The 55732-nt window shown below is 73.4% G+C and carries 54 protein-coding genes and 1 tRNA gene (1 of these 55 cut by a window edge); 26 read left to right on the top strand and 29 right to left on the bottom strand.

From position 1 onward, the window contains the following. The 3 genes from K2F47_RS34330 to K2F47_RS34320 all read right to left on the bottom strand — a co-directional run. A protein-coding gene (locus K2F47_RS34330) for an ABC transporter permease (protein ID WP_242910324.1) crosses the window boundary here: on the bottom strand, positions 1-511 show its 5' portion. Its footprint begins 488 nt before the window's first position; only the first 511 of its 999 coding nucleotides appear in the window; it begins with the start codon at positions 509-511; the stop codon falls past the left edge of the window. A 92-nt stretch (positions 512-603) separates the two neighbouring features. After that, positions 604-2364: an ABC transporter substrate-binding protein gene (locus K2F47_RS34325; protein ID WP_242910323.1), complete on the bottom strand. Its 1761-nt coding sequence runs from the start codon at positions 2362-2364 to the stop codon at positions 604-606. 36 nt (positions 2365-2400) lie between these two features. Then, on the bottom strand, positions 2401-3405 hold the full coding sequence (locus K2F47_RS34320; protein ID WP_242910322.1) for an ABC transporter permease: 1005 nt from the start codon (positions 3403-3405) through the stop codon (positions 2401-2403). 1323 nt (positions 3406-4728) lie between these two features. On the opposite strand from K2F47_RS34320, the gene K2F47_RS34315 reads away from it, so the two are divergent. Beyond that, on the top strand, positions 4729-5697 hold the full coding sequence (locus tag K2F47_RS34315; protein ID WP_242910321.1) for an ArsR/SmtB family transcription factor: 969 nt from the start codon (positions 4729-4731) through the stop codon (positions 5695-5697). Positions 5698-5710: 13 nt separating this feature from the next. On the opposite strand, the gene K2F47_RS34310 is transcribed toward K2F47_RS34315, so the two are convergent. Together K2F47_RS34310 and K2F47_RS34305 are read right to left on the bottom strand one after the other, a co-directional pair. After that, positions 5711-6130, bottom strand: coding sequence for a hypothetical protein (locus K2F47_RS34310; RefSeq protein WP_242910320.1), 420 nt, complete (start codon positions 6128-6130; stop codon positions 5711-5713). Between the two features lie 178 nt (positions 6131-6308). Beyond that, on the bottom strand, positions 6309-6965 hold the full coding sequence (locus K2F47_RS34305; protein WP_242910319.1) for an HAD family hydrolase: 657 nt from the start codon (positions 6963-6965) through the stop codon (positions 6309-6311). A gap of 193 nt (positions 6966-7158) precedes the next feature. On the opposite strand from K2F47_RS34305, the gene K2F47_RS34300 reads away from it, so the two are divergent. From K2F47_RS34300 to K2F47_RS34285, 4 genes are all read left to right on the top strand, one after another. Continuing rightward, the gene (locus K2F47_RS34300; RefSeq protein WP_242910318.1) at positions 7159-7617 is read left to right on the top strand and encodes a universal stress protein; all 459 of its coding nucleotides are present in this window, start codon (positions 7159-7161) and stop codon (positions 7615-7617) included. A 255-nt stretch (positions 7618-7872) separates the two neighbouring features. Beyond that, positions 7873-8715, top strand: a complete 843-nt coding sequence (locus K2F47_RS34295; protein ID WP_242910317.1) for a PAC2 family protein — start codon at positions 7873-7875, stop codon at positions 8713-8715. Between the two features lie 177 nt (positions 8716-8892). Next, positions 8893-9411 (top strand): TrmH family RNA methyltransferase, encoded by a 519-nt coding sequence (locus K2F47_RS34290; RefSeq protein WP_242910316.1) that lies wholly within the window; start codon positions 8893-8895, stop codon positions 9409-9411. A gap of 317 nt (positions 9412-9728) precedes the next feature. Next, the gene (locus K2F47_RS34285; RefSeq protein ID WP_242910315.1) at positions 9729-10157 is read left to right on the top strand and encodes a hypothetical protein; all 429 of its coding nucleotides are present in this window, start codon (positions 9729-9731) and stop codon (positions 10155-10157) included. Between the two features lie 20 nt (positions 10158-10177). Here K2F47_RS34285 and mshC read toward each other — a convergent pair whose 3' ends face one another. The 7 genes from mshC to K2F47_RS34250 form a co-directional block, all read right to left on the bottom strand. After that, positions 10178-11419, bottom strand: a complete 1242-nt coding sequence (gene mshC / locus K2F47_RS34280) for a cysteine--1-D-myo-inosityl 2-amino-2-deoxy-alpha-D-glucopyranoside ligase (RefSeq protein ID WP_242910314.1) — start codon at positions 11417-11419, stop codon at positions 10178-10180. A gap of 123 nt (positions 11420-11542) precedes the next feature. Continuing rightward, entirely contained in the window at positions 11543-12481 is a 939-nt protein-coding gene (locus tag K2F47_RS34275; protein WP_242910313.1) for an ABC transporter permease, read from the bottom strand. Then, positions 12478-13497: an ABC transporter permease gene (locus K2F47_RS34270; RefSeq protein WP_242910312.1), complete on the bottom strand. Its 1020-nt coding sequence runs from the start codon at positions 13495-13497 to the stop codon at positions 12478-12480. The genes K2F47_RS34275 and K2F47_RS34270 overlap by 4 nt, the downstream gene beginning before the upstream one ends. Before the next feature lie 200 nt (positions 13498-13697). Then, positions 13698-14459, bottom strand: coding sequence for an NRDE family protein (locus K2F47_RS34265; RefSeq protein ID WP_272497895.1), 762 nt, complete (start codon positions 14457-14459; stop codon positions 13698-13700). Between the two features lie 71 nt (positions 14460-14530). Further along, positions 14531-15310: an SCO1664 family protein gene (locus K2F47_RS34260; protein ID WP_242910310.1), complete on the bottom strand. Its 780-nt coding sequence runs from the start codon at positions 15308-15310 to the stop codon at positions 14531-14533. Positions 15311-15382: 72 nt separating this feature from the next. After that, the gene (locus K2F47_RS34255; RefSeq protein ID WP_242910309.1) at positions 15383-15934 is read right to left on the bottom strand and encodes a DUF3090 domain-containing protein; all 552 of its coding nucleotides are present in this window, start codon (positions 15932-15934) and stop codon (positions 15383-15385) included. A 10-nt stretch (positions 15935-15944) separates the two neighbouring features. Then, complete coding sequence (locus K2F47_RS34250; protein WP_242910308.1) at positions 15945-16646, bottom strand: histidine phosphatase family protein; 702 nt, start codon at positions 16644-16646, stop codon at positions 15945-15947. Positions 16647-16731: 85 nt separating this feature from the next. On the opposite strand from K2F47_RS34250, the gene K2F47_RS34245 reads away from it, so the two are divergent. Further along, positions 16732-17703, top strand: coding sequence for a magnesium and cobalt transport protein CorA (locus tag K2F47_RS34245; protein WP_242910307.1), 972 nt, complete (start codon positions 16732-16734; stop codon positions 17701-17703). Between the two features lie 31 nt (positions 17704-17734). On the opposite strand, the gene K2F47_RS34240 is transcribed toward K2F47_RS34245, so the two are convergent. Beyond that, positions 17735-18553 carry an undecaprenyl-diphosphate phosphatase gene (locus K2F47_RS34240; protein ID WP_242910306.1) on the bottom strand — a complete coding sequence of 273 codons (819 nt, stop codon included), beginning with the start codon at positions 18551-18553 and terminating at the stop codon, positions 17735-17737. A gap of 273 nt (positions 18554-18826) precedes the next feature. Between K2F47_RS34240 and K2F47_RS34235 the strand changes: the two genes are divergently transcribed. Together K2F47_RS34235 and K2F47_RS34230 are read left to right on the top strand one after the other, a co-directional pair. Next, a complete protein-coding gene (locus tag K2F47_RS34235; protein WP_242910305.1) occupies positions 18827-19780 on the top strand; it encodes an aldo/keto reductase in 954 nt (317 codons plus the stop codon). A 119-nt stretch (positions 19781-19899) separates the two neighbouring features. Beyond that, positions 19900-21843: an ATP-dependent DNA helicase gene (locus tag K2F47_RS34230; protein WP_242910304.1), complete on the top strand. Its 1944-nt coding sequence runs from the start codon at positions 19900-19902 to the stop codon at positions 21841-21843. Positions 21844-21917: 74 nt separating this feature from the next. Here K2F47_RS34230 and fabI read toward each other — a convergent pair whose 3' ends face one another. Beyond that, positions 21918-22706, bottom strand: a complete 789-nt coding sequence (gene fabI, locus K2F47_RS34225; protein WP_242910303.1) for an enoyl-ACP reductase FabI — start codon at positions 22704-22706, stop codon at positions 21918-21920. 5 nt (positions 22707-22711) lie between these two features. After that, positions 22712-23416, bottom strand: a complete 705-nt coding sequence (locus tag K2F47_RS34220) for a beta-ketoacyl-ACP reductase (RefSeq protein WP_242910688.1) — start codon at positions 23414-23416, stop codon at positions 22712-22714. A 264-nt stretch (positions 23417-23680) separates the two neighbouring features. Here K2F47_RS34220 and K2F47_RS34215 point away from each other — a divergent pair, with 264 nt between their 5' ends. Together K2F47_RS34215 and K2F47_RS34210 are read left to right on the top strand one after the other, a co-directional pair. Continuing rightward, on the top strand, positions 23681-25183 hold the full coding sequence (locus tag K2F47_RS34215; RefSeq protein ID WP_242910301.1) for a TldD/PmbA family protein: 1503 nt from the start codon (positions 23681-23683) through the stop codon (positions 25181-25183). A 5-nt stretch (positions 25184-25188) separates the two neighbouring features. Then, positions 25189-26562 carry a metallopeptidase TldD-related protein gene (locus tag K2F47_RS34210; RefSeq protein WP_242910687.1) on the top strand — a complete coding sequence of 458 codons (1374 nt, stop codon included), beginning with the start codon at positions 25189-25191 and terminating at the stop codon, positions 26560-26562. A gap of 259 nt (positions 26563-26821) precedes the next feature. Here the strand turns inward: K2F47_RS34210 and K2F47_RS34205 are convergent, their stop codons facing one another. After that, on the bottom strand, positions 26822-27034 hold the full coding sequence (locus tag K2F47_RS34205; protein WP_242910300.1) for a dodecin: 213 nt from the start codon (positions 27032-27034) through the stop codon (positions 26822-26824). Positions 27035-27123: 89 nt separating this feature from the next. On the opposite strand from K2F47_RS34205, the gene K2F47_RS34200 reads away from it, so the two are divergent. Both K2F47_RS34200 and K2F47_RS34195 read left to right on the top strand, forming a co-directional pair. Further along, positions 27124-27477, top strand: coding sequence for a DUF3099 domain-containing protein (locus K2F47_RS34200; protein ID WP_242910299.1), 354 nt, complete (start codon positions 27124-27126; stop codon positions 27475-27477). A gap of 522 nt (positions 27478-27999) precedes the next feature. After that, entirely contained in the window at positions 28000-29151 is a 1152-nt protein-coding gene (locus K2F47_RS34195; RefSeq protein ID WP_242910298.1) for an acyl-CoA dehydrogenase family protein, read from the top strand. A 95-nt stretch (positions 29152-29246) separates the two neighbouring features. On the opposite strand, the gene icmF is transcribed toward K2F47_RS34195, so the two are convergent. Further along, the gene (gene icmF / locus K2F47_RS34190; protein ID WP_242910297.1) at positions 29247-32465 is read right to left on the bottom strand and encodes a fused isobutyryl-CoA mutase/GTPase IcmF; all 3219 of its coding nucleotides are present in this window, start codon (positions 32463-32465) and stop codon (positions 29247-29249) included. An 89-nt stretch (positions 32466-32554) separates the two neighbouring features. Here icmF and K2F47_RS34185 point away from each other — a divergent pair, with 89 nt between their 5' ends. The 3 genes from K2F47_RS34185 to K2F47_RS34175 all read left to right on the top strand — a co-directional run bounded on the left by K2F47_RS34185 (position 32555) and on the right by K2F47_RS34175 (position 35351). Further along, positions 32555-33046, top strand: a complete 492-nt coding sequence (locus tag K2F47_RS34185) for a MarR family transcriptional regulator (RefSeq protein ID WP_242910296.1) — start codon at positions 32555-32557, stop codon at positions 33044-33046. A gap of 159 nt (positions 33047-33205) precedes the next feature. Continuing rightward, the gene (locus K2F47_RS34180; RefSeq protein ID WP_242910295.1) at positions 33206-34006 is read left to right on the top strand and encodes a tryptophan 2,3-dioxygenase; all 801 of its coding nucleotides are present in this window, start codon (positions 33206-33208) and stop codon (positions 34004-34006) included. After that, on the top strand, positions 33996-35351 hold the full coding sequence (locus K2F47_RS34175) for an FAD-dependent oxidoreductase (RefSeq protein ID WP_242910294.1): 1356 nt from the start codon (positions 33996-33998) through the stop codon (positions 35349-35351). Before K2F47_RS34180 ends, K2F47_RS34175 begins: the two co-directional genes overlap by 11 nt. On the opposite strand, the gene K2F47_RS34170 is transcribed toward K2F47_RS34175, so the two are convergent. Further along, positions 35314-36804: an MFS transporter gene (locus tag K2F47_RS34170; RefSeq protein ID WP_242910292.1), complete on the bottom strand. Its 1491-nt coding sequence runs from the start codon at positions 36802-36804 to the stop codon at positions 35314-35316. The two genes, K2F47_RS34175 and K2F47_RS34170, sit on opposite strands and share 38 nt — an antisense overlap. A 63-nt stretch (positions 36805-36867) precedes the next feature. Here K2F47_RS34170 and K2F47_RS34165 point away from each other — a divergent pair, with 63 nt between their 5' ends. After that, complete coding sequence (locus K2F47_RS34165; protein ID WP_242910289.1) at positions 36868-37104, top strand: hypothetical protein; 237 nt, start codon at positions 36868-36870, stop codon at positions 37102-37104. A gap of 161 nt (positions 37105-37265) precedes the next feature. Here the strand turns inward: K2F47_RS34165 and K2F47_RS34160 are convergent, their stop codons facing one another. The 3 genes from K2F47_RS34160 to moaA are packed head-to-tail and all read right to left on the bottom strand — an operon-like array spanning position 37266 to position 39211. Further along, positions 37266-37556 carry a DUF6457 domain-containing protein gene (locus K2F47_RS34160; protein WP_242910287.1) on the bottom strand — a complete coding sequence of 97 codons (291 nt, stop codon included), beginning with the start codon at positions 37554-37556 and terminating at the stop codon, positions 37266-37268. 56 nt (positions 37557-37612) lie between these two features. Continuing rightward, entirely contained in the window at positions 37613-38203 is a 591-nt protein-coding gene (mobA, locus tag K2F47_RS34155; RefSeq protein WP_242910285.1) for a molybdenum cofactor guanylyltransferase, read from the bottom strand. Positions 38204-38221: 18 nt separating this feature from the next. After that, positions 38222-39211, bottom strand: coding sequence for a GTP 3',8-cyclase MoaA (gene moaA / locus K2F47_RS34150; protein ID WP_242910284.1), 990 nt, complete (start codon positions 39209-39211; stop codon positions 38222-38224). Positions 39212-39359: 148 nt separating this feature from the next. Here moaA and K2F47_RS34145 point away from each other — a divergent pair, with 148 nt between their 5' ends. The 3 genes from K2F47_RS34145 (at position 39360) to K2F47_RS34135 (ending at position 43231) form a co-directional block, all read left to right on the top strand. After that, positions 39360-40169: an alpha/beta hydrolase gene (locus K2F47_RS34145; RefSeq protein WP_242910283.1), complete on the top strand. Its 810-nt coding sequence runs from the start codon at positions 39360-39362 to the stop codon at positions 40167-40169. 163 nt (positions 40170-40332) lie between these two features. Next, positions 40333-42537, top strand: coding sequence for an MMPL family transporter (locus tag K2F47_RS34140; protein WP_242910282.1), 2205 nt, complete (start codon positions 40333-40335; stop codon positions 42535-42537). A 10-nt stretch (positions 42538-42547) separates the two neighbouring features. After that, positions 42548-43231, top strand: a complete 684-nt coding sequence (locus tag K2F47_RS34135) for a response regulator transcription factor (protein ID WP_242910281.1) — start codon at positions 42548-42550, stop codon at positions 43229-43231. A 33-nt stretch (positions 43232-43264) separates the two neighbouring features. On the opposite strand, the gene K2F47_RS34130 is transcribed toward K2F47_RS34135, so the two are convergent. From K2F47_RS34130 to K2F47_RS34120, 3 genes are all read right to left on the bottom strand, one after another. Next, entirely contained in the window at positions 43265-44458 is a 1194-nt protein-coding gene (locus K2F47_RS34130; protein ID WP_242910280.1) for an RtcB family protein, read from the bottom strand. Positions 44459-44583: 125 nt separating this feature from the next. Then, a complete protein-coding gene (locus K2F47_RS34125; RefSeq protein WP_242910279.1) occupies positions 44584-46377 on the bottom strand; it encodes a SelB domain-containing protein in 1794 nt (597 codons plus the stop codon). A gap of 188 nt (positions 46378-46565) precedes the next feature. Further along, a complete protein-coding gene (locus K2F47_RS34120) occupies positions 46566-47072 on the bottom strand; it encodes a MarR family winged helix-turn-helix transcriptional regulator (protein ID WP_242910278.1) in 507 nt (168 codons plus the stop codon). A gap of 82 nt (positions 47073-47154) precedes the next feature. Here K2F47_RS34120 and K2F47_RS34115 point away from each other — a divergent pair, with 82 nt between their 5' ends. Together K2F47_RS34115 and K2F47_RS34110 are read left to right on the top strand one after the other, a co-directional pair. Further along, entirely contained in the window at positions 47155-48606 is a 1452-nt protein-coding gene (locus K2F47_RS34115) for an MFS transporter (RefSeq protein ID WP_242910277.1), read from the top strand. A 141-nt stretch (positions 48607-48747) separates the two neighbouring features. Then, positions 48748-50640 (top strand): propionyl-CoA synthetase, encoded by a 1893-nt coding sequence (locus K2F47_RS34110; RefSeq protein ID WP_242910275.1) that lies wholly within the window; start codon positions 48748-48750, stop codon positions 50638-50640. Positions 50641-50668: 28 nt separating this feature from the next. On the opposite strand, the gene K2F47_RS34105 is transcribed toward K2F47_RS34110, so the two are convergent. Then, on the bottom strand, positions 50669-50938 hold the full coding sequence (locus K2F47_RS34105; RefSeq protein WP_242910274.1) for a GlsB/YeaQ/YmgE family stress response membrane protein: 270 nt from the start codon (positions 50936-50938) through the stop codon (positions 50669-50671). 103 nt (positions 50939-51041) lie between these two features. Next, a complete protein-coding gene (selD, locus tag K2F47_RS34100) occupies positions 51042-52046 on the bottom strand; it encodes a selenide, water dikinase SelD (RefSeq protein WP_242910273.1) in 1005 nt (334 codons plus the stop codon). 99 nt (positions 52047-52145) lie between these two features. Here selD and K2F47_RS34095 point away from each other — a divergent pair. The 3 genes from K2F47_RS34095 (at position 52146) to K2F47_RS34085 (ending at position 52839) form a co-directional block, all read left to right on the top strand. Beyond that, positions 52146-52241: transfer RNA gene (locus K2F47_RS34095), tRNA-Sec, on the top strand. Between the two features lie 52 nt (positions 52242-52293). Continuing rightward, positions 52294-52485, top strand: a complete 192-nt coding sequence (locus K2F47_RS34090) for a DUF3099 domain-containing protein (RefSeq protein WP_242910272.1) — start codon at positions 52294-52296, stop codon at positions 52483-52485. 72 nt (positions 52486-52557) lie between these two features. Beyond that, entirely contained in the window at positions 52558-52839 is a 282-nt protein-coding gene (locus K2F47_RS34085) for a trimeric intracellular cation channel family protein (RefSeq protein ID WP_242910271.1), read from the top strand. A gap of 176 nt (positions 52840-53015) precedes the next feature. On the opposite strand, the gene K2F47_RS34080 is transcribed toward K2F47_RS34085, so the two are convergent. The 3 genes from K2F47_RS34080 to K2F47_RS41055 all read right to left on the bottom strand — a co-directional run bounded on the left by K2F47_RS34080 (position 53016) and on the right by K2F47_RS41055 (position 53993). Further along, positions 53016-53210, bottom strand: a complete 195-nt coding sequence (locus tag K2F47_RS34080; protein ID WP_242910270.1) for a BldC family transcriptional regulator — start codon at positions 53208-53210, stop codon at positions 53016-53018. 280 nt (positions 53211-53490) lie between these two features. Beyond that, positions 53491-53793 carry a hypothetical protein gene (locus K2F47_RS34075; RefSeq protein ID WP_242910269.1) on the bottom strand — a complete coding sequence of 101 codons (303 nt, stop codon included), beginning with the start codon at positions 53791-53793 and terminating at the stop codon, positions 53491-53493. A gap of 65 nt (positions 53794-53858) precedes the next feature. Continuing rightward, a complete protein-coding gene (locus K2F47_RS41055) occupies positions 53859-53993 on the bottom strand; it encodes a hypothetical protein (RefSeq protein WP_272497892.1) in 135 nt (44 codons plus the stop codon). Between the two features lie 557 nt (positions 53994-54550). On the opposite strand from K2F47_RS41055, the gene K2F47_RS34070 reads away from it, so the two are divergent. Together K2F47_RS34070 and K2F47_RS34065 are read left to right on the top strand one after the other, a co-directional pair. After that, positions 54551-55357, top strand: a complete 807-nt coding sequence (locus K2F47_RS34070) for a helix-turn-helix domain-containing protein (protein ID WP_242910268.1) — start codon at positions 54551-54553, stop codon at positions 55355-55357. Next, entirely contained in the window at positions 55354-55545 is a 192-nt protein-coding gene (locus K2F47_RS34065) for a DUF397 domain-containing protein (RefSeq protein ID WP_242910266.1), read from the top strand. Before K2F47_RS34070 ends, K2F47_RS34065 begins: the two co-directional genes overlap by 4 nt. The last annotated feature ends 187 nt before the right edge of the window (positions 55546-55732 follow it).

Here is a 55732-nt window from a genome sequence, read left to right as displayed (position 1 = left end):
GGCCCGTGAAGAAGATCGGCAGGGACACGCCCGCGAGGGCCACCCCCATCGCCGCCCGGTCGAAGATCGTCCCTCGGCGCAGCGCGGACAGGATGCCGATCGACACCCCCGCCACCAGCCACAGCACGGCCGCACCGGCGGTGATCATGAACGTGACCGGCGCGCGGTCCACGAGCTGGTCGGTCACCGACTGGTTGGTGCGGAAGGAGTAGCCGAGGCACGGCGCCGGGCAGTCGATCTTCTCGGTGCCCGTGTCGTAGGTGTCGCCGACGGCGATCGCCTTGATGAACTTCCCGTACTGCACCGGGATCGGGTCGTCGAGCCCGAACCGGTCCTTGATCGCCGCGAGGGTCGCCGCGTCCGGCTGTTTGCCGGCGAAGCGGCCCGCGATGTCGTCGGTGGTGACACCGGCGGCGCGGGGCACAAGGAAGAAGATGGCGAACGTCACCGCGCTGATGATGAGGAGCAACCCCACCGCGCCGAACAGGCGGCGAACAATGAATGCGACCACAGTCTCCGGCCCAGGCGGTCGCCGGGGGATCCCCCCGGCGACCGCCCTATGCCTTCACCTGCCTTCTCTCAGGTAGCTCGGGAACCGTGCGCTCAGCCGGTGACGCCGAGGTTGGCGTAGTCGTACATGCCGTAGCCCGCGTGGAAGTAGACGTTCGTCAGGTTCGTCGGGCGGTAGAGCAGCGACTTGGCGTACACGTTCGGCAGGATCGCCGCGTCCTCACGGATCTTGGCGTCGATCTGGTTGTAGATCTTCGCACGCTGCGCCGGGTCCTGGACCGCGACGACGTCGTCCCACATCTTGTTGACCTGCGGGTCGTCCAGCTCCTCGGCGTTGGCGTTGCCGGTGGGGACGATCGCGTCGACGTCGGAGACGGGCTGGAGGTAGCCGTAGCCGGTGTTCCAGTCGGGGGCCCAACCGTAGGTGCCGAGGCCGATCTTCTGCTTCTCCATGAACTTCGGCGCGCCGAGCTGCTCGTTGGTGTAGGTGCCCGACGGGTAGCCCTTGAGGTTGAGCTTGATGTTGACCTTGGCGAGGGCCTGCTGGAGCGCCTCGGCGGTCGCCTTCTCCTTCGGCCGGTCGCTCCGGAAGATCATGTTCGTGGAGAAGCCGTTCGGCTGGCCGCACTTGGCGAGCGAGGCCTTGGCCTGCGCCTGGTCGCCGGTGTAGGTCGGGTCCGCCTTCGTGTAGAAGTCGGTGCCCTTCTCACGGCCCTGGACGGCCGGCGGCTGGATGGAGGTCGAGACCTGGCCGCCGACCTCACCGCCGTAGGCGCGGTACATCGCCGAGCGGTCGGCCGCGTACACGATCGCCTTGCGGCACTCGATGTTCGGGATGTTCTTGACGTTGATCGGGATGTACCAGTGGAAGCCGGCGAGCGGGTTGTCGGCGTTCGCCTTCAGCTTCGGGTTGGTCAGGATCTGCTGCCGCGCGGCGGCCTGCACACCCGAGCCCGGGAGGTCGATCTGGACGGTGCCGGCCTGGAGGCGGCTGTCGATCTCCTCCGCCTTCAGCCCCGACTGGACCTCGATCTTGTCGGGCAGCTGCTTGCGGTTCGGGTCGGTCGCCGGGTCCCAGTTGGTGTTGCGGACCCAGGTGCCGCCCTTCTTCGGCGTGTAGTCGCCCTGGAGCTTGTACGGGCCGGTCGAGACCGGGTGCATGCCGTAGCGGACGCCGGTGTCCTTGGCGGCCGGGACCGGAGCGGTCTGCCCGGAGAAGCCGACGACCTGGTCGAACTCGCTGAACGGGGCCTTCAGGTTGAACACGACGGTGTAGTCGTCGGGCGTGGAGACGCCCTTGAAGTTGTCGAGGTTCTTGTCCTTGAACGGGCCCTCGTACTTGCCGCCGACGTCCAGCAGCTGCGGGAAGTAGGACGGGCCGTTGTGCAGGACGGCGCGGTCGAAGGTGCGCGCGACCGCGTACTTGATGTCCTTGGCCTTGACCTCGGTGCCGTCCTCGTACTTGACGCCGCGCTTGAGCTTGTAGGTCCAGGTCTTGCTGCCGTTGGTCGCGGTGCCCGGCGCCTCGGCCAGGTCGGGGACCATCTTGGAGCCCTCGAGGCCCGGCTTGGAGTTGTAGGTCATCAGCGACCGGGAGAAGATCCGGACGAAGTTCAGCCCGTAGGCGTAGTAGATGTTCGCGGGGTCCAGCGACTCGAAGTCGTCCGGCTGCGCGAACTTCAGCACGCCGCCCTTGTGGTCGGAGACGTTGACGACCGCCGTGGAGCCGGCGTCGAACTTGGCGCCGCCGCTGCCGCCGCCTCCGTCGTCGTCACCGCCGCCACAGGCCGACAGCCCGAGGCCCAGGACGACGATCCCCGCCGCCGCGCTGGTCACCACCTTGGGAGATTTCATCAGTTCCCTTTCGCTAATACCGGACGTTCGCCGGGGTCATCGGGCCCGTGGGTCCAGGGCGTCGCGCAGACCGTCGCCGAGCAGGTTGAAGGCCAGGACGGTGACGAAGATGGCGAGACCGGGGACGATCACGAAGTGAGGGGCGACCGAGTACAGCTCGGTGGCCTGCGACAGCATCCCGCCCCACGAGGGGTCGGGCGGGTTGATGCCGACACCGAGGAACGACAGCGCGGCCTCGAAGAGGATGTTGGTCGGGATCAGCAGGGTGGAGTACACCAGGATCGGCGCGACCAGGTTGGGCAGGATCTCCTTGAACAGGATGTAGGAGTTGCGCGCGCCCATGCTGCGCGCGGCGTCGACGAACTCGCGCTCGCGCAGCGACAAGGTCTGCCCGCGGATGATCCGGCCGATGTAGGGCCAGTTGAAGAACCCGATGATGAACACCAGGATCGCGATCCGCAGGTTGTTGCCTTCCAATCCCCACAGGCCCGGGGGGATCACGCCCACCAGCGAGATCGCGAACAGCACCAGGGGGAAGGCCAGGAAGACGTCCATCGTGCGGGCGATCAGGGTGTCGACCCACCCGCCGAAGTAGCCCGCGGTAATGCCCATCACCGTGCCGATCACGACCGACACGAGCGTGGCGAGCACGCCGATGAGCAGGGAGACCCGCGCCCCGTAGAGGACGCGGCTGAACAGGTCGCGCCCGTTGATGGGCTCGACGCCGAAGATGTGGTCGCCGCTCATGCCGCCCAACGGTTTGGTCGGGCCGCCCAGCGTCGCGTCCACCAGGTTCTGGTGGAACTCGTTGGGGGGGCTGCCGAGCCAGCCGACGACGAGGCCGGTGACGCCCGGAAGCGACAACACGATCAGGAACAGCACGACGATCCCGCCGCTGATGGCGACCTTGTCGCGCTTGAGCCGCATCCAGGCGATCTGGCCGAGGGAACGACCCTGGATCGCCTTGCGGTCGACGCCCGCAAGGACGGCCTCCGGCTGGGCCTCGCCCTCCGCTCCGGAAACCTCGATCGGTGCGGTCACGCTCCGTACCTCCTACCCCTTCGGGCCACACTGCCACCGGCGCACGCGCCCGGGAGGCCGCGAAGATCGTCCGCTGCCTCGGTGCCCGTTACGCCGCGTTTGCTGAAGGGAAACGTAGTCCTTCGGGCACGACTGTCCATCCGTGAGGCGACCTTCGCCAGTACCCGTATCTGACTTGTGATCTCGTCGTCATCTTGGGCACACGTGCCCGCACATCACTCCGGACAAATCGCCCGAATAGTACGTTCACCGGCACCCCTGACGGCAACCCGAACCCGGTCTAGACCGGCAAGCTTTACCGTACCGAGTCCGTTCCGAGATCGAACCTCCGCAGGTCACGCGGCCCGCCATGACGGGCGGTCAGGATCGCGGCCGTCCCGGCCCCGTTCTCCCGCCACTCCGGTCACACGAGCCCCGGCGCTCCCCCCGGAGACCGGCCGCACCCGCGTCCCCACGCGCGAGCGGCCCCGCGCCCGGCTCCCGGCCCCCCATCGGCGGGCCGCTCCGGCGCGGCGTCCCCTCCCTTCCGACGTTCTTCCGACGTCCTCGCGACGCCTCCCGACGGCGCCCGGGGCCGCCTCCGAGCGCTGCCGTCCCTTTTAAGGGACACGCTCCCGCCGACCACGGTCCGTCACTGATCATCTTCTGCCGACCCCACGGTAACCGGTCCCCGGGGCACCTCCGTCCCGAGGGGGTGACGCGGCGGGGCGTCCACCCGTCCGGACGAGACGACGTCTCACCCGGTGGGGCCCGGCGCGCATGCCATGACCGTGCGACCGCCGGTTTGTTTCCCCAAGCCCCGCCATTCGGTCGCGGGACCGAAAACGGAGCCCACCCACGGGCCCAGCGGAAATTCGGCGCGGAATATCATGTGATTCGCATCACATTGATGCCCTTACCTCGCTTTTTCTATCGTGCAGAGGTGTCCAGTCCAGGCCGTCACTTCGCACCTTCCAGCCTGTTATCAAAATAGTCCGTCACCCAGCGTCAGGTCGCTTCTGCGGGGCGGGGCGACGCCGCTCACCGGTCATCGGTGATCCACTCCATGGCCCGTTTCCGGCGGGTGGGACGGCCATGGGCCTCCTCGGTCTCACCTGCCGCGCCGCCCGCCGCCGTCTTCTGCCACCGCACTGCCATCTCCTGCCAGGAACGATTCACACCGTTGTATTCCCATCGTCCGTTACCGATCCCGTGGGCGCATTTCCCGGCGGCACGAGCGCGGCGGCGCGAGCCCGGCACCGCCGCGCCCGCGCCCTATCGGCCCGGTGCCGGCTCGGGCGAAATCGACGAACCGCCAATCCAGAGGGCGACGGGGGGATCCGCATGCTCCGCCTGAAGGTGAATATCGACGATGTGGCCCGGATGCGCTTCGCCCGGGCCCCGGCCCCGCTCATGGAGGTCTACGCGGGCGTCCGCGTGTGGAAGGCGACGCGGCGCGCCGGCCGGGTGGGGGGCACCGGCGTCCAACGCGCGATCGACCGTTTCCCCTCGTCGGCGCGCCCGCTGCTCGACGTGATCCCCTCCACCGGGCCGGGGCCCACGTTCCTCGCGCCGATCGAGCCCGACCTGCCGGCGGCGCTCGGGAACGTGCGCGCCGCCCTCAGGCGCGGCGCCGGGAGCGAGCTGGGCCCGGCGCTGCGGGACGGCCGCTCCTCCGAGTGGCTGCGGGCCCTCGCCGCGGGCCGCCCCGGGGCGGCCGACCGCCTGGTGCGGGCGCTGGAGTCCTGCTTCGTCGCCTGCCTGCTCCCCCACTGGAGCGGTGTACTCGCCGCGTTCGACGCCGAGGCCGCGCGGTTCGGGGAGACGCTGCTGCACCACGGCGCCGCGTCCGCGATCGACCGGCTGAGCCCGCTGATGCGGTGGCGGGCCGGCGCGGTGGAGGTGCGCGGCGCGGCGGACGCGGAGATCACGCCGGGCGGCGGCGGGCTGGTGCTGCTGCCGCTGGCCTACTGGGACGGCGACCCGCTCGTGCGCGGCCTGCCCGACGGGACCGTGCTGGTCGCCTACGCGGTTCCCGAGCCCCGCCCGAGGACGCCCGCGCCCGCGCCCGCGGGCGGCGACGACGAGGACGCGCTCGCCGGGCTGGTGGGGCAGACGCGCGCCGGCATCCTGCGCGCGCTGCCGGTGCCGTGCGGCACGTCCGAGCTGGCCGTGCGCATCGGCATGAGCGTCTCGGTGACCTCCGAGCACGCCAAGATCCTGCGGCGCGCGGGGCTGATCACGAGCGTCCGGCACGGGCGCCACGTCCGGCACGCGCTGACCTCGCTCGGCCGGACGATCGCCGCTCCCTGAGCGGGTGCGGACGCTACTTGATGCCCCGGTTCTTGAGGATCTGCTCGATCTCCATCAGGTCGGGGTCGCCCGCGGGGGCCTGGCCGACCTCGCCCTTGGGCGCCTTGCCCTTGCGCTTGGCGGCCTTGCGGCCGCCGCCCTCGGCGGCGGGCGCGCCCTCGCCGTCCGCCCGGCGGCCGAGCATCACGCCGGACGTCAGGTACAGCAGGACGGCCACCCCGGTCAGCGCCACGCCCGCCCACTTCACCGGACTGAAGGCGAGGTCGACGAAGAACTCGGTGACGCCGGTCATGGCCGCCGCGAGCGGCACCAGCGACCACGCGGCGCCGCGCAGCGCGGCGCCGGCCCCGCGGCGGCTGTAGAGCCCCCAACTGATGACGAGCCCGAGCACGGTCACTCCCAGGCTGATCGCGAAGATGGCCGCGTCACTCATCTTTGCCTCTCATTCCCCGCGTCCTTCCTCTCATCGTCACATGCCGGCGGGCTTTTGCGCTCCTCCTGCCGGACGGTTCCGGCGCCGCGTCCTCATACCTGCGCGTGACCCGGCGCCGCACCGGTGGGCGGCGTCCCGCCCCCGGGCCCGGGACCCGAGGGTGAGACGCGGGGCCCGCTCAGCCCACCAGGGACGACAGGCGTGCCAGGTCCAGCTCGCGCAGGGACGCCACCACGGTCCGGCCGGGCGCGGGCGGGATCGGCAGGACGCTCGGCACCGCTACCGTCACGCAGCCCGCCGCCTCGGCCGCCGCGACGCCGTTCGGGGAGTCCTCCAGCACCACGCAGCGGGCCGGCTCGGCGCGGAGCCGGGCGGCGGCCGTCAGGTACGGCTCGGGGTCGGGCTTGGTGCGCGACACCTCGTCGCCCGCCACGCTCAGCGCGAAGTACTCGCGGCCGACGGCGTCCAGCACCGGCTCGATCAGCGCCCGGTGGCTGGAGGACACCAGCGCGGCGGTGACGCCCGCCTCGCGCAGCTCGGTCAGCAGCTCCTTGGCGCCCGGCATCAGCGGGACGGCGGCGCTGAGCCGCTCGACCATCCCGTCGAGCATCCGCCGCCCGACCTCCTCGCGCGGCGCGGACGACCCCGTCAGCTCCAGCATGTAGTCGACGGCGATCACGAGCGAGCCGCCGACCAGCCGCTCCTGGTGCGCGGGGGTCCACGTCCCGCCGAGCCGCGCCATCACCTCCGACTCGACCTCGAACCAGACGCGCTCGGAATCGATCAGTAGGCCGTCCATGTCGAACAGGACGGCCTGGGGCCCCTCACGGGTCACGGTGCTCCCTATGCGTTGAACGGTGCTTATGTGTCGAAAGTACCTGGATGACCGCACGAAAAGATGGCCGGGAGGCGTCCGGGTCCGCCGCGGACGGTGACGGAAGGGCCACCGGACCTGTACCGTGCCCGGAAGCTACCAACGGGTAGACCCGGCGTGGCCATGGGCGAGTGAACACGAGAGAAGGAGCGGCATGAGCGGCTACCGCGTCATCCTGGTCGGCACCGACGGGTCGGACTCCTCGTTCGGCGCCGTCGACCGGGCGGCGGAGCTGGCCGCCGCCACCGGCGCCACCCTGCTGCTCGCGACCGCCTACAGCCCCATGCCCGCGCGGCAGCGCGCGGGCGCCGCCGAGCAGCTCGGCGACCTCGCCTACAAGGTGCAGGGCTCCACCCCCGCCGACGACGCGCTGCGCGCCGCGCGCGGGCGGGCCGTCGCCGCGGGCGCCGCCGACATCGAGCAGGCCGCCGTCGAGGGCGAGGCCGTCGACGTGATCGCCCGCCTCGCCCGGGAGCGCGCGGCGGACCTCGTCGTGGTCGGCAACCGGGGGCTGAACACCCTCGCCGGCCGCATCCTCGGCTCGGTCCCGGCGAGCCTGTCGCACCGCGCGCCGTGCGACGTCCTGATCGTCCGCACGACCGACGGCAGGTGACCGGCGCGGCCCTCCGGCGGTGATCCGCACGGCCGGCTGCGGACGGCCCGCGCGTAACCCGCGCCGTCGGCGCGGGTGACACGATCGTGACCCGGGTTCCGCCTCCGGCGTACAGCGGCGGGGTCTGGTCCCGGAAGGGTGGGGTAGGTCACTGTCAGGACGTAGGCTGACAGCCACCGATCATGAGCGGGTCCCCCGGCCCGGGAATGACGGCCCCCGCGGTGACGCTGTACCGACGTCGGAAGGAGGCAGCGCGTGGTCGAGCTCGAAAGCGTTCCGGAACTCGTCGATCCGGTGCTTGTGGCCGCTTTTGAGGGGTGGAACGACGCCGGAGAGGCCGCGAGCGGGGTGATCCAGCACCTGGAGTCCACCTGGGAGGCGGTGCCGATCGCCGAACTCGATCCCGACGACTACTACGACTTCCAGGTCACCCGCCCGATCGTCGAGATGATCGACGGGGAGACCCGCGGGATCACCTGGCCCACCACCCGCATCTCCTGGGCGCGGCTCCCCAACGGCCGCGACGTGGTGCTCGTGCACGGCATCGAGCCCAACATGCGCTGGCGCTCGTTCTGCCGGGAGCTGGTCGGGCTGATGCTGGAGCTGGACATCGGCAACGTCGTCCTGCTGGGCGCGCTGCTCGCGGACGCCCCCCACACCCGCCCGGTGCCGGTGACCGGCGCCGCGTCCGAGGCGGGCCTGGTCAACACCCTGCACCTGGAACCCGCCCGGTACGAGGGCCCCACCGGCATCCTCGGCGTCCTCCAGGACGCGTGCGCGAAGGCCGACCTCGACACCGTGTCGCTGTGGGCGGCGGTCCCGCACTACGTGGCGCAGCCCCCCTCCCCCAAGGCGACGCTGGCGCTGCTGCGCCGCGTCGAGGACCTCCTGGACGTCACCGTCCCCCTCGGTGAGCTGCCCGAGGAGGCGCGGGCCTGGGAGAACGGCGTCAACGAGCTCGCCGAGGAGGACTCCGAGGTCGCCGAGTACGTCCGCACGCTGGAGGAGCAGAAGGACGCCACGGAGCTGCCCGAGGCCAGCGGCGACGCGATCGCCCGCGAGTTCGAGCGCTACCTCCGCCGCCGCGACCCCGGTTAGAATGGCCGCCCCCGGCCGGTCGGCGGTGAGTCGATCAACGGTGACCCGGCCGGCGGTGACACGAACGACGGCGATGGCCCGCGCAGGCCGCGAACTGCGCCCCAACATGACGCATCGACCCCTGGAGGGCGGCAGCGCCCCCGCACGGTGACCCGCGGCACGACGGCCCGCGGCGGCATGCCCCCAGCGATCCGGGTCAGGCGCCCCCGCGAGCTGCGGCGGCAGCGCAGGAGCCGCGCGCACTCCTGCTGGGACCACCTCATCGCGGCCCCGCTGTGGCCGCTGCACGGCGCGAACCTCGGCACGCTGCTGCGCACCTGCGACGCCGTCGGCGCCTGCCTCGCCGTCCCCCGGTTCCCCTGGGTGCCGGACGCGCTCGACCGCGGCAACACCCTCCGCCAGCAGTCGTGCGTGCACTGGGTGAACGATCCGCTCGGCTGGCTGGAACGCCAGCGGGAGGGCGGCTCCCGCGTCGTCGGCGTCGAACTCGCCGACGAGGCGGTCCGGCTCGCCGACCTGCCCCCGGCGCGGGTCAGGACCGTCGCCGTCCTCGGCCACGAGCGGCACGGGATACCCGGCGAGGCGCTGGACCTGCTCGACCTCGCCGTGGAGATCCCTATGGTGGGGGGCGGGAGCAGCCTGAACGTCGCCGTCGCCGGATCGCTGGTCCTCTACCGGCTCGCGGGCCTGCTGTGACCGGCTCGCGTTCGACCGGCCGGTGGTCCGCACGCGACCGGACGGAAGGGGGCATGTGCCGGAGGCACGGCCGTCGCAGGCGCACGACCCGACGCGGCTCGGCCGCTACGAAACGCTCGGACGGCTGGGGTCGGGCGCCCAGGGGACGGTTTTCCTCGGCGCCCGGCCCGACGGCGGGCGCGTGGCGGTCAAGCTGCTGCGGCTCCAGTTCGACGAGGACGGCACCGCGCGCGCCCGGTTCGTCCGCGAGGCCGAGACCGCCAAGCGGGTCGCCCGGTTCTGCACCGCCCAGTTCCTGGACGCCGCCGTCGCCGTCCGTGGGCGGCGGTGCCGCGACGACGCCGGGGAGCACGGCCTCCGGAAGGACGTCCGCGCACACCTCCGCCAGACCGTCGCCGACGCGGACGTCACCGTCCACGACCTCCGAGCCCGAGCGGCCCGGGCCCGGCCAGGGCACCCGTCCCGGCGGCGGGCGCAGCGGCGGCGGCGCCCCCGGCACCAGCGACCCGCCGCCGGAGCCCGTCGTGCTCGGCTCCCCCGACCCGCAGCGCTACTGCGCGGCGCGCGGTCGCAAGGCCTCCTTCCGCAGCCACGACTGGTACTGCGCCCCCGACGGGGACATCGGTGTCGACACGAAGATCACGATGACCCAGGTGTGCGCGTCGCAGTACGCGCCGGGCGCCGAGGCGCGGCTGCGCGGCGACGCGGGCACGCCCGCGAACTGGGACTGCTACGTGACGAAGTGACGGCCGGGCTGAGATGACGGTCAGAGTGTGACGCCGAGCAGGGCGTCCGCCACCGCGGCGACCTGCGAAGGCGCCGACGCCGACGCGCCGCCCGCGCCGAGGGCCGCGTCGGCCCAGGCGTCCACCGCGGCCACGGCGGCCGGGGCGTCGAGGTCGTCGGCGAGGGCGGTGCGCACGGCGGCCGCGACGGGCGCCGCGTCCGGGCCCGCCGGGAGCGCCACGGCTGCGCGCCACCGCGCGAGACGGGCGGACGCCGCGTCCAGCTCGGCGCGCGTCCACTCCCAGTCGGAGCGGTAGTGGTGGGCCAGCAGCGCCAGCCGGATCGCCATCGAGTCGGTGCCCGCCTCCCGCAGCGCCGACACGAACACCAGGTTCCCGCGCGACTTGGACATCTTCTCGCCGTCCAGCCCGACCATGCCCGCGTGGACGTAGGAGTGGGCGTGCGGGCGCTCGCCGGTGGCGACCTGCGCGTGCGAGGCGCTCATCTCGTGGTGCGGGAACGCGAGGTCGGAGCCGCCGCCCTCCACGTCGAACGCCATCCCGAGGTACTCCACGGAGATCGCCGAGCACTCCACGTGCCAGCCGGGGCGGCCCTCCCCGAACGGCGACTCCCAGCCGGGCTCGCCGGGGCGCCGCGCCATCCACAGCAGCGGGTCGAGGGGGTCGCGCTTGCCGGGGCGGTCCGGGTCGCCGCCGCGCTCGGCGAACAGCGGCGCCATCTCCGCGCGGGTCAGGCGGCTGACCGCCCCGAAGTCGGGGTCGGCGCCGACGGGGAAGTAGATGTCGCCGCCGACCTCGTAGGCGGCGTCCTTCGCGCGCAGCTTCTCGATCATTTCGACGATCATCGGGATCGCCTCGACCGCGCCGATGTACTGGTCGGGCGGCAGCACGCGCAGCGCCGCCATGTCGGCGCGGAACAGCTCGATCTCCCGGTCGGCGAGCGCGCGCCAGTCCTCGCCGGTCTGCTGGGCACGTTCCAGCAGCGGGTCGTCGACGTCCGTGGCGTTCTGGACGTAGTGGACGCGGTGGCCGAGGTCGCGCCACACCCGGTTCACCAGGTCGAAGGCGAGATAGGTGTTGGCGTGGCCGATGTGCGTCGCGTCATAGGGGGTGATGCCGCACACGTACATGCGGGCGGTGGCGCCGGGCTCCACCGGACGCGCCGTGCCCGTCCCCGTGTCGTGCAGGCGCAGCGGCCGCGTCGCGGCGGGCAGTCCCGCGTCGGAGAGATGAGGGACATCGGAGGCGTGCCACGATCGCATACCGAAAGCTTATCCATGCGCGGTCGACGGGATTACTCCGAGATCACCCCTACTGCCCCGGTGTGTCCGGGCGGTGTGTCCGACGGGCGGACGGACCCGCCGGTCAGGGCGCCGGGGGCGCCCTCAGGCCAGCCGGACGCGCGGGTCCAGGAGCGAGTACCCGACGTCCACGGCGAGGTTCGCGACGGTCACGAACAGCGTCACCACCAGCGTCACGCCGATGATGACCGGGGTGTCGCCGAGCGCGATCGACTGGTAGACGAGCTGGCCGACGCCCTGGAGGCCGAACACCTTCTCGGTCACGATCGTGGAGCCGACCAGCGCGCCGAGGTCCACGCCGAGCTGGGTGACGACCGGGGTCAGCGCCGCCCGCAGCCCGTGCCGGTAGACGACCCGCCGCCGGGTCAGCCCCTTGGCCCGCGCCGTGCGGACGTAGTCCTCGCCGAGGACGTCCAGCATCGCCCCGCGCGTCAGCCGCGTGTAGGCGGCGGCCATGAGGAACGCGAGCGCGACCCACGGCAGGACCATCCGCCGCAGGAAGTGCTCCTGGAGCGGCGGGCCCGCCTCGAAGAGGCCCGCGCCGCCGGCGCCGGTCGCGAACAGGTACAGCAGCGCCAGCGCCATCACGAACGGCGGCGTGGACAGCCCGAGCAGCACCAGCACGGTCGCCGCGCGGTCCCACAGGCTCCGCGCTTGGGTCGCGCTGAGCACACCCGCGACGACCCCGCCCGCGAACGCCAGGAGCCCCGCGCCGAGGACGAGCCACAGCGTCGTCGGCAGCCGGTCGGCGATCAGCCGCGCCACCGGGACGCCGTTGACGTAGGAGTCGCCGAGGTCGCCCAGCGCGAGCCGCCGCAGGAACCGCCAGTACTGGACGAGGACGGGCTGGTCGAGCCCGAGGTTCCGGCGGATCTGGACGAGCGTGTCGGCGGTCGCGCGCGGGCCGCCGATCACCCGCTCCACCGGGATCGGCGACACGTGCAGGAACACGAACACGAGCGTGGACACCAGCCACAGCACGACCACCGCGTACAGCAGGCGGCGGAGGAGGAACCGCGTCACCGCCGCCGCTCCCCCCGCCGCTCAGTGTGGTGCTCGCCCAGCCGATCACCGGGGCGCGCCCCGCGCGGGTCGAGGGCGTCGCGGATCCCCTCGCCGACGAGGTTGAACGACAGCGTGGTCAGCAGCAGCAGGACGCCGGGGGCCGCGAGCAGCCACCACGCCGTCCGGAACACCTCGCCGCCCTCGCCGAGCATCGACCCCCAGCTCGGCATCGGCGGCCGGACCCCGACGCCGAGGAACGACAGCGTCGCCTCGAACACGATCGAGGCGGGGACGAGCAGCGAGGTCAGCACCGTGATCTGCGCGGCGAGGTTGGGCAGCACGTCCGCGACCATGATCCGGGCGTCGGACGCGCCGAGCGAGCGGGCCGCCTCGACGAACTCCGCGCGCCGCAGCGACAGCACCTGCCCCCGGATGACGCGGCCGAACGCCGCGAACGAGAAGAACGCGATCACCAGGATCGTCATCGTCAGGCTCGCGCCGACCGAGGAGATCTGGAACGTCGTCGCGAGCGTGATCGCCACCAGCAGGTAGGGCAGCGCGAGCGTCACGTCCATCAGCCGCGCCAGCAGCGTGTCGAGGACGCCGCCGACGTAGCCCGCGAGCATGCCCGCGACCGTCCCGGCCGCCGAGGCGAGCAGCGCCGCGGAGATCCCGACGACCAGCGAGATCCGCGCCCCGTAGGCGGCGCGGACGAACACGTCCCGGCCGAGCTGGTCGGCGCCGAGCCAGAACTCCGCGCCGGGCCCGCGCGGCTGCCCGTTCACGTCCAGGCCGGTCTTGGGGAACGTGGCGCCGTAGGGGTGGCCGGTCCAGCGCGCCCAGAGCGGCGCGAGCGCCGCGAACAGGGCGATGAGCGCCAGCAGGCCCAGCGCGGCGACGGCGGCCCGGTCGCGGCGGAAGCGCGCCCAGGCGAGCTGGAGCGGGGACCGGCCCCGCACCCGCCGCGCCCCGCCGTACGGAACGGCGACCGCCGCGCCCGCCGCCGAGCCCGCCGCAGTGCGCCCCCAAGCCATCCCGGACTCCCCCGCAACCGAAGATCGCGATAGGTAGTCAAGCTAGCACCCAGGGTCAGGCGGGCGTGCCCGAACGCCGGTACCGGCCGGTCTCCGCGCCCGTACCAGAACGTGTCAGCGCAGCTCAGAACACATCAGAACGCGCGCCGGGGCAGGGCGAGGCGCGGCGAGTTGTGCAGAGGACGGTGCCGGGCGGCGCCTCAGAGCACGCGGTTCCAAGACGCGGCGTCGCCGGGCACGGCGGAGAAGTCGTACCGCACGCCCCGCGCGGACAGCGCCGTGAGGCTGACCGAGGTGGTCCCCCACACGCGTCCCTCGCCGAGGTCGATGAGCGGCAGCAGGGCCCGCCGGTCCGTGCGCTCGACGCCGTCCCCGGCGACGAGCGCGAACCACTCGTCCCACGCCTCCGCCACCGGCCCCTCCCCCGGGACGGGACGCCGCGCGGCGGCGAACCGGGGGCGGAAGTGCGCGAGCCTGGCCTCCATGTAGGCGTCCTCGGTCTGCCCCTCCAGCCGGCCCTCGCCCTCCAGTCCGCTGTTGACGATCATGTGGAGGCCGGGTGCGAGGGAGCGTTCCACCAGCGTCTCGCCGTTCCACGTCCACAGCCGCACCCGGTCGGTCTCGGCGCACACCAGGTAGAAGGGGTCGAACGCCGGCAGGTCGAGCTCGCCGAGCTTGCCGTCGGCGGCCATCCGCAGCGGCAGCACGCCGCGCGTGGCCCTGCCGTCCGGCGGCGCCATCCGGCCCCGCCCGTTCAGCACGGTCGCGACGCGCCGCGCCTCCGGATCGACCGCGAGCCACGTCCCTCCGGCGCGCAGGTCGCGCCCGCCGACGAGGCCGGGACGGTCGTCCCAGTGCCGGCCGGGCGGCTCCCAAGAGCGGGCAACGAACTCGTCGCGTACACCCACGAGGAGGACGGGAATGGGCGAGGAGGGCTCAAAACTCACGACCGCCGTGCACATGTCCACCATTGGAGCACCAAGCCGGTTCCGTTCCGCGCGCGGGGTGCGCGCCGGGTACTCCGGGGGACGATCTACAGCGGCGGCCAGGGGATGGCGGGCCAGTCCTCGGGGGGGTAGGGGTGGATGCGGTGCTTCAGCATCAGCTCGACGCGGCGCCGGGTGGCCTCGACCTCCTCGGCGGTGAGCAGCTCGGCGAGGCGCGCGGCGAGCGGGCCGCCGCGCAGGGCCTGGTCGACGCGGCCGAGCGCCTCCACCGCCTCGGGCGTGAGCGGCTTGCCGCGCCACTGCCACAGGACGGTGCGGAGCTTGTACTCGACCGAGAAGCAGACGCCGTGGTCGCAGCCGTAAACGCGGCCGTCGCCGGGCGGCAGCAGGTGGCCGATCTTGCGGTCGGCGTTGTTGACGACGGCGTCGAACACCGCCATGCGGCGAACGGGGTCGTCGTCGGAGCGCGACAGCGCGACGAGGTCGATGTCGGGGTCGGGCTCGACCCAGAGCTGGACCATGCCGGGACCGTAGGGGCCGTCGCGGTGGACGGTCGGCGGGACCGTGCCCCAGCCCATCGCCTTGGAGACCTCGTAGGCCGCGACCTCGCGCTCGGCGAGGGTGCCGTCGGGGAAGTCCCAGAGCGGGCGCTCGCCCGCGACGGGCTTGTAGACGCAGTGGGCGGCGCGGCCCTCGTGCTCGATGGCGCAGTACAGGGTGGCGTTGGACGCCTGGACGAGCCGCCCCTCGACCGACAGCCGCCCGGCGAGCAGGAGGCTCTCGGCGGCGGGGGCGTCCAGGGGGGACACCGGTTGCCCGGCGGGACCGTCGCCGGCGGGGGCCCGGTCCCGGGAGGACTGTGTCATGCGCTCATTCTCCCGGGCGGCGCGTCCATGATCCAGCCGATGGCCGGGCCCGTGGTCGGATGGGGCGCCATGTCAGCCGAGGTATCCGTTCTGGCGGGGGCAGACGTGCCCCTCGGTGTCGAGGGGCAGCCCGCACAGGGGGCAGGGGGGACGTCCCGCCGCGACGACCTTCAGCGCCCGCTCGGCGAACGCGCGGGCCTGCGCGGCGCTGATCCGGACGCGCAGGACCGCGATCGCGGGGTCGTCCTCGCCGACCTCGGCGTCCTCGTCCTCGCCCTCGGTGACCTCCTGCGCCTCGATCACGACCTGCTCGTCGTCGGGGTCCCAGGCGAGGGCCATCGTGCCGACCTTGAACTCCTCCTCGACGGGCTGGTCGAGGGGGCCGTCGTCGCGCAGCTCCGAGGGCGTGACGGCCGGGACGGGCGCGTCCCCGCCGCTGCGGCGCAGCACCTCGTCGAGCAGCTCCTCCAGCCGCTCGGCGAGCAGCGTCACCTGGAACTTCTCCAGGCCGACGCTGGTGACGCGGCGGCCGGAGCGGGCCTGGAGGAAGAAGGCGCGGTCCCCAGGCCGGCCGACGGCGCCGGCGACGAACCTGTCCGGCGGGTCGTAGGAGATGACGGGCATGGCAACGACCCTACGCGCCGCCGCCGACGGCCGCGTCACTCGACCCCGCGGCGCCCTCCCCGGGCGGCGGGGGCAGCAGCGCGGAGACGTCGCCGCCGGTGTCGTTGACCCGGACGACGAACGGCCGCAACTCGGTGTAGCGGATCGCGGTGAGGGACGCGGGGTCGGCCTGGATCCGCTGGAACTGGTCGAGGTGGAGGCCGAGCGCGTCGGCGACGACGGCCTTGATGATGTCGCCGTGGCTGCACATCGCGTAGACGGCGTCGTCGCCGTGCTCGGCGGCGATTCGCGCGTTCCACTCCCGGACGGCGGCGACGGCGCGGTGCTGCGCGTCCGCCATCGCCTCGCCCTCCTCGCCGGGGAACCGCACTGCGCTCGGGTGGGTCTGGACGACCCGCCACAGCGGCTCCTCGGCCAGCTCCTTGAGCGGGCGGCCCGTCCAGTCGCCGTAGCGGACCTCCCCGAGCCGCTCGTCGGTCTCGACCTTGCCGGCGGGGCCGGGCCGTCCGGCGGCGACGGCCTCGGCGGTCTCCACGCAGCGCACCAGGGGGCTGGACACGACCGCGGCGAGCGGGACGGGCGCCAGCCGCCCGGCGAGCGCCGCGACCTGGGCGCGGCCGCGCTCGTCCAGGTGGACGCCGGGGGTCCACCCGGCGAGCAGGGGCCCGGTCATGGTGGTCAGGCCGTGTCTAACCAGGAGAAGGGTCGTCACACCCAGCACTCTAGGAGATGGCGGGCCCCGCGGTGCCCGGCTCGGCGGTTCCCGGGTGCGGCGCGGATGCGGGAGAATGCGACGCGTGATCGTGGACAAGGCCATCTACGCCGGCGGGACCCGCAGCGACATCGACGGCGACATCAGCGACGCCTTCGACCTCGCGCGCAGCCAGGGCGAGTGCTTCGTGTGGATCGGCCTGTTCGAGCCGGACGAGGCCGAGTTCGAGCTCGTCAAGGAGGAGCTGCGGCTGCACCCGCTGGCCGCCGAGGACGCCGTGACCGCGCACCAGCGGCCGAAGCTGGAGCGCTACGGCGACACGCTGTTCGTGGTGCTGAAGACCCTCTCCTACATCGACGAGACCTCCGACATCGAGGTGGGCGAGATCATGGTGTTCCTCGGGCGGGACTTCGTCGTGACGGTCCGGCACGGCGCGGGCAACCCGCTGGGGCCCGTCCGCAAGCGCCTGGAGGAGTCCCCCGAGCTGCTCAAGCACGGCTCGACCTCGGTGCTGTACGCGGTGTGCGACGAGGTCGTGGACCGGTACGGCCTCGTCGTGCACGAGGTCGAGGTCGACATCATCGGCCTGGAGAAGGCGGTGTTCGACCCGTCCGCGCGGGACGTCACCGAGGACGTCTACTCGCTGAAGCGGGAGGTGCTGGAGTTCCGCGCCGCCGAGGACCCGCTCGTCCCCGTCCTCCAGGACATCGTGCGGGGGCGCGTCGCCGAGTGCGGCAGCACCCGGGAGTACTTCCGCGACGTCCTCGACCACCTCCTGCTGGTGGACGGGCAGGTCGACGCGCACAACGAGCTGCTGAACAGCGTGCTCACCGCGCACCTGGCGCTGCTCGGTAAGCAGCAGAACGAGGACATGCGGAAGATCTCGGCGTGGGCGGCGATCATCGCGGTCCCGACCGCGATCGCGGGGATCTACGGGATGAACTTCGTCCACATGCCGGAGCTGCGGTGGACGTTCGCCTACCCGATGGTGATCGTGGCGATGGCGGTCATCTGCACGGTGCTGTTCCGCAAGCTCCGCAAGAGCGGCTGGCTCTAGCACCCGGCCCCGGCCGCCGGGTTCCGTGGGGTCAGGTCGCGGTGATGGTGCCGGCGGCCAGGAGGCCCAGCAGGGCGCCGCCGAGCGCCACGCGGTAGTAGACGAACACCATCATCGAGTGGCGGGTGAGGAACTTCAGCAACCACGCGATGCACGCGTACCCGACGACGAACGACACGACGGTGGCGACGACCGTGGGCACGATCTGGAGCGAGCCGTCGAACGCCTTGCGCAGCTCGAACAGCCCGGACAGCACGACGGCGGGGATCGACAGCAGGAAGGAGTACCGGGCGGCGGCCTCGCGGGTGTAGCCGAGGAACAGCGCGCCGGTCATCGTGGAGCCCGACCGCGACGAGCCGGGGATCAGCGACAGGCACTGGAACGCGCCGATCAGCAGGCCGTCGCGCATGTTGAGGTCGGCGACCTCGCGCTTCCTGATGCCCGCCCACTCCGACACCATCAGCAGCAGGCCCATCAGGATCAGCGACGTCGAGTTGATCCACAGGTTGCGGGAGGGCCCCTCGATGAAGTCCTTGAACGCGAGGCCGCACACCGCGATCGGGATCGTGCCGAGGCCGATGTACCAGCCCATCCGCGCGTCCTGGTGGGGGCGCAGGTCGGGCGTCCAGAGGCTCTTGGTCCAGGTGGTGAGGATGCGGACGAGGTCGCGCCGGAAGTAGATGATGACGGCGGCCATGGTGCCGAGCTGGATGACCGCCGTGAAGGGCGCGCCCGGGTCGTCCCAGCGCATCAGCTTGGGCACGAACAGCAGGTGGCCCGAGCTGGAGATCGGCAGGAACTCGGTGAGCCCCTGGACGATTCCGAGCACGGTCGCTTCCACGACGTTCACTGGCGGCGCGTCCCTCCCAGAGTGCGAGATGGGCCACGGCGACCGATCCCCCTGGAAGGGTAGCGGGCGGCGGCGGGAGGGAGGGTCAAGGCACGGCGAACCGCCCCATACAAGCCCGCTCACCTGCACGGACGCGACACTCCGTCACCTGTGGGACACCTTTTGGCCAGCTTCTGGACACCTTGCCGACACCCTCCCGATGGCCGTGTGCGGACGATCACGACCGGTGACGGACGGGAGGGACGTCCGCGATGACCGCTACATTGACCGCCTATGAAGGAGCGTCACCTCGGGCGGAGCGGGCTGCTGGTGTCCCGGCTGGGCCTCGGCACCATGACCTGGGGGCAGGACACCGAGCCGGACGAGGCGGCGGAGCAGCTCGTCGCGTTCGTGGACGCCGGGGGCACGTTCGTCGACACCGCCGACGTCTACAGCGACGGCGACAGCGAGCGCATCCTCGGCCACCTGCTGCGCGAGTTCGTCGACCGGGACGGCCTCGTCGTCGCCACCAAGGCCGCGATCAGGCCGAACGGCCGCTACGACGGGTCGCGGCGGCACCTGCTCCGCGCGCTGGACGCCTCGCTCGACCGGATGGACCTGGAGCACGTCGACCTGTGGCAGCTCCACGTGTACGACCCCGCGACGCCCCTGGAGGAGACGCTGTCGGCGCTGGACGAGGCCGTCGCCTCCGGCCGCGCCCGCTACGTCGGCGTGTCGAACTACGCGGGCTGGCAGGTGTCCAAGGCCGCCGCGTGGCAGCGGGCGTGGCCCGGCCGCGCGCCGGTGGTGTCGGCGCAGCTGGAGTACTCGCTGCTGCGCCGCGACATCGAGCGGGAGGTCGTGCCCGCCGTGCTGGACGCGGGCGCGGGCCTGCTGCCCTACTCGCCGCTCGGGCGGGGCGTGCTCACCGGCAAGTACCGGACGGGCATCCCCGCCGGGTCCCGGGCCGCCGCGCCGCACTTCTCCGAGTTCGTCCAGCCCTACCTGGACGAGGAGTGCGCGCGGATCGTGGAGTCGGTGGTGACCGCCGCCGAGGGCCTCGGCGTGTCCCCGCTCAGCGTGGCGCTCGCCTGGGTCCGGGACCGTCCCGGCGTGGCCGCGCCGATCGTCGGCGCCCGGACCGCCGCGCAGCTCGGCGCGATCCTGGAGAGCGAGGACCTGACGCTCCCGGGCGAGATCCGCGGGGCGCTCGACGACGTCTCCGACATGGCCCCCGCCCACTCGTGACCGTGCCCGCGTGACGGACGGAGCGGACGTGCGCGGAGTGTGTCCGTGACCATCCGGGACGACCATGGCACGCTCGAAACCGTCCATCGCCAACCCCGAACAGCCGCGACGGGAAGCCCGTGACCGACTCCCACACCGATCACCCCCACCCCGACCACGACGACCGGTCCCCCACCCCCGCCGAGCGGGCCGCGCGCGCCGCCGAGGCGTTGCGCGCCGCCGAGGCCGCAGGCGCGGCCGCCGCCAAGGCCGCGGAGGCGCACAAGGCGCGTCCGGCGCGGCCTACCGCCGCGCCCGCAGGCCAAGCGGCTCCCGACGCCGGGGAGGGGCTCGCCGCGCTCACCGACCTGTTCGAGGGGACGGGCGTCCCCGCGCCGCTCGCGGGCCGCGCCGCCGCCCGGCTCGGGCCCGGCGCCGCCGCGGCGCTGCGCGCCGACCCGTGGCGGCTGCTGCGCGTCCCCGGCGTCGCGCCCGCGCAGGCCGACCACTTCGCCCGGCGGCTGCTGGGCGACGGCGCGCGGCCGGACGACCCGCGGCGGGGCCGCGCGCTCGTCCTGCACCTGCTGACGGAGGCGGCCCGCGAGGGGCACACGGTCACCCCGGCAAAGGAGGTGACGACCGCGCTGGAGCGGATCGGCGTCCCGGACCCGCGCGCGGCGGTCGAGGCCGCGCTGGACGAGGCGGAGGTGCTGGCGCTCACCGAGGAGCCCGAGTTCGACGAGGACTCCTTCGAGGAGGACGCCGACCTCCCCGAGCCCGAGGAGACGCTCGGCGCGGCCCGGTGGGCGCTCGCCGAAGAGGCGGCGGCCGAGGGGCTGCGGCGGCTGACGCTGACGGCGGCGCCGCTGCTGGACGACGCGGCCGTCCGGGAGCTGCGCTCCGGCCTGCCCGAGGACCGCTCGCTCGCGCTCACCGCCGCGCTGCGCACCGGCGTCAGCGTCCTGCGCGGGACGCCCGGCGACGTCGAGCGCGCCGGCGTGGAGATCGCCTCGGCCGCGGCGGGCCGGGGCGTCCGCGCCGCCGTCGCCACCCCCACCGACCGCGCCGCCGCCGACCTGGCCCGCGAGCTCGCGGACGGGCCGCCGGGGCCGCCGGTCACGAGCCTGCACCGGCTGCTGGAGCCGCGCGAGGACGCCGCCGCCGTGCCGGGCGCGGTCGTCTACGGGCGCGGCGAGCAGCACCCGTTCGACCTGGACCTGATCGTCGTCACGGCCGCCGCCGGGCTCGACGTGGAGCTGTGCGCGGTGCTGGCCGAGGCGTGCGCCGACGGTACCCACCTCGTCCTGTGCGCGCGGGAGGGCGACCCGCCGCCCGCCGGGCCCGGCCGCCCGCTGGAGGACCTGGAGGCGTCCGAGGCCGTCCCGGTCGTGACGCTGGACGCCCCGCCGGTCGACGCGTCCGGCGACCCGCTCGGCGTGCTGGCCGCCGCCGTGCGGGGCGGCGAGCTGGTCGCGGTGGACGCGCCGGGCCGCGAGGTCGTCGTGGTGCCCGCCGCCGGCCCCGGGGAGGCGGCGCACCGCGCCGTGCAGCTCGTGACCGACTCGATCCCGCGCGCGCTCGGCATCCCCCTGGAGGACGTCCAGGTCGTCGCCCCGGCCGCCGGTGGCGAGACGGGCGCGACCGCGCTCAATGCGGCGCTCAAGGCCCGGCTGAACCCGGGCCCCGGCAAGTTCGCGGGGATGGACCCGGGCGACCGGGTCGTGGTCGCCGCGCCGCTCCCCCAGGCCGCCGTGGGCGAGACGGGCGTGGTGCTCGGCGGCGGCGCGCACGGGCTCGACGTGGAGTTCCCCGGCGGCATGGTCACGCTGTCCCCGGCGGAGGCGTCCCGGCTGCGGCACGGCTGGGCGGTGCCGGTCGCCCTCGGGCGCGGGACGCCGCGTCCGGCGGTGGTGGCGGTGATGTCGGGGGACGGCCTGTCCCGCCCAGTGGTGGCCACGGCGTTCGGGCTGGCGCGGCGGCACCTGTCGGTCGTGCAGGCGGCCGGGCCCGCGCTCGCGCGCGCCGTGCGGGACGTCGCGGCGCCGCCGCGGCGGACCCGGCTGGCGCGCCTGATGACGGGCTGATCCGGATGACGGGCTGATCCGGGACGTCGGGAGCCGGGCCCTGATGAGCGGGGCCCGGCTCAGGATCGGGAACGCTACTGGGACGCGGCGGCGAGGGCGTGGATGCCGCCGTCCACGTGGACGATCTCGCCCGTGGTCGCGGGGAACCAGTCCGACAGCAGCGCGACGCAGGCGCGCGCGGTGGGCTCGCTGTCCTTGACGTCCCAGCCGAGCGGGGCGTTCTTGGGCCACATCTCCGTCATGCCCTCGAACCCGGGGATGCTCTTGGCCGCCATCGTGGCGAGCGGCCCGGCCGAGACGAGGTTGCAGCGGATGCCCCGCGGGCCGAGGTACTTGGCCAGGTAGCGGGAGCAGGACTCCAGCCCGGCCTTGGCGACGCCCATCCAGTCGTACACCGGCCACGCCTTGGTGGCGTCGAAGTCCAGGCCGACGACCGAGCCGCCGTCCTCCATCAGCGGCAGGCACGCCATCGTCAGCGACTTCAGCGAGAATGTCGAGGCGTGCACGGCGGTCGCCACGTCCTCCCACGGCGTGTCGAGGAAGTTGCCGCCGAGCGCGTTCTGCGGCGCGAACGCGATCGCGTGGACGATGCCGTCGAGGCGGTCGAAGCCGTGCCCGCGCAGCCCGTCGGCCAGGGCGTCGAGCTGCTCGGCGCTGGTCACGTCCAGCTCGAGCACCGGCGGCGGCGAATCGGGGCCCGACGGGAGCCGCTTGGCGGTGCGCTGGGTGAGGGTCGGGCGCGGGTAGGCGGTGAGCGCGACCTCGGCGCCCTGCTCCTGCGCGACCCGCGCGATGTGGAACCCGATCGACTTGTCGGTCAGGACGCCCGTGACCAGGATGCGCTTGCCTTCGAGAATTCCCATGACCCCTAGTGCCCCATTCCCAGGCCGCCGTCGACCGGGATCACGGCCCCGGTGATGTAGGCGGCGTCCTCGCTCGCCACGAACCGCACGGCCTTGGCGACCTCCTCGGGCCGCGCGATGCGGCCGAGCGGGATCGAGGCCGTGATGGCCTTCTGCTGGTCCTCGGTCAGCACGGCCGTCATGTCGGTGTCGACGAACCCGGGCGCGACCACGTTCACGGTGATGTTGCGGGAGCCGATCTCGCGGGCCAGGGAACGGGCGAACCCGACCAGGCCCGCCTTGGAGGCGGCGTAGTTCGTCTGCCCCGGCGAGCCCATGAGCCCCACCACCGACGACACCAGCACGATCCGGCCGGTGCGCTTGCGCATCATGCCCTTCACGCCGCGCTTGGCGACCCGGAACGCGCCGGTCAGGTTGGTGTCCAGGACGGAGGTGAACGACTCCTCGCTCATGATCGCCAGGAGGGTGTCCTTGGTGATCCCCGCGTTGGCGACCAGCACCTCGACCGGGCCCTGCTCCGCCTCGACCTTGCCGAACGCGGCGTCGACGTCCTCGGCGCTGGTGACGTCGCAGCGGACGCCGAACAGCCCCTCGGGGGGCTCGCCGGACCGGTAGGTGACGGCGACCGCGTCGCCCGCGGCGGCCAGCTCGCGGGCGACGGCCAGGCCGATGCCCCGGTTACCGCCGGTCACGAGGACAGAGCGACTCATCACGACCCTCTCGTTGCGCAGTGGTGGAGGACGCCCGATGGCGGGCGGGACGGGCCGGGGCGGCGCGCCCCCGCCCCGGCCGCCGTCGGCCGCTGTGGGCCGCCGTCCGCAGGCGCCCCCGGACGACCGCTCCACGACCGTCCGGCGACGACAGCCTGGACACTAGCGGCCCTCCGGCGGGTTGAGGATGTGCCGATCCGACAAGATCCGCTCACCCGGGTTTGTTCGGGTCGCCCCGGCGGGCGGCGGGGTAGGTTGCTGAAGGTGCATGACATTGATCCCGCCTTCACCGCGCTACCGCTGCGCGCGCTGGCCGACGCGGCCCTGAGCCGGGCCCGCGAGCTCGGCGCCGAGCACGCCGACTTCCGGCTGGAGCGCATCCGCAGCCAGACCCTCCGGCTCGCCGACGCCGCCCTGGAGACCGCGCTGGACGCCGACGACGTGGGATTGTCGGTCCGGGTCGTCAAGGACGGCACCTGGGGCTTCGCCGCCGGCATCGACCTCACCGCCGAGGGCGCCGCCCGCGTCGCGGCGCAGGCCGTCGAGGTCGCCGCCGTCGCCCGGGCCGTCAACCGCGAGCCCATCGAACTGGCGCCCGAGCCCGTCCACGGGGAGCGGACGTGGGTGTCCTCCTACGAGACCGACCCGTTCGCGGTCCCCACCGCCGACAAGGTGGCGCTGCTGGCGGGCTGGAGCCGCCGGCTGCTGTCCGACGACCGGGTCGACCACGTCGACGCGACGCTGCTCCAGGTGAAGGAGAACAAGTTCTTCGCCGACCTCGCGGGCACCGTCACCACCCAGCAGCGCGTCCGGCTGCACCCGGTCGTCAACGCCGTGGGGATCGCCGACGGCCGCTTCGACTCGATGCGGACGCTCGCCCCGCCCGCCGGGTACGGGTGGGAATGGCTCACCGGCGCGCACTGGGACTGGGACGGCGAGCTGGAGCGCATCCCGGAGCTGCTCGCGGAGAAGCTCGCGGCGCCGTCGGTCGAGGCGGGCGTGTACGACGTCGTCATCGACCCGTCCAACCTGTGGCTGACCATCCACGAGTCGATCGGGCACGCCACGGAGCTGGACCGCGCGCTCGGCTACGAGGCCGCCTACGCGGGCACCTCGTTCGCGACCCCCGACAAGCTCGGCAGCCTCCAGTACGGGTCCGAGGTCATGAACATCACCGGTGACCGCACCGCCGAGCACGGCCTCGCGACGATCGGGTACGACGACGAGGGCGTGGAGACGCAGGCGTTCGACATCGTGTCGGGCGGGCTGTTCACCGGCTACCAGACCGACCGGCGCATCGCCCGGCTGACCGGCGGCGCCGACCGCTCCAACGGGTGCGCGTTCGCCGACTCGGCGTCCAGCATGCCGATCCAGCGGATGGCGAACGTGTCGCTGCGGCCCGCCGAGGGCGGCCCGTCCACCGACGAGCTGATCTCCGGCGTCGAGCGCGGCGTCTACATCGTCGGCGACAAGAGCTGGTCGATCGACATGCAACGGTACAACTTCCAGTTCACCGGGCAGCGCTTCTACCGGATCGAGAACGGGCGCCTCGCGGGGCAGCTCCGCGACGTCGCCTACCAGGCCACCACCACCGACTTCTGGAACTCGATGGAGGCGGTCGGCGGGCCGCAGACCTACGTGCTCGGCGGCGCGTTCAACTGCGGCAAGGGCCAGCCGGGGCAGGTCGCGCCGGTCAGCCACGGCTGCCCGGCCGCGCTGTTCCGCGGCGTCAACATCCTCAACGCGCTGAAGGAGGCCGGGCAGTGAGCACGATGAGGCCGCAGGAGGCCGTCGAACGGGCGCTGGCGCTCTCGCGCGCCGACGACTGCGTCGTGATCGCCGACGAGTCCGGCACCGCGAACCTGCGGTGGGCGGGCAACACCCTCACCACCAACGGCGTCACCCGCTCCAGCCGCCTCACGGTGATCGCGCTGCGCGGCACCGGCGCCGGCGTCGCGGCGGGCGTGGTCTCCCGCGCCGCCGTCGGCCCGGACGACATCGAGGACCTGGTGCGCGCCGCCGAGGCCGACGCCGAGGGCAACGAGCCCGCCGAGGACGCGGCGCCGCTCGTCACCGACGGCGCGAGCGCGAACTGGGACGAGGAGCCCGCCGAGACCGGCATCGGCGTGTTCGAGGGCGTCGCGCCCGCTCTAGGCGAGGCGTTCGCGCGGGCGCAGGAGGGCGACCGGCGACTGTACGGGTTCGCCAACCACGTGCTGACCTCGACGTTCGTGGGCAGCTCGGCCGGGCTCCGGCTGCGCCACGACCAGCCGACCGGGCTGCTGGAGCTGAACGCCAAGGGCGCGGGCGGCTCGGCCTGGGCGGGGGTCCCCACGCGCGACTTCACCGACGTGGACGTCCCGGGCATGGCCGAGGGGCTCGCGCGGCGGCTCGGCTGGGGCGAGCGGCGCGTCGACCTGCCCGCCGGGCGGTACGAGACGCTCCTGCCGCCGAGCGCCGTCGCCGACCTGATGGTCTACCTGTACTGGTCGGCGGGCGCCCACGACGCCGAGGACGGCCGGACGGTCTTCAGCGCCCCCGGCGGCGGCACCCGCGTCGGCGAGCGGCTCGCGAGCCTGCCGGTGACGCTGTCCAGCGACCCGGCGGCGCCGGGCCTGGAGTGCGCGCCGTTCGTCGTCGCGCACGCCTCCAGCCGGGAGTCGTCGGTGTTCGACAACGGCCTCCCGCTGACCGCCACCGACTGGATCCGGGAGGGCACGCTCACCTCCCTCGCCCAGACCCGCCACTCCGCGCGGCGGACGGGGCTGCCGCTCACCCCGTCCATCGACAACCTCGCGATGGCGGGGCCGGAGGGCGGCGCCACGCTGGAGGAGATGATCGCCCGCACCGAGCGCGGGCTGCTGCTGACCTGCCTGTGGTACATCCGCGAGGTCGACCCGCAGCGGCTGCTGCTGACCGGCCTCACCCGCGACGGCGTGTACCTCGTCGAGGGCGGCGAGGTCGTCGGGGCGGTGAACAACTTCCGGTTCAACGAGAGCCCGGTCGACCTGCTGTCGCGCCTCACCGAGGTCGGCGCCACCACGCCGACGCTCCCCCGCGAGTGGTCGGACTACTTCACCCGCGCCGCGATGCCGCCGATGCGGGTCGGCGACTTCAACATGTCGACGGTCTCCCAGGCGTCCTGAGGGCGCCTCCGGAACCCGGAAGCGGCTCCGGAGACCCAAAGAAGGCACCTCCGGAGATCAAGGGGCGCGGCTCCGGAGATCGTGGGCGGGGCGGGGCCGTCTGGAGTTCGTCTCCAGGCGGCCCCGCGCCGCCCCCGCGGGCCGCCCCGAGGCGCCTCTGATTCGCCCGCAGGCGGCCCGGCACCGCCTTCCGGGGGCGGGACCTCACCGGCGGCGCGCGGGCCTGTCAGGCGCCCTGTCAGCGTTTCGGAGGGGCGGATCAGTCGTCCTCCAGGCGGAACCCGACCTTCAGGCCGACCTGGAAGTGGGCGACCTCCCCGTTCTCGATCTGGCCCCTGACCTGCGTCACCTCGAACCAGTCCAGGTGCCGGAGCGTTCGCGCGGCCCGCTTGATCCCGTTGCGGACCGCCGCCTCGACGGACTCCGGCGAGGTCCCCACGATCTCGGTCACCCGGTAGGTGTGGTCGGTCATCGCGCTCCTCCAGATGTCATCGGTTCTCTGCGGAATGTCGGGCGCCACCTGCTGTCGCCCATCGGACTCCATGGGCTTACCGTGGAAATGTGAAGGTGAACCCCCGCCGTAGGCCCGAGGTCTACACCGTGACCGACGCGCCGCGCCCCATGTCGGAGGACATCGGGCACCGGCAGCGCCGCTACCTCGTGTCCATGGGCATCCGCACCGGCTGCTTCCTCGGCGCGGTCGTCGCGGCGATGGCCGGGGCGCCGCTGTGGGCGGTCGGGATCCTCGTGGCCGGAGCGCTGTTCCTGCCCTACGTGAGCGTGATCGTCGCGAACGGCGGCCGAGAGCCCACCGCCTCCCCCCACTTCGAGGAACCCGCGCGGGAGTCCCAGGACGACCCTGAGAACCACGTACAGAAGCCGATTTCCGGACAGCGACCGGAAATCGGGTCGTGACATTCTCTTGACTAACCGCGGGGGGTTTCGGTGTACGATTTGTACCGGCGCTCTGGTCCCCCGTCGGAGCGCCCGTGCCGGTGTTCCGGGCCCCCGTCGGAACACCGATGATGCGGCGCCGGGTGGATTGCCCCCGTATCCACCCGGCGCCGCTTTTCATGTCCGGGGGTCCCTCCTTGACCGGTTCGCGGATCTCCCTTGACGATCACCCCCACCGGTAAGCACATTTTCGTCGTGTTGACCAGGCCCAATGCTGGCCGGGTTCGGCCACGAGCCGAAAACCGCCCGGTCGAACTTTTCCGGATCGGGGCCGTGGCGACCGCGTGCGGGCCGGGTGGTCGCCCGCGACGGCCCGAGGCGGGCCCATGAAGATCGTCGGACCGGGCACCGAATGAGGTTCCACGACATGCCACCCCATATCCGTGCACGTCATCACCCTTGGGGCGGTTGCTACTAGAACGGGATTCGAGCTAGCTTGGCGGTTCGCCAGTGTTGCCCGTCGGCGTCCGGAAGGGGCACAGCGTGCGCCGCACCCTGTTCAACGAGGATCACGAGACGTTCCGGAAGATGATCCGCGGCTTCGTCGCCGCCGAGGTCGCCCCGGTGTTCTCCTCCTGGGAGGAGGCGGGCCACCCGCCCCGCGACTTCTACCACCGGCTCGGCGAGCTCGGCATCCTCGGCATCCAGGTACCCGAGGAGTACGGCGGCGCGGGCGAGACCAGCTTCAAGTACCAGGCCGTGATCGCCGAGGAGTGCGCCCGCGCGGGGGTGAGCTTCGGCGGCTACGTCGTCCACGTCAACCTGGTGCTGCCCTACCTGCTCAGGTACGCGACACCGGAGCAGAAGGAGCGCTGGCTGCCGCCGTTCGCGTCCGGCGAGATGATGACGGCCATCGCCATGACCGAGCCCGGCACCGGCTCTGACCTCGCCGGGATGCGCACCACCGCGCGGCGGGACGGCGACCACTACGTGCTGAACGGCGCCAAGACCTTCATCACCGGCGGCGTGCTGGCCGACCGGGTGCTCGTGGTCGCCCGCACCTCCCCCGCCCCGCCGGACGACCGGCGCGCGGGCCTGTCGATCCTCGCCGTCGACGCCCGCAGCGAGGGGTACGCGGTCGGCCGCAAGCTGGAGAAGATCGGGCTGCGCAGCTCCGACACCGCCGAGCTGTCGTTCACCGACGTCCGGGTGCCCGCAGCGGACCTGCTCGGCGAGGAGGGGCGCGGGTTCGAGTACCTCACCCACAACCTCGCCGAGGAGCGGCTCGGGATCGCCACGACGTCCTACGCGTCCGCCGCCGCGGCGGTGGAGTTCGCCCGCGCGTACGTGCGGGACAGGACCGTCTTCGGCAAGCCCGTCTCCTCGTTCCAGAACACCCGGTTCGTCCTCGCCGAGTGCGCGACCGAGGTGGAGGCGGCGCGGTCGCTGGTGGACCGCGCGATCGAGGCGCTGGACGCCGGGGAGCTGACCCCCGCCGACGCGGCCGTCGCCAAGCTGTTCTGCACCGAGGTGCAGGCACGGGTCGTCGACAAGTGCCTGCAACTCCACGGCGGCTACGGCTACATCCTGGAGTACCCGATCGCGCGGCTGTACGCCGACGCCCGCGTCTCGCGGATCTACGGCGGCACCAGCGAGGTCCTCAAGACGATCATCGCCAAGGACCTCCAGGTCTGAGGCGCACCGGCACCGCCGCCCAGCTCTGAAGCACCCAGACCGCCCCCAGGTCCGACGCGCACCGGAGCCGGCGCCCGCCTCCGGGCCGGGCGGCGTCACACGTTGCGGCGGTACTGGCCTCCCACCTCGAAGAACGCGTCGGTGATCTGCTGGAGGCTGCACACCCGCGCCGCGTCGACCAGGACGGCGAACACGTTCCCGCCCGAGCGCGCCGCGTCCTTGAGCGCGGCCAGCGCCGACTCGGCCTCCTCGCGGTGCGCGGCCTGGTAGGCGCGGACCCGGTCGAGCTGCGAGCGCTTCTCCTCGTCGGTGGCGCGCGCCAGCTCGATCGTCTGCGGGGTGCCCGCGTCCGCGTCGGGGCTCCGGAAGGTGTTGACGCCGACGATCGGCAGCGAGCCGTCGTGCTTGCGCTGCTCGTACAGCATCGACTCGTCCTGGATGCGGCCGCGCTGGTAGCCGGTCTCCATCGCGCCGAGCACGCCGCCGCGCTCGCTGATGCGGTCGAACTCGGCGAGCACCGCCTCCTCGACGAGGTCGGTCAGCTCGTCGATGACGAACGACCCCTGGAGCGGGTTCTCGTTCATCGCGAGGCCCCACTCCCGGTTGATGACGAGCTGGATCGCCAGGGCCCGGCGGACGGACTCGGCGGTCGGGGTGGTGACGGCCTCGTCGTAGGCGTTGGTGTGCAGGCTGTTGCAGTTGTCGTAGATGGCGATGAGCGCCTGCAACGTCGTGCGGATGTCGTTGAAGTGCATCTCCTGCGCGTGCAGGGACCGCCCCGACGTCTGCACGTGGTACTTGAGCTTCTGGCTGCGCTCGTTGGCGCCGTACCGGTCGCGCATGGCGACGGCCCAGATGCGGCGGGCGACGCGTCCGAGGACGTTGTACTCGGGGTCCATGCCGTTGGAGAAGAAGAACGACAGGTTGGGCGCGAAGTCGTTCACGTCCATGCCGCGCGCCAGGTAGGACTCGACGTAGGTGAACCCGTTGGCCAGCGTGAACGCGAGCTGGCTGATGGGGTTCGCGCCCGCCTCGGCGATGTGGTAGCCGGAGATGGACACCGAGTAGAAGTTGCGGACGGAGTTGGCGATGAACCACTCCTGGATGTCGCCCATCATCCGCAGCGAGAACTCGGTGGAGAAGATGCAGGTGTTCTGCCCCTGGTCCTCCTTGAGGATGTCGGCCTGGACGGTGCCCCGCACGGTCGACAGGACCCGCGCGCGGACCTGCGCGGCCTCCTCCTCGGACGGCTCGCGCCCGTGCTCCTCGCGGAACGCGTCCATGCCCTGGTCGATGGCGGTGTTGAGGAAGAACGCGAGGATCGTCGGCGCGGGCCCGTTGATCGTCATCGACACCGACGTGGTCGGCGAGGACAGGTCGAACCCGTCGTAGAGCGCCTTCATGTCGTCCAGCGTCGCGATCGACACCCCGGACGTGCCGACCTTGCCGTACACGTCGGGGCGCTCGCCCGGGTCCCGCCCGTACAGCGTGACCGAGTCGAACGCGGTGGACAGCCGGGTCGCGGGCTGCCCCTCCGAGAGCAGCTTGAAGCGCCGGTTGGTGCGGAACGGGTCGCCCTCGCCCGCGAACATGCGCGCCGGGTCCTCGTTGTCGCGCTTGAACGGGAACACGCCCGCCGTGAACGGGAACCTCCCGGGCAGGTTCTCCGAGCGCAGGAACCGCAGCAGCTCGCCGTGGTCGGTGTAGCGGGGCAGCGCGACGCGCGGGATCCGGCTGCCCGACAGGGACTCGCGGGTCAGCGGCGTGCGCAGCTCCCGGTCGCGGATCCGGACGACCTGCTCCTCGCCCGAGTACGCCTCCACGACGGCCGGCCAGCCCTCGATCAGCTCGGCGTTGGCGGGCTCGACGTCCCGGCGGACCTTCTCCAGCAGCGCCTCGACCTCGGCGGCGTCGGTCAGCTCGGCGCGCACCTCGTCCAGCCGCTGGACGCGCCGGACGGCCTCGACCTGCCGCCGCGTCTGCTCGTGGTAGCCGCGCACGGTCTCGGCGATGTCGGACAGGTACCGGACGCGCGCGGGCGGGATGATCGTCGCGGCGCCGGTGGACACCTTCGTCTCCGCCTTCGGCAGCGTGCCGGGCTCCAGGTGCAGCCCGTGCTCGCCGAGGAGCCCGCCCAGATGCTGGTAGAGCGCGGTGACCCCGTCGTCGTTGAACGTGGCGGCGCTCGTGCCGAACACCGGCATGTCGTCGGGCCGCTGCCCGAACGCCTCGCGGTTCCGGACGAGCTGGCGCGACACGTCCCGCAGCGCGTCGGCCGCCCCGCGCCGCTCGAACTTGTTGATCGCGACCACGTCGGCGAAGTCGAGCATGTCGATCTTCTCCAGCTGGGACGCGGCGCCGAACTCCGGCGTCATCACGTACAGCGACACGTCCACCAGCGGGACGATCGCGGCGTCGCCCTGCCCGATGCCGGGGGTCTCCAGGATCACGAGGTCGTAGCCGGCGGCCTTGCACGCGGTGACGATGTCCTCGATGCCGCCCGGCAGCTCCCGCGCGCCGCGCGTGGCGAGCGAGCGGAAGAACACGTGGTCGCCGTCGAGGGAGTTCATGCGGATGCGGTCGCCGAGCAGCGCGCCGCCGCCGCGCCGCCGGGTCGGGTCGACGGCGAGCACCGCGACGCGGGCCTTGTCCTGCTGGTCGACGCGCAGCCGCCGCACCAGCTCGTCGGTGAGCGAGGACTTGCCGGAGCCGCCCGTCCCGGTGATGCCGAGCACGGGCACGTGCCGCTTCGCGGCGGCCTCGGCGAGCAGCGCCCGGTCGGCGTCCGGGAGACTCCCGGCCTGGAGGCAGGTGATCGCGCGGGCGAGGGCGCGGCGGTCGCCGGCGACGACGCCGTCCGCGGGGGCGGGCTCGGCGGCCAGGTCGACGTCGCAGTCGCGGACCAGCTCGTTGATCATCCCGGGCAGGCCGAGGCGCTGGCCGTCCTCGGGCGAGAAGATCCGCACCCCGGCGGCCGACAGCCGCGCGATCTCCTCGTGCACGATCACGCCGCCGCCCCCGCCGAACACGCGTACGTGCCCGGCGCCCGCCTCCTTGAGGCTCTGCGCGAGGAACTCGAAGTACTCGACGTGCCCGCCCTGGTAGGAGCTGATCGCGACGCCCTGCGCGTCCTCCTCCAGGACGGCGTCGACCACCTCGCGCACCGAGCGGTCGTGCCCGAGGTGCACCACCTCGGCGCCCTGCGATTGCAGGATGCGCCGCATGATGTTGATCGCGGCGTCGTGCCCGTCGAACAACGCCGCCGCCGTCACGAACCGCACCGGATGCTCCGGTACGTGGAGCTGCCCCGTCACCGTCTCCACCCCAACCCTTGGACATCCAATATTTGGAAGTTAAAATAGTTTCCGTGCGAGATCAGGTCAAGGACACATACGCTCGTGCGATGCCCACCCCCGATCCCATCGCCGAGGCCCACCGCCAGTGGAGCGCCCGCTGGCCCGAGCACGCGGACCACATGGCCGCCGTGACCTCGGTGATGCGCGCCCAGCAGCTCCTGCTGAGCCGCGTGGAGGCCGTCCTCAAGCCCTACGGCCTCACGTTCGCGGCCTACGAGGCCCTGCGCCTGCTCGCGTTCACGCGCACCGGCACCCTCCCCATGGGCAAGATGGGCAACCGCCTCATGGTCCACCCCGCCTCCGTGACCAACGTGATCGGACGGCTGGAGCAGCGCGGGCTCGTCAGCCGCGGCCCCTCCCCCGCCGACCGCCGCGTCGTCCTCGCCACCATCACCGGCGCCGGACGCGAGCTGGCGGAGGAGGCCACGGCCGCGCTCAACGAGTCCGGCTTCGGCATCGCCGGGCTGCCCGCCGCCCAGGCCGTCGAGATCACCGCCGCGCTCCGCGCCGTCCGCGCCGACGCGGGCGACGTCGAGTAGCCGGGCCGTCGAGTAGCCGGGCGGTCGAGGAGCCGAGCGGTCGCGCGGTCCCAACGACCGAGATGTCGGATATGTGACTCCCGTTCGCGCCCTCGGGCCGGATGCCCGGATAGATCAAATATGCTGCGAATCACACCGGGAAGGCGCGAGGAGGCGGCAATGGCGGATTCGCCGACGACGACGTACGGCGGCTACCTGCGGCTCGACCGGCTGCTGTCATGCCAGGAGCCGAAGACCGGCGCGCACGACGAGCTGCTGTTCGTGATCATCCATCAGGTCTACGAGCTGTGGTTCAAGCAGATCCTGCACGAGGCGGCGCTCCTCCAGCGCAGGCTGGAGGAGGGCAACAGCGCCGGGTCGCTGCACACCGCCCGCCGGATCGCCAAGATCCTCAAGACCGTCGTCGGGCAGCTGGACGTGCTGGAGACGATGACGCCCCGCCAGTTCGCGTCCTTCCGCGACGCGCTCGGGACCTCCAGCGGCTTCCAGAGCGAGCAGTTCCGCGAGCTGGAGGCCGTCCTCGGGCGCCGCGCGTTCCCCGCCTCCGACCTGCGCGACGACGAGCGCCTCCAGGCCGCCGTCGCCCGCCCCTCGCTGTTCGACTCGCTGCTGCGCTACCTGGCCGGCCGCGGCCATCCCGTCCCGCCCGAGGCCCTCGACCGCGAGGTCTCGCGCACGTGGGAGCCGAACGAGGACGTCCAGAAGGTCCTGCTCGCGGTCTACGCCGACGAGAGCGGCCCCGCAGCCGAGGTGTGCGAGGCGCTCGTCGACGTGGACGAGGGCATCCAGGAGTGGCGGTACCGGCACCTGAAGATGGTCGAGCGGACGATCGGCGCCAAGATCGGCACCGGCGGCTCGGCGGGCGCCGACTACCTGCGCTCCACCCTGTTCGCGCCCGCCTTCCCCGACCTGTGGGAGGTCCGCTCGCAGACCGAGGAGGTCCCCGTCCATGGCGCGTGACGGCGCGGCGCACGAGCAGGGAGCCGGGGGCGGCGGGCACGTCGCGATCGTCGGCGCGGGACTCGCGGGCTGCCTGCTCGCCGTGCTGCTCGGCCGGCGCGGCATCGAGACGACCGTGTACGAGCGGCGCCCCGACCCGCGCGTCGCGGGCGCCGAGCAGGGCCGCTCGATCAACCTGGCGATCTCGGCGCGCGGCCTGGCGGCGCTGGAGCAGGTCGGGCTGCGCGACCACGCGCTGAAGCAGGCGCTGCCCATGCACGGCCGCATGGTGCACCCGCGCGGCGGCGACCCGAACTTCCAGCCCTACAGCGCCGGCCGCGAGCGCGCGATCAACTCGATCAGCCGCGCCGAGCTGAACCGGTCGCTGCTGGAGACCGCCGAGGCGACGCCCGGCGTCCGGCTCGTCTTCTCCCAGCGCGTCACGGGGGTGGACACCAAGGCGGGCGCGCTGCTCCTGGAGGACCCGGCGGGCCGGTCGAGCACCGTCCCCGCCGACGTCGTCCTCGCCGGGGACGGGGCCTACAGCGCCGTCCGCGCGTCGCTGCGGCCGGACGGCGACGCCGACTTCCTGGAGCACGGCTACAAGGAGCTGACGGTCCCGCCGCGCGACGGGGAGTTCGCGCTGGACCCGGACGCGCTGCACATCTGGCCGCGCGGCACGTCCATGATGATCGCGCTGCCCAACCTCGACCGGTCCTTCACCTGCACGCTGTTCTGGCCGAAGCCGGACTTCGACGTCCTCGACACCCCCGACCGGGTGACCGCGTACTTCGCCGAGCACTACCCGGACGTGGCGAAGCTGATGCCCGGCCTCGCCGAGGACTACGAGCGCAACCCCGTCGGGTCGCTCGTCACCGTCCGGTGCTGGCCGTGGGTGCGCTACGGCGACGGCGCGATCGTCGCCCTGCTGGGGGACGCGGCGCACGCGATCGTCCCGTTCTTCGGGCAGGGCGCCAACTGCGCGTTCGAGGACTGCGTCGAGATCGACCGGTGCCTGACCGAGACCGCCGGGCACTGGCCGCGCGCACTGTCGCTCTACCAGGAGCGCCGCAAGGCCAACACCGACGCGATCGCCGAGATGGCGCTGGACAACTTCGTCGAGATGCGCGACCGGGTGTCCTCGCCGGTGTACCGGGCCAAGCAGGCGGCGACCCACGCGCTGGAGCGGCGCCTCGCGGGCCGCTACGTCTCCCGGTACGAGCTGGTGTCGTTCTCCACGATCCCGTACGCGGAGATCCCGGCCCGCATCAGGCGGCAGAACCGCGTCCTCGCCGGGGTCGCCGCCGGGACCGCGGGGGCGCTCGCGCTCAGCCTCCGCGCCCTTCGCCGGCGGGCCCGCCGCTGACGGCGCCGGCCGTCTCGTCCCCGCCCGCCGGACGGCCCTGGCGGCGGGAGATCAGGAGGTCGGCGACGGCGGCGGCCAGCGCCGCCAGCACGAACGCGAGGATGACGATGAGGCCCTGCCGGAACGCGGCGGCCCAGTCGCCGTGCGACCCGGACACCGACGCGAAGAACACCGACCCGACGGCGGCGATCCCAGTCGCGGTGCCGACGCGCTGGCCGGTCTGGAGGACCCCGGCGGCGCTGCCGCCCTCGGTGTAGGGGATCTCCGACAGCGTGATCGTCTGGTTGGGCGCGATCACCAGCCCGCTCCCGGTGCCCGCGACCAGCAGCGGCACCGCGGTCGCGAGCGCGACGCCGCGTCCGGGCTCCAGCTCGACCGCGATCCACGCGGTCACCAGCCCGAGCGCGACCAGGCCGAGCCCGGCGGCGACGAGCGGGCGCCCGTACCGGTGGACGACCCGTCCGCCGACCGAGGCCGCGATGCCCGACCCCACCGCGAACGGCGTGATCGCCAGGCCCGCCTCCAACGCGCTGTAGTCCAGGCCGTTCTGGAGGTAGAGGGTGAAGATGAAGAACACGGCGGTGAACCCGGCGAAGTACAGCAGCGCGATCGCCGCGCCGAGCGCGTACGAGCGGCGCCGGAACATGCCGAGATCGACCATCGGCGTCCGCGTCCGCCGCTCCCACGCCACGAACGCGGCGAGGAGCGCGGCCGCGGCGGGCAGCAGCAGCCACTTGCCGGAGCCGTGCCACTCCTGGTTCTGGACGAACGGCAGCAGCACGCACAGCACGCCCGCGCCCAGCAGCAGCACGCCCGGCGGGTCGAGCCCCTGCCGCTCCCCGTAGATCGGCTCGGGCAGCAGCCGCCACGCCAGCGGCAGCGCGACCAGGCCGACCGGGACGTTGACGTAGAACACCCAGCGCCAGCCCTCGTCCGCCCCGGCCAGCGCGATCAGCGTGCCGCCGAGCAGCGGGCCGGTCGCGGTCGCGATCCCGATGACCGAGCCGAGCGCGCCGAACGCCTTGCCGCGCTCGGCGCCCTGGAACAACTGCTGGATGAGCCCGGCGACCTGCGGGTTCAAGATGCCGCCCGCGACGCCCTGGAGCAGCCGCGCGCCGACCAGCCAGCCGATCCCCGGCGCGATCCCGGCGAGCGCGCTCGCCGCGGTGAACAGGGCGAGCCCCGACATGAACACCGCGCGCCTGCTGCGCGCGTCGCCGAGCCGCCCGGCGGGGACGAGGACCAGCCCGAACGTCAGCGCGTAGCCCGAGAGAATCCACTGGAGGCCGGCCTCGGAGGCGTCCAGGCCCTCCCGGATCGAGGGCAGCGCCACGTTGACGATGCTGACGTCCAGCAGGGTCATGAACGCCGCGACCAGGCACACCGACAGCGCCTGCCAGCGGCGCCGCGCGCCGGAGCCGTTCCCGGCGGCGGCCGGGGTCCCGGTGCGCACGAGCCCGTCCTTTCCGAAGATCGCGCCGTCAAACGCACCGGACGGCCATGCCAGAGTTGCGGTATGACCGATTCCGCGCCGGAGACCGGCCCCGACGAACTCCAGTGCTCCGCCAAGGGCTGCCGCGCCGACGCCGTCTGGGCGCTGCGCTGGAACAACCCGAAGATCCACACGCCGGACCGGCGGAAGATCTGGCTGGCCTGCGACGAGCACCGCGAGAGCCTGTCGGCGTTCCTGAACCGCCGCGACTTCCTCCGCGACGTCGTCCCCGTCGCCGACCGGAACACGCGGTGTTCATGAAGCCCCGGCCCACGTCCCTCGCCTGGCGGCTCGGGACGTGACCGTGCCTTTGCGGGCGCGGATCGCTTCGCGATCTTCGCGGTGGGGGCCTCGCCTCCGGCGTCGGCCCCCACCGCTCAGCTACGCGCCCGCGTGACGGCCGGGGTCGCTGGAGGAATCTCCTAGGCCTCGTCGAGGGCGGCTGCTGGGGCGGCGTTCGCCGACTCGGACGGGGCGGCCTGGTCCGGCTGCCAGCCTTCGGCGAGTTCGGTGAGGCGGGCGGCGGCGTCGCGGGCGGGGGCGCCGCGGCCGACCGCGAGGCCCAGCAGGTACGCCGTGAGCGGCGCGCCCGGGCGGGCGACCCCGTGGGCGACGTCGCGGGCCAGGTCGAGCACCAGGTCGCGGTCGATGTCGCCGCGGTCCAGGCCGAGCTCCCCGCAGGCCGCCTCCAGCCAGTCCTCCAGTACCGACATGCGGCCCCCTTCCGTCCTACGCGGTGTCGTCCTACGCGGTGCCCACTCTCGCACGGTCAACGCGGTTCGCGCGCGAGGCGCTCGGCGCGGGCGAGTTCCTCCGGGGTGTCGCAGTCGTACCACGGGGGGCGGGCCCCGGCGGGCAGCGCGACCGCGGCCGGTTCCAGCGGTCCGAGGAGCCCGCGTAGGGACGCGCCCGGGTAGCCGGCGAGGGCGTCGCGGAGGGCGTCGGCCCGCCAGCAGCCCGCGAGCCACTGCTCTCGGCCGTCCTCGTCGACGAGGACGGCGCCGGGACGGCCGCGCGCCGCGTCCAGCAGCGCGGCGAGGTGCGCGGGGCGCAGGAACGGCAGGTCGGCGGCCAGCAGCGCGAACCACGGAGCGCGGACCTCGGCGAGCCCGGCGCGGAGCGCGGGGACCGGCCCCGCGCCCGGCGGGTCCTCCCGGACGAGGACGGCGTCGGGCAGCACGCCGCGCGGCGGCCCCACCACGACCAGCCGGGACGCGCCCGACGCGGCGGCGGCCACCCACTCGACGAGCGCCCGCCCGCCGACGGTCGCGCCCGGTTTGTCGGCGCCGCCGAACCGCCGCGCCCGGCCCCCGGCCAGCAGCACGGCGTCGAACGCCTCGCTCGCCGGTCCAGTGCTCACAGGCCCCGAGCCCACCGCTCAGCCGCCGATCGCCGACATCGGACGCGAGGGCTGGAGGAAGGTCGGGTCGTCGATGCCGTGCCCGGCGCGCTTGGCCCGCACGGCCGCGCGCCAGCGCGCCACGAGGTCGGCGTCGGTGGCGCCGCCGCGCAGGGCATCGCGCAGGTTGGACTCCTCGGTGGCGAACAGGCAGTTGCGGACCTGCCCGTCGGCGGTGAGCCGGACGCGGTCGCAGGCGCCGCAGAACGGGCGGGTCACCGAGCCGATCACGCCGACCTCGGCGGGCCCGCCGTCGACGAGGAACGACTCGGCGGGGGCGCTGCCGCGCTCGTCCGCGTCGCCGGGGACGAGGTCGAACGCGGCGGAGAGCCGGTCGAGGATCTCCTCGGCGGTGACCATGTTCTCGCGGGTCCAGCCGTGCTGGGCGTCCAGCGGCATCTGCTCGATGAAGCGGAGCCGGTAGCCGTGCTCAAGGCAGAACCGCAGCAGCGGGACGGCCTCGTGGTCGTTGATCCCGCGCATCAGCACCGCGTTGATCTTCACCGGGGCCAGCCCGGCCGCGCGCGCCGCCGCGAGCCCGGCGAGGACGTCGCCGAGCCGGTCGCGGTGCGCGAGCCGCTTGAAGGTCGCGGGATCGAGGGTGTCGAGCGAGACGTTCACCCGGTCGAGCCCGGCGTCGGCGAGCGGCGCCGCCAGCCGGTCGAGGCCGATCCCGTTGGTGGTCAGCGACACCTGCGGACGCGGCGCGAGCGCTGCCGTCCGCCGCACGATCTCGGGGAGGCCGCGCCGCAGCAGCGGCTCCCCGCCGGTGTAGCGGACCTCGGTGATGCCGAGCTCGGTGACGCCGAGCCGAACGAGCCGCAGCACCTCCTCGTCGGTGAGCAGCTCCGGCTTGGGCAGCCAGTCCAGCCCCTCGGGGGGCATGCAGTACGAGCACCGCAGGTTGCACCGGTCGGTGAGGGAGACCCGCAGGTCCGTCGCGGTTCGGCCGAAGGTGTCGACCAGCACGGGCGCCCCTTTCCTGCCGCCGGACGGCCCGGGCAGCGGGCCGCCGGCGATTGTGGTCGGTCGTTCAAGCCTATTCCGGTGGTTGACGATCCGCGCCATCACGGGAGACGGTTTCGAACCGGTACGAAACGAGCACGGGAGGTCACCGATGGTCACGCCGACCACATGGGAGTTCGCGGGGACGCGGGGGGCCGTCACCGCGCGGATCTGGGCGGCCCCGAAGCCCCGCTACGTCGCCGTGCTGGTGCACGGCTACGGCGAGCACCTCGGGCGCTACGGGCACGTCGCCGACGCCCTGGTGCGGCACGGCGCCGCGGTGTGCGGGCCCGACCACATGGGGCACGGGCTGTCGGCGGGCGAGCGGGTCCTGGTCGAGGACTACGAGGACGTCGTCGCCGACGTCCACACGGTGGTGGAGGCGGCGCGCGGCGACCATCCCGGGCTGCCGGTCGTGGTGATCGGCCACTCCATGGGCGGCCTGGTCGCCGCCCGGTACGCGCAGCTGCACGGGACGGGGCTGGCCGCGCTGGCCCTGTCGGGCCCGGTGCTCGGCCGCTGGCACGTGGTGGACGAGCTGCTGCCGCTGGAGGAGATGCCCACCGATCCGATCGACGTCTCCACGCTCTCCCGGGACCCGGCGGTCGGCCGGGCCTACGCCGAGGACCCGCTGGTGTGGCACGGCCCGTTCCGGAAGGCCACCGTCCGGGCTCTGGACGCGGCGCTGCGGCGGGTCAACGAGCACGGTTCGCTGGGCGCGCTGCCCGTCCTGTACGTGCACGGGGCGGCGGACCGGCTCGTCCGCCCGGAGGACAGCCGGATCGGCGTGGAGGCCGTCCGCGGCCCCGGCCTCATCGAGCGCCACTACCCGGGCGCCCGCCACGAGGTGTTCAACGAGACCAACCGCGACGAGGTCCTCGCCGACGTCACCGCGTTCATCGACCGCGTGCTGGGCGGCTGAGCGGATCCGGTGAGTCTCCTGGGAGCCGCCTGGGAGTCCCCCCGCCCTTCCCCCCGCTGATCGGCGATGATCACGTACCGCGTCCGCGCGGGGGCGCCCGGCTCCCAGCCGCCGCCCCCGGCGCTCCCAGGGACCTGGCGGGAGCCCGCGCCAGCCTGGCCGCGTGAAATTCACCAAGAGACCCCGAGAGGGCACCGAGACGGCATCGGCGGACCCGCGCGTGTTCGCCGCGCTCGGCCGGATGGTGGTCGGGCATCCCTGGCGCGTGATCGCGGTGTGGGTCGTGGCGGCGGTCGCGGTGATCGCCCTGTCCCCCGGCCTGCCGACCAGCAACGACGAGAGCGACTTCCTGCCCGGCCACTACGAGTCGGTCAGGGCGGGGAAGGTGCGGGACGCGGCGTTCCCCGACACGTTCGCGCCTGCGGCGGTCGTGGTCGTCAGCCGCGCCGACGGGCGCCCGCTGTCGGCCGCCGACTCCGCGCGGGTCGCCGGGGTCGCGAAGTCGGTGCAAGACGCGCACCTCAAGGACGCGCACCTGAAGAACGTCGCCGAGCTCGTGCCGGGGCCGCCGGCGCCGAACCGGCTCGTGCAGACGATCGCCGTCCGGATGCCGCCGGGCGTCGGCACCGACACCCCCGAGGCGGCGGACGCGGCGCAGGCGCTGCGCGGCGAGCTGAGACGGCTCACGGCGGGCACGGGACTGCGGGCCCGCACGACCGGCGCCGCGTCCGCCGCGCTGGACGACCGGGAGTCCAGCGGCGACGCCGACCTCCTCGTCATGATCGCCACGCTGGTGCTGATCCTGGTGCTGCTGCTGGTGATCTTCCGGAGCCCGGTGACCGCGCTGCTGCCGATCGTCGTGCTGGCCGTGCTGTCGCAGGTCGCGAACGGGCTGATCGCCGCGACCGTGCGGGCGCTCGGGCTCCGGGCGGACTCCTCGGCCTCGCAGCTGCTCATCGTCGTGCTGTTCGGCGTCGGCACCGACTACATCCTGTTCCTGATGTTCCGCTACCGGGAACGGCTGCGCGCGGGCGACGACCCGAAGACCGCGATGGTCGGCGCGCTCGCGCGGGTCGGCGAGGCGATCACCTCGGCCGCCGGAGTGGTGATCATCGCTTTCCTGGCGATGACGCTGTCGACGCTGTCGCTGTTCCGCTCGTGGGGGCCGTCGCTGGCGATCGCCGTGACCGTGACGCTGCTCGGCGGCCTGACGCTCGTCCCGGCCGTCGTCTCCCTGCTCGGGACCAGGGTGTTCTGGCCGTCCAAGGCATGGCGGCGGGAGCCGGAGGCGGCGAGGTTCGCGCGCGTCGGCGCGTCGCTGGCCCGCCGTCCCGCGCTGTACGCGGCCGTCGCCGGGGGCGTCCTCGCCGTCCTCGCGGTGGGGTCGTTCGGGTTCAGGCCCGACTTCGACCTCGCGGCCGGGGCGCTGCCGTCCTCGGCGGAGTCGCGGGTCGCGCTGGAGGACCTCCAGCGGGGCCTGCCCGCCGGTTCGACGGACCCGACCCACGTCTACCTCACGGGCCGCAAGCTCGACCGGGCGGAGCTGGGGCGGTTCGGCGAGAGGCTGAAGGCCGTGGAGGGCGTCGGCGAGGTCGCGCCGCCGCAGGTCGGCCCGGACGGCCGGACGGCCGGGTTCTCGGTCGTGCTGGCCTCGGCGCCCGAGTCGGCCCGCGCGCTGGACACCGTCCGGGGGCCGCTGCGCCGCACCGTCCGGCAGGCCGCCCCCGCGGGGACGGACGCGCTGGTCGGCGGCAGCACGGCGGTGTACGTCGACATCCGCGCGGCGATGAACCGGGACTACTCGGTCGTGTTCCCGGCCGCCGCCGCGCTGATCTTCCTGGTGCTGGCGCTGCTGCTGCGCAGCCTCGTCGCGCCCTGGTACCTGCTCGCCTCCGTCGGGCTCGGCTTCGGCGCGACGCTCGGCGCGACGGCGCTGCTGTTCCAGCAGGCGGGCGGCAAGCCGGGGCTGCTGTTCCACCTGCCCCTGATCATGTACATGTTCGTCGTCGCGCTCGGCACCGACTACAACATCCTGATCATGGCGCGGCTGCGGGAGGAGGCCCGGGAGGGCGCCGCGCCCCGGCCCGCGCTGGCCGCCGCGATCCGGCACACCGGGCCCACGATCGGCGCCGCCGGGCTGATCCTCGCCGGGTCGTTCGCCGCGCTGATGCTCGCGGGCAACCAGGTCCTCGTCGAGGTCGGCTTCGCGATCTCGTTCGGGATCGCGGTCGCCGCGTTCGTCATGGCGCTGTTCGTGACGCCGGGGCTGACCGCGCTCATCGGGCACCGCGCCTGGTGGCCGGGGCACGGCGCCGCGCCGCCCGCCGCCGACCCGGCGCCGGTCCCGGCGGGACGGCGCACGTCCTAGTCTCGGGATCATGGAGGAGAGCGCGCGCCTGCTCGTGGTGGACGACGAGCCGACCATCCGCGAGCTGCTGGCGGCGAGCCTGCGGTTCGCGGGGTTCGCCGTCACCGCCGCGGCCACCGGCGAGGAGGCGGTGGCCGCGGCGGCGCGCGAGCGGCCCGACCTCGTCCTGCTGGACGTGATGCTCCCCGACCTCGACGGCTTCGCGGTCATCGCGCGGCTGCGCGAGCGGGGCGGCCCGCTGCCGGTGCTGTTCCTCACCGCGCGGGACGCCCCGTCCGACAAGGTCAGGGGCCTGACCGCCGGGGGCGACGACTACGTCACCAAGCCGTTCGACCTGGAGGAGCTGATCGCCCGGATCCGCGCCGTGCTGCGCCGCAGCCGCGGCCCCGGCGGGCTGCTCGCCGTCGCCGATCTGAGCCTGGACCCGGCGTCCCACCAGGTACTGCGGGGCGGGGAGCCGGTGCGGCTGTCACCCACCGAGTTCCGGCTGCTCCGCTACCTGATGGAGAACGCGGGGCGGGTGCTGTCCAAGCCGCAGATCCTCGGACGGGTGTGGGAGTACGACTTCGGCGGCGACGCGAGCATCGTCGAGTCCTACATCGGCTACCTGCGCCGCAAGGTCGACGCGGGCGAGCCGAAGCTCATCCACACCGTCCGCGGCGTCGGCTACGTCCTACGCCCCCCGCCCGCCTAGCGCGCCTTTCGAAACGGCTCAGCCGGAGCGGCCTCAGCCCTTCACGCAGATCAGCTGGCGCAGGTGCGCGACGACCTCGACGAGGTCGGACTGGGACTCCATCACCGTCTCCAGGTCCTTGTAGGCGCCCGGGATCTCGTCGATGACGCCGCCGTCCTTGCGGCACTCGACCCCCTTCGTCTGCTCGATCAGGTCCTCCACGGTGAAGTTCTTGCGGGCCTTGTTGCGGCTCATCCTGCGGCCCGCGCCGTGCGACGCCGAGTTGTAGGCGGTCTCGTTGCCGAGGCCGCGCACGATGTAGGTGCCGGTCGCCATCGAGCCGGGGATGATGCCGAGATCCCCCGCGCCCGCGCGGATCGCGCCCTTGCGGGTGACGAGCAGCTCGGCGCCGTCGTAGGTCTCCTCCGCCACGTAGTTGTGGTGGCAGGAGATGACCTCGTCCCACTTGCAGCGCTGCTCGCCGAACCGGCGGGTCACGACGCCCTGCGCGAGCGCCATCATGACCGCGCGGTTGCGGCGCGCGTACTCCTGCGCCCAGAACAGGTCGTGCCGGTAGGCGTCCATCTTCGCGGTGCCGGTGAGGAACACCGCGAGGTCGTCGTCCGGCAGGTCCTGGTTGTGCGGCAGCTTGCGGGCGGCCTCGATGTGGTGCTCGGCCAGCTCGTTGCCGATGTTGCGGGACCCCGAGTGCAGGACGAGCCAGATCGCGCCGTCGTCGTCCGCGCACAGCTCCAGGAAGTGGTTGCCGCCGCCGAGCGTGCCCATCTGCTGGCGGGCGCGGCCGAGGCGCGCGCGGACCGCCGGGTGCAGGTCCTCGAACGCCTTCCAGAAGTCGTACCAGCCGCGCTCCTTCAGGTTCGGCAGCCCGGACGGGTCCACCGCCTGCTTGTGGGAGCCGCGCCCGACCGGGATCGCCCTCTCCAGGCGGTGGCGCAGGCCCGCGAGGTCGTCCGGCATGTCCTCGACGGTGAGCGAGGACTTCGCGGCGGTCATTCCGCAGCCGATGTCGACGCCGACCGCAGCCGGGGACACCGCGTCGCGCATGGCGATGACGGAACCGACCGTCGCGCCCTTTCCGTAGTGGACGTCGGGCATCACCGCGAGCCCTTCCACCCACGGCAGCGCGGAGACGTTGCGGAGCTGGTCGAGGGCGAGATCCTCGACGGTGGCGGGGTCGGTCCACATCCGGATCGGAACGCGGCCGCCCTTCAGAGTCTGGTACGGCATGCCTTCTCCTTCTTCCGGGTAACCGAACCGAGGTATATGACGCCAGAAAACAGCGGTGCGTTTCAAAGGGTTTTTTCCGCTGAATACCCTCGGCATTCGAAAAATGCGTCCCGGTGGGGCGGCGGTCAGGAGGGGCGGCGCTCGGTGAGCCCCAGGTGGTCGAGGTGGCGCAGCAGCGCGACCGCGACGCGGCGGCTCGTCTCCAACGCGTCCCCGGCCTGCCCGGGCGTGAACGGCTGGGGCAGCGCGGACAGGATCCGCAGCGCCTCCCGGTCGGCGCCCGGCAGCAGCACGACGCCGTCCCCGAGGCGGAGCACGGCGCCCGCGCGCTCGGCCGCCGCGAGCGCGCCGCCGGTCAGCCCGAGCTCGGCGAGCCGTTCGGCGGCGGGCGCGTCGAACGGCGCCCGCGACAGCTCGGCGCGCAGCCGCTCCACGGCCGCGGCGACACCCGGCGGCAACGCCCCCGGCGACGGCGCACCCGGCCCCGGCATGCCCGGTGACGACGTGCCCGCTGAGAGGGCGCCGCGGGGTGGGGCGACGGGCGGCGGGGTGCCCAGTGGGCCGTGGACGCGGCCGTTCTCCAGCCGCAGCGGCGGCCGGACCAGCGCGGCGGCGAGCCGCCGGGACGGCAGCCCGAGCCGCAGCCGGACGGTCTCCAGCGGCACGCCCGGCGCCCGCGGCCGCTCGGCGGCGTGCCGGGCCGCCTCCTCGGCGAGGCGCGCCCGAAGCGCCTCCCAGTGGGCGGGGTCGGCGAGCCAGCCGTCGTGCGGGACGACGGCGTCCGGCGGCGGCGCGCAGCCCATCGGCTCCAGCTCGGACCGGCGGAGCACGCCGTGCCGGGCGAGGATCACGGCGCCGCCCGGACGGTCCGGCCAGGACGCCAGCTCCCGCGCCCGCGCCGCCGCGTCCCCGCGCCGGACGAGCGGCGGCGGCCGGACGTCCAGCACGCTCACCCCCGCGACGGCGCGGCGGGCGGGGTCGCGCAGCAGGCCGGTGTCGCCGACGTGCAGCGCGAGGCGCGCGTTCAGCGTGAGGCGGGCGGTATCGGGGCCGAGCGGCCGCAGCCGCACCGGGACGGCCGCCGACCCGAGGTGCAGGATCATCTGCCGCGCGAGCCGCCCGGACGCCTCGCCGAAGCGGGTGCGGACGTCCACGCAGGCGGTGAGCGTCCAGCGGCCCGGGGTGACGGCGGCGGTCACGCCCGGGCCCGGGGCCCCGCCGCGCAGGGACAGCGTGACGCGGGCGAACCCGCGCGCCTCGGCGCCGGGCCCGGCGTGGGGCTCGGCGCCGCTCTCGACCGCCTCGACGCGGGCGCGGCCGCCGGAGGGCAGCAGGAGCAGCTCGTCCCCGGCGCGGACCGTCCCGCCGCCGAGCGTGCCGGTGACGACGGTCAGGCCGCCGTCGCTGTCGGCGTGGTCGGCCCACAGCCGCACCGGCGCGTCCGGGTCGGGGACGGGCAGGCGGGCGGCGAGCCGGTCGAGGGCGGCGGCCAGCTCGCCCATCCCGGCGCCGGTGGCGGCGCTGACCGCGACGGCCTCGACGCCGCCGAGCGCGGTCCCGGTGAGGCGCTCGCGGGCCTGCCGCAGCACGAGTTTCGGGTCGGTCAGGTCGGCGCGGGTGACGGCGAGCACGCCGTGCCGGACGCCGAGGGCGTCGAGCGCGGCCAGGTGCTCGGCCGACTGCTCCGTCCAGCCCTCGTCGGCGGCGACGGCGAACAGCACGGCGGGCACCGTCGCGGCCGCGGCGATCACGGCCGGGACGGACCGTTCCCCACCCGGGATGTCGACGAACGCGATCCGGCCGCCCGAGGGCAGGTCGGCCCAGCCGCGGCCGGGCCCGGCGGTGCCACGGCCGGTGAGCGCGCGCACGAGCGCCGACTTGCCGTGCCCGGAATGCCCGGCGGTGACGGCTAGGTGCATCGGCGTCCTGCCCGGCGGGGCGGGAGAGCGGGGCGGGGGTTGCGCGGACGAGGGTCCGCGGGAAGGTCCACGGAAGGCAACCCTAGGGACGGCGGGGGCGATAGCGGAAGCGGATCGAGACCGCACGCTGAGATGACACATCTCACCGTCCGGTGTGCGGTCCGGCGCGGCGGAGGCGCCCGCACAGGTCAGCCCGTACGGCGGGCCGCCGCCGCGTCGAGCCGGTCGCGGTGCGCCTCGAAGTCGTCCAGCATCCGGTGGACGAGACCGGCGAGCTGCTCGCGCTCGCCCGGCGACCACTCCGCGAGCGCGCCCGCCACCCACCGCCGTCCGACCGCGCGGATGCACTCGAACGCCTCCAGCCCGGCGTCGCTCAGCTCGACGCGGTAGGCGCGCCCGTCGCCGGGGTCGGGGACCCGGCGCACGTAGCCGACCCGCTCCAGCCGCTGGACCTGCCGGGTGACGTGCGGCGCCTCGACGGCGAGCCGCGCCGCCAGCTCGCTCGGGCGCATCGGCGCGTCCTCCTCGGCGAGCGTCCGCAGCAGCGGGACGGCGGCCCGGTCGACCGGTACCCCGGCCTCGGCGACGAGGCGCTCGTGCTGGCGGGTGCGGGTGAGCATGTGCGCGACGCGGGTGAGCGCGCGCTCGATCTCGACGATGTCCCGCGCGCTGTCCCTCGGGACCGGTGACGGCATGTGACCCATCCTACGATGCCATTACTTAACTTAAGTAAGTATAGTTGCCGGGTACGTCGCCCCGACCCGCCTGGAGGTTCCCATGACCGGCGTCCCTGCCGGCGTCCCCGCCACGACCGCCGCCCCGCCCGGCCGGGACGCCCGGCCCGCGCACACCGGCCTCACGCTGCTGGCGCTGGCCGTCGCCGGGATGGTGGTCTCGGTGCAGCAGACGCTGGTGATCCCGCTGCTCCCCCAGCTCATGCGCCACTTCGGCGCCTCGGTCACCGACGTGACCTGGGTGTTCACCGCCTCGCTGCTGGCCGGCGCGGTCGCGACCCCGCTGCTGTCGCGGTTCGGCGACATGTACGGCAAGAAGCGGATGGTGCTGCTCACGCTCGTCCTGCTGCTGGTGGGCTCGGTGATCTGCGCGCTGTCGGGCTCGCTGGCCGTCCTCATCGCCGGGCGCGCGTTGCAGGGCGTCTCGTCCGCGCTGATCCCGCTCGCGATCGGCATGATCAGGGACACGTTCCCGGTGGCGCGGATCACCACCGCGATCGGCATCGTCAGCGCCACGATGGGCGTCGGCGGCAGCATCGGCATGATCGTGACCGGGCTCATCGCGGACCGCACGTCGAACCACCACCCGGTGTTCTGGATCGCGGCCGGGCTGGCCGCCGCCGCGCTGGTGCTGATCGGGGCCACCGCGCGCGACGTCGGGGCCCGCGCGGGCGGGCGGCCCGACCTCGCGGGCGCCGCCGTCCTCGCCGCGTGGCTGGTCTGCCTGCTGCTCGCGATCAGCCAGGGCAACGCGTGGGGCTGGACGTCCGCGGGCGTCCTCGGGCTGTTCGGCGCGGCGGCCGTGCTGTGCGGGGTGTGGACGGCGGTCGAGCTGCGGGTGCGCGACCCGCTCGTCCGGCTGGGCCTGCTGGTCGGGCCGCGCTCGCTGTCGGCCAACCTCGCCTCGGCGCTGCTCGGCTTCTCGATGTTCGCCGCGTTCACGCTGATATCGGGGTTCGTGCAGTCGCCGTCCGACAGGATCGGGTACGGGCTGGACGGGTCGGTGCTGGACGTCGGGCTCTACATGCTGCCGAGCACCGTCACCATGCTCGTCTGCTCCGCGCTCGCCGGACGGATCTCCGCCCGGATCGGCCCCGCCCACACGCTCGCGATCGGGTCGGCGTTCGCGGGGCTGAGCTACCTGTGGCTCGCGCTGTCCAACTCCCACGCGTGGGACGTGCTCGCGTTCAGCGCCATCCAGGGCATCGGGTTCGGGATCGCCTACGCGGCGCTCGGGACGCTCGCCGTCCAGCACGTCCCGCTGGACCAGAGCGGCATCGCCAGCGGGATCAGCTCGCTCGTCCGCACCACCGGCGGCAGCGTCGCGGGCGCGGCCACCGCCTCGATCCTGGCCGGCCGGGTGCTCGCCGGCACCGACGTGCCGACGCTCGGCGCCTACGAGCTGTGCTTCTGGATCGTCGCGGCGGGCGCCGCGCTGGCCGCGCTGGTCGCCGTCGCGCACGGGTTGCGGTACCCGCACCGGACGGGCGGCTGACCCCGGCCGGCGGTGGGGCAGGGCCGGGCCGCGACGGATCGTGGCGGCGCGGGGCCTTGACGAACGGCGCCCGCGCCATGCCCTATAGGGGTGCGCCCCGAAACGCGGATTGGGGCCAGGGGACCGCACCGGGAGGACGAAATGGGCGCCTACGCGGCCGCGTACGAACGCAGCATCGCCGATCCGACCCGTTTCTGGGGGCTGGCCGCGCGGGACATCCGCTGGCTCGTCCCGCCCGACCGCGTGCTGGACGACGGCGCGCCGCCGTTCTACCGCTGGTTCACCGGCGGCGAGCTGAACACCTGCGACAACGCCCTCGACCGTCATGTCGAGGAGGGCCGCGGCGACCGGCCCGCCCTCGTCTACGACAGCCCCGTCACCGGGACGGTCCGCACCTACACCTTCCGGGAGCTGACCGGCCTGGTCGCCCGGTTCGCCGGGGCGCTGCGCCGGCAGGGCGTCGACCGGGGCGACCGCGTGGTCATCTACCTGCCGATGGTGCCCGAGGCGGTGGTGGCGATGCTGGCCTGCGCACGGCTCGGCGCCGTCCACTCGGTGGTGTTCGGCGGGTTCGCGGCGCGCGAGCTGGCCGCCCGGATCGACGACGCCCGGCCGAAGGCGGTCGTGTCGGCCTCCTGCGGCATCGAGGGCGACCGGGTCGTGGCCTACAAGCCGCTGCTCGACCAGGCGCTGGAGCTGGCCAAGCACAAGGTGGAACGGTGCGTGATCCGGCAGCGCGAGCAGCTGCACGCCGACCTCGTCCGGCCGCGCGACGTCGAGTGGGACGAGGCGGTCGCCGAGGCCGAGCCCGCCGAGTGCGTCCCGGTCGCCGCGACCGACCCGCTCTACATCCTCTACACCTCCGGGACGACCGGGCGGCCCAAGGGCGTGGTCCGCGACAACGGCGGGCACGCGGTGGCGCTGCGCTGGTCCATGGAGAACATCTACGGCATGGGGCCCGGCGACGTGTTCTGGGCCGCGTCCGACGTCGGCTGGGTCGTCGGCCACTCCTACATCGTGTACGGGCCGCTGCTGACGGGCTGCACGACCGTCCTGTACGAGGGCAAGCCGGTGGGCACGCCCGACGCGGGCGCGTTCTGGCGCGTCGCGGCCCAGCACCGGGTCAAGGCGCTGTTCGCGGCGCCGACCGCCATCCGCGCGATCAAGAAGGAGGACCCGGAGGGCGCCCTGCTCGCCGGGCACGACCTGTCCGCCCTGGAGACGCTGTTCCTCGCCGGGGAGCGCCTCGACCCCGACACCTACCGGTGGGCGTCGCGCGTGCTGGACCGGCCCGTCGTCGACCACTGGTGGCAGACCGAGACCGGCTGGCCGATCGTGGCGAACCCGCGCGGGCTGGAGCCGATGCCGATCAAGGCGGGGTCGCCCTCGCTGCCCGTCCCCGGCTACGACGTGCGCGTCCTCGGCCCGGACGGCGCTCCCGTCCCGACCGGCGTCGACGGCGACATCGCCCTGCGGCTGCCGCTGCCGCCCGGCACGCTGCCGACGCTGTGGCAGGACGACGAGCGGTTCGTCGAGTCCTACCTCACCCGGCATCCCGGCCACTACCTGACCGGGGACGGCGGCCACGTGGACGAGGACGGCTACGTCTGGGTCATGGGCCGCACCGACGACGTGATCAACGTGGCCGGGCACCGGCTGTCGACCGGGACGATGGAGGAGGTCATCGCGGCGCACCCGGCGGTCGCCGAGTGCGCGGTGATCGGCGTCCAGGACGCGCTGAAGGGGCAGGTGCCGCGCGGCCTGGTCGTGCTGAAGAGCGGCGTGCTCGCCGAGCCCGGGGAGCTGTCGGCCGAGCTGGTGCGGATGGTGCGCGAGCAGGTCGGGCCGGTCGCCTCGCTCCGGGAGGTCGCGGTCGTGCCCGCGCTGCCGAAGACGCGGTCGGGCAAGATCCTGCGCGGCGTGATGCGCGGGCTCGCCGACGGGCGGGAGGTGAGCGTCCCTTCCACGATCGAGGACCCCGCCGTGCTGGACGGGCTGCGCGCCGTCCTGCGCCCCTCCGACGCCCGGGGCTGAGGCTCAGCGGGCGCCTTCAGCGGCACCTTCAGCGAGCACCGGACCTCGGCCAGACCATCGCGACCAGGTACACGCCCGCCGCCGCGAGCGCGATCTGGAAGAGCGTCTCCCAGTAGTCCCAGCCGCCGTTCTCCAGCCCGACCAGGTGGGACAGGCCCGTCCCCGCGAACGCCGCGACGATCCCGACCGCGATCATGAGCCAGAGCGGCATCGTCGGCCGCCCCGGCGCGATCAGCCGGCCGAGCACGCCCACGGCGGCGCCCAGGACGACGGCGGCGAGACTCCCCCCAATGGTCATGTCCGCTCCTTCCCCCGTCCGGGCCCTACCCGCTCCGCGATCACCGACACGACCCGCGCGGCGGGTCTGCCCTGGTCAGCGGACGCGGGCTAGCGCACGCGGGTCAGCGGACGCGGAGCGCGCGGCGGCCCTGCGCGACCAGCTCCCCGATCACCGGCGCCCCGGGCACCTCGCCCGCGACCAGCAGCCCGCCGGAGGTCTGCGCGTCGGCGAGCAGCAGCCGCTCCTCCTCGGCGATCCGGCCGAAGTCGGTGTGCGGCGTCACCCACGCCAGGTTGCGGCGGGTGCCGCCGGGTACGAACCCGTCCCGGACGGCGGCGCGCGCCCCGTCCAGGTACTCCACCGCCTTCGCGTCGACGACCGCGGTGACGCCGGCGGCCCGCGCGAGCTTGTACAGGTGGCCGAGCAGCCCGTGCCCCGCGACGCCGGTGGCGCAGCGGACGCCGCGCTCCAGCGCCGCACGCGCCGCGTCCGCGTTCAGCCTCGTCATCGTCTCGACCGCGTGCGGGAACGCCTCGCCGGTCGCCTTGTGCCGGGCGTTGAGGACGCCGAGCCCGAGCGGCTTGGTGAGCGACAGCGGTACCCCGGGACGGCCCGCGTCGAGCCGCAGCGCCCGGTCCGGGTCGGCGGAGCCGGTCACGGCCAGGCCGTACTTCGGCTCGGGGTCGTCGATGCCGTGCCCGGGCGCGACCGGGCAGCCCGCGAGCTCCGCGACGTCGCGGCCGCCGCGCACGGCCTCGCGGGCCAGCTCCATCGGCAGCGCGTCACGCGGCCAGCAGAGCAGGTTCAGCGCCATCAGCGGGACGCCGCCGACCGCGTAGACGCCCGAGAGCGCGCTGGCGGCGGCGACCCGTCCCCAGTCGTAGGCGTCGTCGAGCACGGGCGGGAAGAAGCAGGCGGACGACACGAGCGCGCGGCCGCCGCCGGTGGGGAGCACGGCCGCGTCGTCGGCGCCGGTGCCGGCCAGCGCGTCACCCGCGAGGCCGTCGGCGGGCCCGGCGGTGAGTCCGGCCACCAGGCGCTCCAGCTCGCCCGGGGGGATGGTGCTGGCGCCACCGCCGCCGTGGGCGTACTGGGTGAGGCGGGCGGGTGGGACGATGCGGGTCACCCGGAAATTTAACGCACAATCATCTCAAATGATCAAGAAACGGACGGTGCGTGCACCGTCACCTCGGGACCGGTCCCGCTGACCACTAGGATCACCCGCGGAGGCGGGAGAGCGCCTGGTGGCCTTCACGATCTTCAAAATCGATGGTCCCGGGGACCCCGGGACGGCGGGTTCGATTCCCGTACGCCTCCGCCACCAGCCGGGATCATCATACGCGGTGATCATCGCGCGGGCGTAGCGTGAGGGGATGAGACGGCGCAGGATCGCCTACGGGATCATGATGGCGGTGTGCCTCACGCTGTTCGTCCTCGCCTGGGCGGTCGTCCGGCGGTTCTCGCCCGCGGCGGCGGTCGCGATGTCGGTCGTCGCGATGGTGATCCCGCCGTTCGCGGCGGTGGTGGCCAACTGGAACATCGACCGCACCGACCGGCGGGACTGAGCCGGGGGACGAGGCGGGACCGGCAGGGCGGCGGCACGCACGCAGCATCGGCACGGCGGGGAGAGGGGCCTGATGGCGGGTCCGGGGGTACCGGAGGTCCTGGACCTGGCGGGGATCTTCGTGTTCGCCGTGTCCGGGGGCCTCGCGGCGGTGCGGCAGCGGCTGGACGTCGTCGGGATGGTGGTGCTCGCGGAGATCACCGCGCTCGGCGGCGGCATCCTGCGGGACCTGCTGATCGGTGCGTCGCCGCCCGCCGCGTTCACCAGCCTCGGGTACGTGCTGGTGCCGCTCATCGCGTCCGCGCTGGTGTTCTTCTGGCACCAGAAGATACACCCAGGGTACTTCTACGGCTAGTGCTACGCCTGGGCCCCAACGCTGTCTCCCCTCCTCCTGTACCTCGTAGCCGGGCGCCTGGGAAATCGGCCGTGTGAGCAACTGGACGGGCCCCGGGTGCGGAGGGGCCTACTACCGCCGCCCGGGGCCCCACTCGCGTTCACGCGGGACGATGAAACCGCGCTCACGTGAGTCGTCTAACTCTGGCTCGTCTGCAAGCCCAGAAGATCCCGCACCACCACTTCGGAGTACCGGCGAGTCCCTCCCGGGGTCCAGATGAAGGGGATCTTTCCTTGCTTCGCCCACTTCGTGACGGTCCTGGGGTCCACGCGGAACATCTCCGCCACCTCCCCGGGCGTTAGAAGGTGGTCATGCTCTGGTGTCTCTGCCATGCGGGGGTCCTCCTGTCTGCGCGTCCGCCTGGACACGGGCCCCGGGCGGCAGGCGACCAACGAACCGCCCCCGGGCCCGCCACTCACACGCGAGGTACGGGGAACCTCGGACGCGTGAGGTCGCGGGCCCCGGCGAAAGCACCCAGCCGCCACCGGGGCCCGCATGCCCACGTGTGTGTGCACCCACACGCGGGCCCTTTCTAGGGGAGCCCCAGGGAAACGCCCCGGGGCTCACGGTCCGCGTGGTGCCGAATGGCCAATCCACGCGGACAACTAGGGGTCACCCGTCCGGCCGGACGAGTTTCCGAGCCAACACGACGAACTTGGAACCGCCCGCGTCGCCGCTCCCGTGCACCTGGTAGGCGAGCTTGTGGGCCGCGTCCCGGATCGTGGTTACCGCTCCAGGGAGTTGTCCGGCTTCCTCCAGGAGGGTCCGCACGTGCTTGGAGACCTCGTCAAACGCCATGGGAAAGGCGTCCGATGCCGGAAGCTCCTTCACCTCCGCGAGCGCTTCCGCCGCCCGCGAGCGGGAGGTATCGGCGACGAGTTGAATCAGCGCTCTGGGCCGCTTCTGGTCCGCCATGACCTCCTCGTACGCGGCGGCGGCTGTCTGCGCCAAATGCGCGGGACGCATCCGGGGTTCCATGGTCAGCCCTTCCAAGCGATGCGCAGCATCCAACCGGCGGCCCCGCACACCGTGCCGTAGACCAGCATCACCGCAGACATCCGCGCGAGCTCACCCGGGGGGACGGCCCCCGAGAAGGCGTGAACGATCGCGGTCATGGCGTCCTCCGCCGGAGCTCGTCAACCACGAGGCAAGTCGTCCGCCAGGGCTGCCCAAGGGGGGCGAGCCACGCCATTCCGCCGTCAGCATGGGGTGCCCAGAACCACCAATCATTTGGCGGCGGGTCCTGCCGATAGGCGCACCCCAGCGTGATCCTCCCGGGGACACCGTCCACGCGGAACACCGCCAAAGCCGGAAACCCGTCCCGCTCGACGAGCGCGCACCCCATGTCCGGCAGATCCGAAACGTACTCGCGGACGTGCCCGAGAGCCCCCAAACGGTCCGCATGCAACGGCGAGAGGACGGCCAGCAAGCCGGACACCGACGAACCCGCACCGGGGCCCACCTCAGCAGCTAAGGCAGGCGCAGGAGTCGAGTGGCGCCGGGGTACGGGCGTGGAATGCACTACGTGTCTCGGTTGGGCGTGCCTGGGTTGTGCGCGCATCCTCCACCTCACCTCGCGGGGCAGGTTTCCGTGTGACTGGCTACAAGGATGCGTCGTCCCGCGATACCTTCGCTAGGTTCGCGGAACACCGGAAACGTTACGGAGGCGCAGGTGGGAGAGGTCGATCACCTGGACCCAGACCGGTCATTGTGGGACTACATCGCCGTAGAGGTGCGCAGACTGAGGGAAGCTCGCGGCCTGTCCGGCAACCGGCTCGCGATCGAAATGGGGTGCGATCGTTCGTACGTTTCCCGGATTGAGAACGGAAGGCTGCGCCTTTCGCCCCAATATGCCCAGCAGCTCGACGAACTCTGGGGAACATCGTTCGCAAGACTCGTCCGTCTGGCGGAGGCGAGCGACGATGGCGACTGGTTCACGGGGCTTACGGAACTCGAAGCACAGGCAGTCCGTCACCGCATGTGGGCCGCGCTGCTCGTACCGGGACTGTTCCAGACGCCGGACTACGCGCGGGCGATGCTGTCCACCGGCATGGTGTCGGGGGTCGATGAGTGGCTAGAGAAGCGACTGGCTAGGCAGGCGGCCGTCTGGGAACGTCGGGAACCGGCCCTCGTGAGCGTGATTCTCAACTGGGCCGTTCTGGCGCAACCCGTGGGCGGGCGGGACGTGATGCGCGCACAGTTGGCGCACCTGTTGGAACTCGCGGAAGCTCCCCATGTCTCCGTCCGGGTCCTGGAGGTGTCCAGCGGAGCCCACAACGGTCTCGACGGGGCGTTCCGGCTGCTGACCGTGGGAGACAAGGACATAGCTTTCACGGATGCTCCGGAACGGGGACGACTCGTGACGACCCCCACGGACGTGATGAAGTACGAAGTACGCTACGACCGACTAAGCGACATCGCGGCACCCGTCGGCACATCGCGAAACATCATCCAGGCCAGCATGGAGACCTACTCATGACCCAATGGCGCAAGTCGTCGTACAGCGGTTCCACCGGGCAGTCCGACTGTGTGGAGGTTGCGCAACTCTCGGGAGACATCGGAGTGCGTGACAGCAAGGACCCGGGCGGCCTCAGGGTCACGCTTCACCCCGCGAGCTTCCGCGACCTGGTGGCCGAGATCAAGCGCGGCGACCACGACATGCCCTAGCTGCGGACAACGGCCCCGATCACGAACGTGTGTGGTCGGGGTCTTGTGCTGTCTGGTCGGCAGGGATGTTCGAGGGCAACCCTGACCCGTACCGCAAGGCCGTTCACGGCCTGAGGAACGGAAGCAGGGGCGGCAGCGCGAGCCCCCGACCCCCGCAGTGCTGTATCCGCGCGGCGAGTGACTTGAA

The organism is Actinomadura terrae (assembly GCF_022751215.1).
In the GTDB taxonomy this organism is placed as follows: Bacteria; Actinomycetota; Actinomycetes; order Streptosporangiales; family Streptosporangiaceae; genus Spirillospora; species Spirillospora terrae.
This window is presented reverse-complemented; position numbering and strand designations above follow the sequence as displayed.

Bases quoted from the DNA above. Each gene is read 5' to 3' on its own strand.
- mshC (WP_242910314.1), bottom strand. From the start codon at position 11,419: ATGCGATCGTGGCACGCCTCCGATGTCCCTCATCTCTCCGACGCGGGA.
- K2F47_RS34130 (WP_242910280.1), bottom strand. From the start codon at position 44,458: ATGCCGTACCAGACTCTGAAGGGCGGCCGCGTTCCGATCCGGATGTGG.
- K2F47_RS34115 (WP_242910277.1), top strand. From the start codon at position 47,155: ATGACCGGCGTCCCTGCCGGCGTCCCCGCCACGACCGCCGCCCCGCCC.
- K2F47_RS41055 (WP_272497892.1), bottom strand. From the start codon at position 53,993: ATGACCGCGATCGTTCACGCCTTCTCGGGGGCCGTCCCCCCGGGTGAG.
- fabI (WP_242910303.1), bottom strand. From the start codon at position 22,706: ATGGGAATTCTCGAAGGCAAGCGCATCCTGGTCACGGGCGTCCTGACC.
- K2F47_RS34270 (WP_242910312.1), bottom strand. From the start codon at position 13,497: ATGGCTTGGGGGCGCACTGCGGCGGGCTCGGCGGCGGGCGCGGCGGTC.
- K2F47_RS34210 (WP_242910687.1), top strand. From the start codon at position 25,189: ATGAGGCCGCAGGAGGCCGTCGAACGGGCGCTGGCGCTCTCGCGCGCC.
- K2F47_RS34235 (WP_242910305.1), top strand. From the start codon at position 18,827: ATGAAGGAGCGTCACCTCGGGCGGAGCGGGCTGCTGGTGTCCCGGCTG.
- K2F47_RS34325 (WP_242910323.1), bottom strand. From the start codon at position 2,364: ATGAAATCTCCCAAGGTGGTGACCAGCGCGGCGGCGGGGATCGTCGTC.
- K2F47_RS34300 (WP_242910318.1), top strand. From the start codon at position 7,159: ATGAGCGGCTACCGCGTCATCCTGGTCGGCACCGACGGGTCGGACTCC.
- K2F47_RS34205 (WP_242910300.1), bottom strand. From the start codon at position 27,034: ATGACCGACCACACCTACCGGGTGACCGAGATCGTGGGGACCTCGCCG.
- K2F47_RS34090 (WP_242910272.1), top strand. From the start codon at position 52,294: ATGAGACGGCGCAGGATCGCCTACGGGATCATGATGGCGGTGTGCCTC.
- K2F47_RS34220 (WP_242910688.1), bottom strand. From the start codon at position 23,416: ATGAGTCGCTCTGTCCTCGTGACCGGCGGTAACCGGGGCATCGGCCTG.
- K2F47_RS34085 (WP_242910271.1), top strand. From the start codon at position 52,558: ATGGCGGGTCCGGGGGTACCGGAGGTCCTGGACCTGGCGGGGATCTTC.
- K2F47_RS34265 (WP_272497895.1), bottom strand. From the start codon at position 14,459: ATGTGCACGGCGGTCGTGAGTTTTGAGCCCTCCTCGCCCATTCCCGTC.
- K2F47_RS34310 (WP_242910320.1), bottom strand. From the start codon at position 6,130: ATGAGTGACGCGGCCATCTTCGCGATCAGCCTGGGAGTGACCGTGCTC.
- K2F47_RS34255 (WP_242910309.1), bottom strand. From the start codon at position 15,934: ATGCCCGTCATCTCCTACGACCCGCCGGACAGGTTCGTCGCCGGCGCC.
- K2F47_RS34065 (WP_242910266.1), top strand. From the start codon at position 55,354: ATGACCCAATGGCGCAAGTCGTCGTACAGCGGTTCCACCGGGCAGTCC.
- K2F47_RS34080 (WP_242910270.1), bottom strand. From the start codon at position 53,210: ATGGCAGAGACACCAGAGCATGACCACCTTCTAACGCCCGGGGAGGTG.
- K2F47_RS34175 (WP_242910294.1), top strand. From the start codon at position 33,996: ATGGCGCGTGACGGCGCGGCGCACGAGCAGGGAGCCGGGGGCGGCGGG.
- K2F47_RS34185 (WP_242910296.1), top strand. From the start codon at position 32,555: ATGCCCACCCCCGATCCCATCGCCGAGGCCCACCGCCAGTGGAGCGCC.
- K2F47_RS34180 (WP_242910295.1), top strand. From the start codon at position 33,206: ATGGCGGATTCGCCGACGACGACGTACGGCGGCTACCTGCGGCTCGAC.
- K2F47_RS34145 (WP_242910283.1), top strand. From the start codon at position 39,360: ATGGTCACGCCGACCACATGGGAGTTCGCGGGGACGCGGGGGGCCGTC.
- K2F47_RS34120 (WP_242910278.1), bottom strand. From the start codon at position 47,072: ATGCCGTCACCGGTCCCGAGGGACAGCGCGCGGGACATCGTCGAGATC.
- K2F47_RS34125 (WP_242910279.1), bottom strand. From the start codon at position 46,377: ATGCACCTAGCCGTCACCGCCGGGCATTCCGGGCACGGCAAGTCGGCG.
- K2F47_RS34135 (WP_242910281.1), top strand. From the start codon at position 42,548: ATGGAGGAGAGCGCGCGCCTGCTCGTGGTGGACGACGAGCCGACCATC.
- K2F47_RS34315 (WP_242910321.1), top strand. From the start codon at position 4,729: ATGCTCCGCCTGAAGGTGAATATCGACGATGTGGCCCGGATGCGCTTC.
- K2F47_RS34165 (WP_242910289.1), top strand. From the start codon at position 36,868: ATGACCGATTCCGCGCCGGAGACCGGCCCCGACGAACTCCAGTGCTCC.
- K2F47_RS34290 (WP_242910316.1), top strand. From the start codon at position 8,893: ATGCCCCCAGCGATCCGGGTCAGGCGCCCCCGCGAGCTGCGGCGGCAG.
- K2F47_RS34110 (WP_242910275.1), top strand. From the start codon at position 48,748: ATGGGCGCCTACGCGGCCGCGTACGAACGCAGCATCGCCGATCCGACC.
- K2F47_RS34160 (WP_242910287.1), bottom strand. From the start codon at position 37,556: ATGTCGGTACTGGAGGACTGGCTGGAGGCGGCCTGCGGGGAGCTCGGC.
- K2F47_RS34260 (WP_242910310.1), bottom strand. From the start codon at position 15,310: ATGACACAGTCCTCCCGGGACCGGGCCCCCGCCGGCGACGGTCCCGCC.
- K2F47_RS34105 (WP_242910274.1), bottom strand. From the start codon at position 50,938: ATGACCATTGGGGGGAGTCTCGCCGCCGTCGTCCTGGGCGCCGCCGTG.
- K2F47_RS34075 (WP_242910269.1), bottom strand. From the start codon at position 53,793: ATGGCGGACCAGAAGCGGCCCAGAGCGCTGATTCAACTCGTCGCCGAT.